Origin of the sequence: Flavobacterium sp. HBTb2-11-1 (assembly GCF_009826975.1) — a bacterium.
Lineage (GTDB): Bacteria > Bacteroidota > Bacteroidia > Flavobacteriales > Flavobacteriaceae > Flavobacterium.
In genome coordinates, this window is record NZ_WUMO01000007.1 from 115,343 (window position 1) to 173,013 (window position 57,671).

46 protein-coding genes (2 of these 46 running past the window's edge) are annotated in these 57,671 nt (G+C 33.7%); 20 read left to right on the top strand and 26 right to left on the bottom strand.

Going from position 1 to position 57,671, the window contains the following annotated elements; all coding sequences use genetic code 11:
- From GR162_RS16325 to GR162_RS16340, 4 genes are all read right to left on the bottom strand, one after another.
- Positions 1 to 2,442: the 5' portion of a TonB-dependent receptor gene (locus tag GR162_RS16325; RefSeq protein WP_160783011.1), read on the bottom strand. 387 nt of this gene lie to the left of the window's left edge; only the first 2,442 of its 2,829 coding nucleotides appear in the window; the start codon lies at positions 2,440 to 2,442; its stop codon lies off the left edge, out of view.
- Between the two features lie 322 nt (positions 2,443 to 2,764).
- On the bottom strand, positions 2,765 to 4,408 hold the full coding sequence (gene pgi / locus GR162_RS16330; protein ID WP_160783012.1) for a glucose-6-phosphate isomerase: 1,644 nt from the start codon (positions 4,406 to 4,408) through the stop codon (positions 2,765 to 2,767).
- Positions 4,409 to 4,525: 117 nt separating this feature from the next.
- A complete protein-coding gene (locus tag GR162_RS16335; protein ID WP_160783013.1) occupies positions 4,526 to 5,011 on the bottom strand; it encodes a lipocalin-like domain-containing protein in 486 nt (161 codons plus the stop codon).
- A gap of 11 nt (positions 5,012 to 5,022) precedes the next feature.
- Positions 5,023 to 5,583, bottom strand: coding sequence for a short chain dehydrogenase (locus GR162_RS16340; RefSeq protein WP_160783014.1), 561 nt, complete (start codon positions 5,581 to 5,583; stop codon positions 5,023 to 5,025).
- A gap of 96 nt (positions 5,584 to 5,679) precedes the next feature.
- On the opposite strand from GR162_RS16340, the gene GR162_RS16345 reads away from it, so the two are divergent.
- Positions 5,680 to 6,522 carry an AraC family transcriptional regulator gene (locus tag GR162_RS16345; RefSeq protein ID WP_160783015.1) on the top strand — a complete coding sequence of 281 codons (843 nt, stop codon included), beginning with the start codon at positions 5,680 to 5,682 and terminating at the stop codon, positions 6,520 to 6,522.
- Between the two features lie 16 nt (positions 6,523 to 6,538).
- Here GR162_RS16345 and GR162_RS16350 read toward each other — a convergent pair whose 3' ends face one another.
- The 9 genes from GR162_RS16350 to uvrC all read right to left on the bottom strand — a co-directional run bounded on the left by GR162_RS16350 (position 6,539) and on the right by uvrC (position 18,017).
- On the bottom strand, positions 6,539 to 7,159 hold the full coding sequence (locus tag GR162_RS16350; protein WP_160783016.1) for a hypothetical protein: 621 nt from the start codon (positions 7,157 to 7,159) through the stop codon (positions 6,539 to 6,541).
- A gap of 28 nt (positions 7,160 to 7,187) precedes the next feature.
- Positions 7,188 to 7,793 carry an SMI1/KNR4 family protein gene (locus GR162_RS16355; protein ID WP_160783017.1) on the bottom strand — a complete coding sequence of 202 codons (606 nt, stop codon included), beginning with the start codon at positions 7,791 to 7,793 and terminating at the stop codon, positions 7,188 to 7,190.
- Between the two features lie 31 nt (positions 7,794 to 7,824).
- On the bottom strand, positions 7,825 to 9,045 hold the full coding sequence (locus GR162_RS16360) for a peptidoglycan DD-metalloendopeptidase family protein (protein WP_160783018.1): 1,221 nt from the start codon (positions 9,043 to 9,045) through the stop codon (positions 7,825 to 7,827).
- A gap of 25 nt (positions 9,046 to 9,070) precedes the next feature.
- Positions 9,071 to 10,012, bottom strand: a complete 942-nt coding sequence (locus GR162_RS16365; protein ID WP_160783019.1) for a tryptophan 2,3-dioxygenase family protein — start codon at positions 10,010 to 10,012, stop codon at positions 9,071 to 9,073.
- A complete protein-coding gene (locus GR162_RS16370) occupies positions 10,012 to 10,782 on the bottom strand; it encodes a DUF3108 domain-containing protein (RefSeq protein ID WP_160783020.1) in 771 nt (256 codons plus the stop codon). Before GR162_RS16370 ends, GR162_RS16365 begins: the two co-directional genes overlap by 1 nt.
- A gap of 298 nt (positions 10,783 to 11,080) precedes the next feature.
- Positions 11,081 to 12,241, bottom strand: coding sequence for a 4-hydroxyphenylpyruvate dioxygenase (gene hppD / locus GR162_RS16375; protein WP_160783021.1), 1,161 nt, complete (start codon positions 12,239 to 12,241; stop codon positions 11,081 to 11,083).
- A gap of 226 nt (positions 12,242 to 12,467) precedes the next feature.
- Positions 12,468 to 13,625, bottom strand: a complete 1,158-nt coding sequence (locus tag GR162_RS16380) for a homogentisate 1,2-dioxygenase (RefSeq protein ID WP_160783022.1) — start codon at positions 13,623 to 13,625, stop codon at positions 12,468 to 12,470.
- Between the two features lie 320 nt (positions 13,626 to 13,945).
- Entirely contained in the window at positions 13,946 to 16,216 is a 2,271-nt protein-coding gene (locus tag GR162_RS16385; protein ID WP_160783023.1) for a patatin-like phospholipase family protein, read from the bottom strand.
- Between the two features lie 7 nt (positions 16,217 to 16,223).
- Complete coding sequence (gene uvrC, locus GR162_RS16390; RefSeq protein ID WP_008465350.1) at positions 16,224 to 18,017, bottom strand: excinuclease ABC subunit UvrC; 1,794 nt, start codon at positions 18,015 to 18,017, stop codon at positions 16,224 to 16,226.
- A 134-nt stretch (positions 18,018 to 18,151) separates the two neighbouring features.
- Here uvrC and GR162_RS16395 point away from each other — a divergent pair, with 134 nt between their 5' ends.
- From GR162_RS16395 to GR162_RS16405, 3 genes are all read left to right on the top strand, one after another.
- The gene (locus GR162_RS16395; RefSeq protein WP_160783024.1) at positions 18,152 to 19,132 is read left to right on the top strand and encodes a succinylglutamate desuccinylase/aspartoacylase family protein; all 981 of its coding nucleotides are present in this window, start codon (positions 18,152 to 18,154) and stop codon (positions 19,130 to 19,132) included.
- Entirely contained in the window at positions 19,119 to 19,688 is a 570-nt protein-coding gene (locus GR162_RS16400; protein WP_160783025.1) for a 5-formyltetrahydrofolate cyclo-ligase, read from the top strand. The genes GR162_RS16395 and GR162_RS16400 overlap by 14 nt, the downstream gene beginning before the upstream one ends.
- Positions 19,689 to 19,985: 297 nt before the next feature.
- The gene (locus GR162_RS16405; protein ID WP_160783026.1) at positions 19,986 to 21,536 is read left to right on the top strand and encodes a VWA domain-containing protein; all 1,551 of its coding nucleotides are present in this window, start codon (positions 19,986 to 19,988) and stop codon (positions 21,534 to 21,536) included.
- An 81-nt stretch (positions 21,537 to 21,617) separates the two neighbouring features.
- Here GR162_RS16405 and GR162_RS16410 read toward each other — a convergent pair whose 3' ends face one another.
- From GR162_RS16410 to GR162_RS16445, 8 genes are all read right to left on the bottom strand, one after another.
- The gene (locus tag GR162_RS16410) at positions 21,618 to 22,364 is read right to left on the bottom strand and encodes a tetratricopeptide repeat protein (RefSeq protein ID WP_160783027.1); all 747 of its coding nucleotides are present in this window, start codon (positions 22,362 to 22,364) and stop codon (positions 21,618 to 21,620) included.
- A gap of 58 nt (positions 22,365 to 22,422) precedes the next feature.
- Positions 22,423 to 24,168: a BatD family protein gene (locus tag GR162_RS16415; protein ID WP_160783028.1), complete on the bottom strand. Its 1,746-nt coding sequence runs from the start codon at positions 24,166 to 24,168 to the stop codon at positions 22,423 to 22,425.
- A 107-nt stretch (positions 24,169 to 24,275) separates the two neighbouring features.
- Positions 24,276 to 25,040, bottom strand: coding sequence for a tetratricopeptide repeat protein (locus GR162_RS16420; protein ID WP_160783029.1), 765 nt, complete (start codon positions 25,038 to 25,040; stop codon positions 24,276 to 24,278).
- A 126-nt stretch (positions 25,041 to 25,166) separates the two neighbouring features.
- Positions 25,167 to 26,201: a VWA domain-containing protein gene (locus GR162_RS16425; RefSeq protein ID WP_160783030.1), complete on the bottom strand. Its 1,035-nt coding sequence runs from the start codon at positions 26,199 to 26,201 to the stop codon at positions 25,167 to 25,169.
- A 206-nt stretch (positions 26,202 to 26,407) separates the two neighbouring features.
- Positions 26,408 to 27,409: a VWA domain-containing protein gene (locus GR162_RS16430; protein WP_160783031.1), complete on the bottom strand. Its 1,002-nt coding sequence runs from the start codon at positions 27,407 to 27,409 to the stop codon at positions 26,408 to 26,410.
- On the bottom strand, positions 27,409 to 29,043 hold the full coding sequence (locus GR162_RS16435) for a DUF2207 domain-containing protein (protein ID WP_160783032.1): 1,635 nt from the start codon (positions 29,041 to 29,043) through the stop codon (positions 27,409 to 27,411). The genes GR162_RS16430 and GR162_RS16435 overlap by 1 nt, the downstream gene beginning before the upstream one ends.
- A 118-nt stretch (positions 29,044 to 29,161) precedes the next feature.
- Complete coding sequence (locus tag GR162_RS16440) at positions 29,162 to 30,025, bottom strand: DUF58 domain-containing protein (protein ID WP_160783033.1); 864 nt, start codon at positions 30,023 to 30,025, stop codon at positions 29,162 to 29,164.
- A 79-nt stretch (positions 30,026 to 30,104) separates the two neighbouring features.
- Entirely contained in the window at positions 30,105 to 31,109 is a 1,005-nt protein-coding gene (locus tag GR162_RS16445) for a MoxR family ATPase (protein ID WP_008465328.1), read from the bottom strand.
- 212 nt (positions 31,110 to 31,321) lie between these two features.
- Here GR162_RS16445 and GR162_RS16450 point away from each other — a divergent pair, with 212 nt between their 5' ends.
- Both GR162_RS16450 and GR162_RS16455 read left to right on the top strand, forming a co-directional pair.
- Entirely contained in the window at positions 31,322 to 32,197 is an 876-nt protein-coding gene (locus GR162_RS16450) for an aldo/keto reductase family oxidoreductase (protein WP_008465325.1), read from the top strand.
- A gap of 16 nt (positions 32,198 to 32,213) precedes the next feature.
- Entirely contained in the window at positions 32,214 to 32,720 is a 507-nt protein-coding gene (locus tag GR162_RS16455) for a GNAT family N-acetyltransferase (protein WP_160783034.1), read from the top strand.
- 123 nt (positions 32,721 to 32,843) lie between these two features.
- On the opposite strand, the gene GR162_RS16460 is transcribed toward GR162_RS16455, so the two are convergent.
- Positions 32,844 to 33,653 (bottom strand): DUF4382 domain-containing protein, encoded by an 810-nt coding sequence (locus GR162_RS16460; RefSeq protein WP_160783035.1) that lies wholly within the window; start codon positions 33,651 to 33,653, stop codon positions 32,844 to 32,846.
- 186 nt (positions 33,654 to 33,839) lie between these two features.
- Here GR162_RS16460 and GR162_RS16465 point away from each other — a divergent pair, with 186 nt between their 5' ends.
- Together GR162_RS16465 and GR162_RS16470 are read left to right on the top strand one after the other, a co-directional pair.
- A complete protein-coding gene (locus GR162_RS16465; protein ID WP_160783036.1) occupies positions 33,840 to 34,598 on the top strand; it encodes an SDR family NAD(P)-dependent oxidoreductase in 759 nt (252 codons plus the stop codon).
- Positions 34,599 to 34,696: 98 nt separating this feature from the next.
- The gene (locus GR162_RS16470) at positions 34,697 to 35,842 is read left to right on the top strand and encodes an ATP-binding protein (RefSeq protein ID WP_160783037.1); all 1,146 of its coding nucleotides are present in this window, start codon (positions 34,697 to 34,699) and stop codon (positions 35,840 to 35,842) included.
- Between the two features lie 162 nt (positions 35,843 to 36,004).
- Here the strand turns inward: GR162_RS16470 and GR162_RS16475 are convergent, their stop codons facing one another.
- On the bottom strand, positions 36,005 to 36,748 hold the full coding sequence (locus tag GR162_RS16475; protein WP_160783038.1) for a DUF3298 and DUF4163 domain-containing protein: 744 nt from the start codon (positions 36,746 to 36,748) through the stop codon (positions 36,005 to 36,007).
- Positions 36,749 to 36,852: 104 nt separating this feature from the next.
- Between GR162_RS16475 and GR162_RS16480 the strand changes: the two genes are divergently transcribed.
- Entirely contained in the window at positions 36,853 to 37,995 is a 1,143-nt protein-coding gene (locus GR162_RS16480; protein ID WP_066033362.1) for a cystathionine gamma-synthase, read from the top strand.
- A gap of 91 nt (positions 37,996 to 38,086) precedes the next feature.
- On the opposite strand, the gene GR162_RS16485 is transcribed toward GR162_RS16480, so the two are convergent.
- The gene (locus GR162_RS16485; RefSeq protein ID WP_160783039.1) at positions 38,087 to 38,878 is read right to left on the bottom strand and encodes a glutamate dehydrogenase; all 792 of its coding nucleotides are present in this window, start codon (positions 38,876 to 38,878) and stop codon (positions 38,087 to 38,089) included.
- A 327-nt stretch (positions 38,879 to 39,205) separates the two neighbouring features.
- Here GR162_RS16485 and gdhA point away from each other — a divergent pair, with 327 nt between their 5' ends.
- The 7 genes from gdhA to GR162_RS16520 all read left to right on the top strand — a co-directional run bounded on the left by gdhA (position 39,206) and on the right by GR162_RS16520 (position 51,735).
- Positions 39,206 to 40,549: an NADP-specific glutamate dehydrogenase gene (gene gdhA / locus GR162_RS16490; RefSeq protein ID WP_129746644.1), complete on the top strand. Its 1,344-nt coding sequence runs from the start codon at positions 39,206 to 39,208 to the stop codon at positions 40,547 to 40,549.
- A 127-nt stretch (positions 40,550 to 40,676) separates the two neighbouring features.
- Complete coding sequence (locus tag GR162_RS16495) at positions 40,677 to 42,959, top strand: T9SS type A sorting domain-containing protein (protein ID WP_160783040.1); 2,283 nt, start codon at positions 40,677 to 40,679, stop codon at positions 42,957 to 42,959.
- An 86-nt stretch (positions 42,960 to 43,045) separates the two neighbouring features.
- Positions 43,046 to 43,759: a DNA repair protein RecO gene (gene recO / locus GR162_RS16500; RefSeq protein WP_160783041.1), complete on the top strand. Its 714-nt coding sequence runs from the start codon at positions 43,046 to 43,048 to the stop codon at positions 43,757 to 43,759.
- Between the two features lie 116 nt (positions 43,760 to 43,875).
- Positions 43,876 to 45,774, top strand: a complete 1,899-nt coding sequence (locus tag GR162_RS16505) for a PQQ-binding-like beta-propeller repeat protein (RefSeq protein ID WP_008465302.1) — start codon at positions 43,876 to 43,878, stop codon at positions 45,772 to 45,774.
- 49 nt (positions 45,775 to 45,823) lie between these two features.
- A complete protein-coding gene (locus GR162_RS16510) occupies positions 45,824 to 47,743 on the top strand; it encodes a hypothetical protein (RefSeq protein ID WP_202393958.1) in 1,920 nt (639 codons plus the stop codon).
- A 203-nt stretch (positions 47,744 to 47,946) separates the two neighbouring features.
- Positions 47,947 to 51,348, top strand: a complete 3,402-nt coding sequence (ileS, locus tag GR162_RS16515; RefSeq protein WP_160783042.1) for an isoleucine--tRNA ligase — start codon at positions 47,947 to 47,949, stop codon at positions 51,346 to 51,348.
- A gap of 6 nt (positions 51,349 to 51,354) precedes the next feature.
- Positions 51,355 to 51,735, top strand: coding sequence for a TraR/DksA C4-type zinc finger protein (locus tag GR162_RS16520; protein WP_008465297.1), 381 nt, complete (start codon positions 51,355 to 51,357; stop codon positions 51,733 to 51,735).
- Positions 51,736 to 51,992: 257 nt separating this feature from the next.
- Here the strand turns inward: GR162_RS16520 and GR162_RS16525 are convergent, their stop codons facing one another.
- Positions 51,993 to 52,373 carry a hypothetical protein gene (locus GR162_RS16525; RefSeq protein ID WP_008465296.1) on the bottom strand — a complete coding sequence of 127 codons (381 nt, stop codon included), beginning with the start codon at positions 52,371 to 52,373 and terminating at the stop codon, positions 51,993 to 51,995.
- Between the two features lie 36 nt (positions 52,374 to 52,409).
- On the bottom strand, positions 52,410 to 52,766 hold the full coding sequence (locus tag GR162_RS16530) for a roadblock/LC7 domain-containing protein (protein ID WP_008465295.1): 357 nt from the start codon (positions 52,764 to 52,766) through the stop codon (positions 52,410 to 52,412).
- A gap of 181 nt (positions 52,767 to 52,947) precedes the next feature.
- On the opposite strand from GR162_RS16530, the gene GR162_RS16535 reads away from it, so the two are divergent.
- The 4 genes from GR162_RS16535 to kbl all read left to right on the top strand — a co-directional run.
- Complete coding sequence (locus tag GR162_RS16535) at positions 52,948 to 53,163, top strand: hypothetical protein (protein ID WP_066033367.1); 216 nt, start codon at positions 52,948 to 52,950, stop codon at positions 53,161 to 53,163.
- Between the two features lie 119 nt (positions 53,164 to 53,282).
- Positions 53,283 to 53,882 (top strand): lipoprotein signal peptidase, encoded by a 600-nt coding sequence (locus GR162_RS16540; RefSeq protein ID WP_160783043.1) that lies wholly within the window; start codon positions 53,283 to 53,285, stop codon positions 53,880 to 53,882.
- Between the two features lie 136 nt (positions 53,883 to 54,018).
- The gene (locus GR162_RS16545; protein ID WP_160783044.1) at positions 54,019 to 57,177 is read left to right on the top strand and encodes an exodeoxyribonuclease V subunit beta; all 3,159 of its coding nucleotides are present in this window, start codon (positions 54,019 to 54,021) and stop codon (positions 57,175 to 57,177) included.
- A gap of 81 nt (positions 57,178 to 57,258) precedes the next feature.
- Positions 57,259 to 57,671, top strand: the 5' portion of a protein-coding gene (kbl, locus tag GR162_RS16550; RefSeq protein WP_160783045.1) for a glycine C-acetyltransferase. The gene runs 781 nt beyond the window's last position; 413 of the gene's 1,194 nt are visible here — the first part of the coding sequence; it begins with the start codon at positions 57,259 to 57,261; its stop codon lies off the right edge, out of view.

The window sequence follows — 57,671 nt, forward strand, 5'->3', positions numbered from 1 at the left end:
AAGAGTAACTCTTGTTAAAACTTCATAAGAAGCTCCTAAAGAAGCAGTTAATTGAGCAGCGTCTCCAACTTTTACTTTGTCCATGTATACAGGAGTTGCTGTATAACCTACTACTGGAGTATTATCTGCTTGGTAGTAAGCGTTAACAGTTGCGTTTCCTTTATACTCCCAAATACCGTAAGAGAACATAGCATTAACTTTAAACTTGTCAGTAATATTAGAATAAGCCTCTATTTCAGCTCCAGAGTGTACCTCATTAAGACCAACATATTCTGTATATGTACTTGCGTCAGTTGGTAATGCATTACCTTTTAAGTATCTATCATTCCAAGTTGTGTTGTACAAGTTAAGAGTTGCATTGAAGAATCTTGAACGGAAACCATATCCAGCCTCAAATCCGATAATTTTTTCGTTTGTAAGGTTAGGGTTTACAGTAGACCTGTTGTTTGGATAAACCGAGTTAAAGAATGGTTGTCTTGAATAGTATCCAGCATTAACATAAACATTATGTTTTTCGTTGATGTTGTAGTTAGCTCCTCCTTTTACGTTACCTCCTAAGATGTTTTTGTAATCTGTAGATGACAATGGATCTGTTGGTAAGTAAACGAAATCATCTTCTCTCTTAAACCCTTGTTGAGAAATAGCTCCCTGAACAAATGCAGTTAAATTATCTTTAGAGTACTCTAATTGAGTAAATGCTCCATACCATCTTACTTTTCCAGTACTGTTAAATGAGATTTTTTCGTATTGTCTATCATCAAAAACATTCCATTGAACTTTTGTAGCATAAGTTTCTGTAAGGTGTCTTCCTGCAGGTTTTAAACTTGCAACGTTATTGTCAAAAAACTCATCACCACCTAATCTATCATTAACTACTGTAAAGTGGTATCCTGTATAAGTTCTAGCATCGATACCAAAATCTAATGTTAAAGTGTTAGATAGTTTTTTGTTTAAGTTGATTAACGCACCAAACCAGTCATGAGAGTTGATAGATGAAGTTTGAGAAATACCTGAAGTAGTATTGTAAACATAAGGAGATGTGGCAGTTCCAGCACCTGTTCTACCAGTTGATGAACTGTTTTGGTAAACACCACCAATTTGTGTTCTTGTTCTGTTTGCTCCATTAAAGAAAACACTTCCTGTACCATTGTTCCAAGCTTGGATTTTGTTGTAATCAACCATTCCGTTTGGTAATAAGAAAGCAGAACTGTTGTATAAGTTTCCTCCAATACCACCCGTAGCACTTGCACCAGCTCCACGACCCATAGAAGCGTAAAGAACAGAAGAAAGTTTTGTAGTTTCGTTGATTTTATAATCCCAGTTAAGAGAAGCTACTGGTTTATGATAGTAGTTTTTTCTGATGTTATAATCTTCACCATTTAAAGTTCCCGCGTCAGCATTGTATCTGATATTTGGTTCAGTAAGAGAACCATATTTTTGGTAAGTAGCGATTGTAGATACAGTAGATCTTTGGTTGTGCCATTGTGGCGCTCCTGTTACTGTTAGCTGGAAATCGTGTTTGTCATTTTTAGTAGTATATCCTAAAGCTACAAAGTAGTTAGATCCTTCAAATGGAGTACCATTAACGTACCCGTCTCCCATTGTTTGAGATAATAAAACAGAAGCAGAAAGTCCGTTTGATAATTTACCTGTGTTGTAAGAACCTTGAATTTTAAAGTTTCTTGCATTACCAAATCCAGAAGAGAAAGATCCTCCTTCTTTTTTGTCTGAAGATCTAGTTACAATGTTGATTGTTCCCCCTACAGATGGTGTAGCTAATTTAGAAGAACCTAGACCTCTTTGAACCTGCATAGCAGATGTTACATCTGATAAACCTGCCCAGTTACTCCAGTAAACAGAACCATTTTCCATGTCGTTAACTGGCATACCGTTAATCATAACCGCGATGTTATTTTGGTTGAAACCACGAATATTAATTCTAGCGTCTCCAAAACCACCGCCTGATTTAGTAACATAAACAGAAGGTGTGTTTCTTAAAATCTCTGGAAACTCTTGAGTTCCAAGTTTTTCTTGAATTTCAGCAGCTTTAATTGTAGAAACAGCTACTGGAGTTTTTCTGTCTTTTGCAATATCTACAACTGTACTTTTTACGACAATCTCGCTCAATTCGTTAGAATTTGAAGCTAAAGTGATTGTTCCTAAATTTGTAGTTGCACCATTTGCTACTGTAAATTTTACAGTTTGGTTGTCATAACCTAAAAAAGAGATAACAATCTCTCCTGTGCTTGATGGTGAAGTAAGGGTAAATTTACCATCAAAATCTGTTGAAGTTGCTATAGTAGATCCTTTGATCACTACATTTGCTCCTGGTAAACCTCCTGTTCCGTCGGTAATTTTACCAGTAACTTTTCCTTGAGAAAATACGGTCGAAACTATCATAAAAAATAGTCCAGTCAGTAACCAATTTTTCATTTTCTTCATTTTGTTATTGAGTTTATTGTTTTTGGCAAAATTATAACAAATAACTCAGATAATGTTATCGAAATGTTAAGAAAAAACAGTTTTGTCTTTTGTGCTGCGTATTAAAATGAATTTTTCTTTTTTCATTAAAAAAAATATTGTTTCGTTGAATTTATATAAAGTTTTTTTGTTAAAAATGTAATTATTTGAATTATGCTGTAAGTCAAAACATGTAAATTGACGGGTAATTCTGCTTTTTGTCGGTATTTTATATAAAAAACGCCCTAATTTTACTAGTAATTAGGACGTTTCAAAAGTTAGAGAATATTTAAAAAAATGTATTCTATTTGTTTTTTAAAAAATGATTTAACAAAAATGAAGTCGAGCTATCGTGACTCTTAACGGTCTTAGAATTGATCTCATCTAAGATAGAATTCGCCAATTGTTTGCCTAATTCAACACCCCATTGATCAAAACTGAAAATGTTCCAGATAACTCCTTGAACAAAAATCTTATGTTCATACAATGCAATTAAAGAGCCTAAACTTTTTGGTGTAAGTTTTTGAATCAAAATAGTATTGGTTGGTTTGTTTCCAGTGAAAATTTTAAAAGGCAATAAATAAGAAGCTTTTTCAGCTGCTAATCCTTGCTTGTCAAATTCTGCCTGAACTTGTGCTTCTGTTTTTCCGTTCATTAAAGCTTCTGTCTGAGCAAAAAAGTTAGACATTAATTTATTATGATGATCTTCGTTTCCGTAAAGTGGTTTTACGAATCCGATAAAGTCTGTTGGGATTCTTTTTGTTCCTTGGTGAATTAATTGGAAGAAAGCGTGTTGGGAATTTGTTCCTGGTTCTCCCCAGATAATTGTTCCTGTTTGGTAGTTAACAGGTTTTCCATCACGGCCAACGCTTTTCCCGTTACTTTCCATAAAAGCTTGTTGTAAATACGGAGCTAATTTTGATAAATATTGCGTGTAAGGAATCAAAGCTTCGCTTTCGGCACCATAAAAATTATTGTACCAAACACTTAACAAAGCTAAAATAACTGGAATGTTTTCATCAAATTCTGCTGATTTGAAATGCTCATCCATTTCATTTGCTCCTTTCAGTAAGTCATTGTAATTGTCAAAACCAACTGCCAATGCAATGCTTAAACCAACAGCGCTCCAAAGAGAAAATCTTCCTCCAACCCAGTCCCACATTGGGAAAACGTTACTTGGATTAATTCCGAATTCTGTTACTTTTTGAATGTTTGTAGAAACTGCTACGAAATGTTTAGCGATATCTTCTTGAGAAGCCGATTTTAAAAACCATTCTTTAATTGTTTCAGAATTTGAAAGTGTTTCTTGAGTAGTAAAAGTTTTAGAAACAATTACAAAAAGCGTTGTTTCTGGATTTAGTTTTTTGATGACTTCATTTACGTGGTCACCGTCAACATTGGAAACGAAATGTGTGTTCAAGTGGTTTTTGTAAAACTGTAAAGCTTCAACAGCCATAACAGGACCAAGGTCAGAACCACCAATTCCAATATTTACAACATCAGTAAAAGCTTTTCCAGTGTATCCTTTTCTTTCTCCAGAAATTACTTCTTGAGTAAAGTTTTTGATTTTATTTTTTACTTCGTAAACTTCAGGAATTACATTTTCTCCATCTACTTTGATAACTGCAGATTCTGGAGCACGTAATGCTGTATGTAAAACGGCACGATTTTCTGTTTGATTGATTAATTCCCCGCCAAAATATTGTGCAATTGCATCTTTCAATCCAATTGAGTTTGCTAATTCTAATAAAAGAGAAACCGTTTCCTGACTAATATTATTTTTTGAATAATCTACTAAAAAATCATTCCATTGCAAGTTGAATTTTTCAGCACGCGCACTATCTTGTTGAAACAATTCTTGTATTGTGGTTTCGTGAATTGCGTTATAGTGGTTTTGTAGATTTTTCCACGCTTCAGTCCCAGTTGGGTTTGTTGTGTTTAAAGCCATTTTTATCTATAATTGAGTTTGTTTTCTGAAACACAAAAATACTGAAATAACTTTTAAAAGGATGACGGTTTGCAATTATATAACAATTAGTTACGAAAACGTTTTATGAAAACTACATCATAACTTTTTCCAGACAACTTCAGCTGTTACCGATTTTCCGCCTTGGGTAGTATTGGTCACCGCATATTTAATTTCGTTATTTGTAAAAGTATAAGATCTCTTTTGAATTGTTCCTTCCCAATTTGGAAACGATGCCGTTTTTATTTTAAAAGTTATAGTCTTATTTGTTTCATCAATTTCATATTCTCCAAAATGCGAATTGCTTCCTTGCACAATTGCTGCGTTTTCTTCAGGCGTGCATTTATTTTTATCTCCAGAAGCAATTTTTGCTCTTTTATCTTTATAAATCTGAATGGCATAATTTCCTTTTTCATCAAAGAATAAGAAGCCTTTCGGATTTGTATCATACGGAAGCGTTTTGGTTCCGTCAGAATTTGTGTTTTCAACCGAAACCAAAGTCCATGAACCCGAAAAATCAGTTTTTTTTTGTGCGTTGATTGAATTTAAAATCAAAAGCAGTAGAATCAAAATTGCGTTTTTCATTTTTTGAAAGTTTAATAGTTTACTTTAATAATTTCTCCGTTTATAGTTTCTTCAATACTTTTTGCATAAGCATTTATTAAATCTTCAGTCGGAATATCCGCAACTTTTGCTGGGCTAATAGCATTTATTCTGATTCCCCTGTCTAATTCCAACGAAGTTGCCAGAACAAAACTGTTGATTCCGCCATTTACAATAGCTTTGCTTATATTGTTTTTCACAGGTTTGTCGCCCATTTTTCCTGAAGTGAGTGTAAATGATCCGTTATCATTTAAATATTTTTGCCCAATTAAAACCAAATTAACTTGCCCAAGTAATTTGTTCTGAATGCCGATGTTTAATTTTTTTTCGTCAAGCGAAAGCAAATTACCTGTGTAGCAATCGCCCGCAACACAAATGCAAGCATCAATGTTTTTGACTTCTTCAAATAATTTTTCAATCGAATTTGAATCTGATAAATCGATTCTGAAATCTCCGCTGTTTCTTCCAGCCGAAATTATTTCATGTTTTTTTGCTAGGGCAGGATTCAATATTTTGCCAATTTCTCCATTTGCGCCAATTAAAAGTGTTTTCATTTTTTCAGATTTTTAGTTTGTTATCTGAAACAAAATTAGGAGGTTAACGCTTGCTGAAAATTGTACTTATTGGTACTAAAATTGTATTTTAGCATAATGACAAACACAAATTTGTATCTTCCTTTCGAAGTTGATTTTAAAGAACTAGCGCAGTTTCCGAAAACAATTCGGAAAAACAATTTCTTTGAATTGATTTATATTGTCGATGGAACAGGAATTCAAGTTATTAATGATAATAAGTTTCAATATAGAAAAGGAAATCTATTTTTGGTCACACCGCAGGATGTGCATTCATTTGAGATTATAACGCCAACAAAATTCTTTTTTCTTCGATTTAATGAGTATTACGTAAAAGCAGGTTCTCAAAATGGGCAATCTGAAACCGTTTTGCGAATGGAGTATATTCTTCAAAATGCAAGTCATAGCCCAGGGTGTATTTTGAAAAATCAAATTGATAAACCTTTAATTGCGTCATTAATTGACAGCATAATTGGTGAACTAAGCAACCAGCAGATTTACCATCAAAAGATTATTGAGCAGATTGTAAATACAATTATTACAATTGTCGCGAGAAACATTGCTTTGAAGCTTCCGAAGAATATTAAAGAAACAACCGGCGAAATGGTTCTTGAAATTTTGCATTATATTCAAGAGAACATTTACAATCCAAAAGAATTAAAATCAGAAAAAATAAGCGACCATTTTAATATTACGCTTAATTATTTAGGTAAATATTTTAAAAAGCAAACGGGTGAAACGTTGCAAGAGTATATTGCAAACTACAAATTGAGATTAATTGAAGCCCGACTTTTGAATAGTGATATGCGAATTAATGAAATTGCAGACGAATTGAATTTTTCTGACGAAAGCCATTTAAATAAGGTTTTTAAAAAGCATAAAGGAATGAATCCTTCTGAGTTTAGAAAAAGATATTCTTAATAATTAAGAAGTTTGCTTACCAAAATTTCCACCAAGGCTTTTTATTGATTTCTATGATTTTCTTCGAAACATCGACATCAATTCTTTTTGGAGATTCAGTTTTAATCTTAGAATCGTCAAAAAATAATTCACCATTATCACTCATTCCGAGTGGGGATTTTGTTCTTTCTTTCCAATTTTCAGTTTGTAATTCTGGAATTAAGTCAACATCGATTTTTTCGCGAAAGCGTTTTTGAGCTTTTTCGATAATTTCTTCTTCTAAGTTTGAAGATGAATTTTTGAAAAGTGAAATCGAATTGTCAGGAATATTTAAAAGAAAAATTTGTGTTTTATCACCAATTTTCTGGATGTCCAATACCTTGAAATAAGCAATCGAGTCTAAAAGGTAATGTCCAATTTTTGCCGAATCAGGATTAAATTTTGACAAATCTTTGGCATGCGTGCTTGCAATCAAATATCTGAAATTTCCAGAAAGGCCTCCGCCAATCGAACTCATGTCAGTAAAACCTTTTTCCTGAATAATCTGTCCGACTTTATAATTTGAAATTAAATGCTCCGATAAATTGGTATCTCTATAAAATAGTTTTAAACCAGAAAAAGTTTCATGATACATGGTTTTGAGGCGCTTATTTTTCATGATTTATGATTTTATAGAATAGATGTTTTTAATATCTCCATTTTCTAACGATGTCTTTTCCGAATAAATCTACAGCAATTTCCTCAGTCCATTTTTCTACTTGTTCTTGTTCAACTTCACCAAAAAGATCAGCTTGAGCGAAAATTAAGCAACCTTTAAGATAATCGTCGACATTATGAAACATTTTTGTTATGAAAGGTTTAGTGTCATGATCGAAATAATATATTTCTTTGGTTTCGTTATGAAAACAGAACATATTTCCATTTCCTAAATAATTACTAAATGTAATTAAATGAGGTAATGAAATTTTATCTTCGTTTGAGAAATCTGGACCATAAGGACTATCTTCTTCCCAAAGATCCTTCATCCACATAATATCTTCAAAACGTTGCAATTCTTCGCCAATGTCAGAAATTCCAAAAGTGTTGTAAAAAATCTTCAATCCGTTTGGAAGAGAGGTTTCTAAGTGCTTTTCTAAGTTTTCAATTTCCTCTATTGAAATTGGCGCTTGTAGTTCATTACTCCAATTTTCTGCTAAAGATTCAATTATCAATTTTGATTTTTCGTCCCAGCCATTATCACCTATTTTATCAAAAGGAATAATAATGTCACTTTTCAGATTTATGTCTATCATGAGTTTTTTTGTGAAAAACAAGGATTTATTCTTATAAATTTCCGATGCTATCCAATTCTCTTTTCAAAGGTTCGATCTGAGTCATAAAACGAGTTCTATCGTTTCCTGTCAAAGATTCTCCAGTTGGAAGATTTAATCGAAGCGCATCTACTTGTACGCCATTTTTCCAGAAACGATAGCAAACGTGCGGACCAGAAGCTAAACCTGTGCTTCCAACCAAACCAATTGTCTGACCTTGTGTAACACGTTGTCCGCGACGAACTAAAATTTTAGACATATGTAAATATTGGGTAGAGTAGGTTCCGTTGTGTTTTACTTTTACAAAGTTTCCGTTTCCTGCTGTATATCCAGTAGTTTCTACAACTCCTGATGCCGTAGTAGAAATTGGCGTTCCTGTTGGAGCCGCATAGTCAGTTCCTTTATGTGCTTTCCAAGTATGCTGTACTGGGTGAAATCTATTCATGGTGAATCGAGAAGTGATTCGGCTGAATTTGATTGGCGTTTTTAGGAAGAAGTTTTTAAGCGTTTTTCCTTGATCGTCATAATATTCAATCTTTCCAGAAGTAGTGTCTCTTTCAAAAGGAAAAGCATAAACGATTTTGCCTTTATATTCAAAAAATGCGGCTTCAAGATCTTCAACTCCGTCATACGTTTTTCCGTTAATGAAACGTTCTGTGAAAATTAATCCGTAGCGATCGCCTTTTTTTAGTTTGAAGAAGTCAATAGACCACGAAAATACTTTTGTAATTCTGCTAGCCAAAGCGGTTTCGACACTTTCATTTCCTAAAGTTTCAGAAAGTGAACTTTTTAAAACGCCACCAATCATTTTTCGTTTTAAAGTAACCGGTTTTATTTTTTTATAGGCTTTTGCAATGCTATCTCGTAAATCGACAACATAATAACTCAAAGCATCTGGCTGATAAATAAAAACCTGAAGATTGTTGGTTTTGTTTTTGGCGCGAAGTAAGGTGAAAGGTTTTCCGTAGCGAATATTTCTGACATTGAAAGAGTCTTTTACCTGTTCTACAATTTCATTTACTTTTTTGTCTCCAATATTTTGGCTTTGCATAATTGAGCCAAAAGAATCTCCTTTTGAAATAGTGTCATTAACAACATTAAAGTCTGCGTAATTAAAACCGAATTCTATTTTTTTGGTTGCTGGTTTAGTAATTTTTGCTTCTACTTTTTCTTCTTCTTTTTTACATGAAAAAATAGAAAACAAGACAATTAAAATTACGACTGCTTTTTTCAAACTTTATAAATTTTTTGTGGTGAAATTAAACTTCGGTTTCATTTCCCCAATTGGACAATTCTTCTTCGGTCCACAATTTAGGAAAAAAGATGCGTCTTTGGTATTTTGGGTGCATATATTTTTGCCAGTCGCTTCCGCCTGTAGCTTCTCCATTGCCTTTTCCGCTTTCTAAGATGTATTTTCTTGCAGTGTTAAGGTGTTGCATTACCCAAGTAATGTTTACCGTTTTGTCGTAATGGCGCATTGCAGCAATCAGTTCTGGATTTTGCTGATCTTCAACTGGTAATTGAGTAAATTTTTGCCAAATATTTTTCGTCTTGAACGAAGCCATTTGTCTCAAAAACTGCTCTTTGTATTTTTTTTCAAATTCATTCAATAAATATGATTTTTCGCCAGTGTGATAATCTTTTCCGGCTGCTTGCCAATAAAGGTGTTCAAAGCTGGTTTCCAAATCGGTATTTTCATCAAAATTTGCTTTATATCTGCGGTCTGTCAAATTGATAACATCCGTCGAAGCAAATTCAATCATTCTGTATTGTGCACTTTGGAATCCGCTTGCAGGAGTGAGCGTGTTTCTGAATTTCATGTATTGATCTACTTCCATTCCGTTTTCCATAATGCTGAACGAATTGGTAAGCATGTCAAAGTATCTTGTAATTCTTGATAATCTTTCGCTAAAAAAATCAACCTGAATGTTTTCAGTTTCGGCAATCTGATCAATTTCCCACAAAATCATTTTAAAGATTAATTCATTTACCTGATGATACATGATAAAAACCATTTCGTCAGGAAGTGTGGTGCGTTGTATTTGTAAATTTAAAATTGCGTCTGTTTGAATGTAATCCCAATAAGTAATTGGTTTGGCCCAAAGCAATCCTTCCAACTGAACATCAGTTTTTTGATTTATAGCTTGAAATTTAAGGTCAATTTCTTTTAAAATTGCTTCAGAATGATCTGTAGGGTTCATTATTTTTTTGCTTTAAGTGGACTTTTTAATCCTTTATATTCATCGAGATCGGCTTTTAGAGATCCTACGGCCAAATCTGCTTTAATTCTAATCGGAACTTTGTTCACGTCGTCTGTTATCCAGAGTGTTAAGCTCTCTTTTTCTTTAAATACTCTTCCAGTCTGTACCGATGGTTTGAAGACCATTGTAGAAACGGTTCCAAATTTAGTCGTAATATCTTGACGACCTATATATTTTAACTTAAATTTTGTGATTTCATCATCAAAAAACATGTCGATCGTAATGGACTCGCCTGATTTAAGTTTGTCAATGTTTGGATGGTTTCTCAGGTAATAAAATGCAGAAACAATATCTTGCACGCTTTCTGTAACGATGATTGTTTTTTCTGATTTGCGCTTATAGTCTTTTACTAAAACTCGATTTTCATTTTGATTGAAAAAACCTTCTTGATTTTTAGTGTAGCCGCCTTCGTCAATTTTTCTGACATAGCGGTATGGTTTTCCTGTTTCTTTGTCAAAATAACTTTCATACAAATCTTCTACTTTGAAGAAAAATTTTGACATTCCAGTTGTGTAACCTTTTCCAACAGAGTGATATACCTTTTTATTGTTGATGGTAGCATCTTTAACTTCAAGAGTGGCGTATCCGGCATTTACAATTCCATAATGTATTCTAAATTTAAAATATTCACCAGTATCAAAAGCGTCTTCTTTTTGAGGCGCGAAAGACAGTATTGTTAGTGATAATATAGTGAGGATGAGCTTTTTCATAGTACATTCTTTACGTTTTATTATAAAGGTAGACAAATGCAAATTCTATTCCAAATGTACCAAAACAAAAAAACTCAGTCAAAGATGACTGAGTTTTTATGCTATTAACTAACCAAAAAACTATAAATTATGAAATTTATATCAATTCGGAAGGAAACCACCCCTTCCTGATTTGCGAGTGCAAAGATAGATAGAAAGTTCAGATTTCAAATAGCCAAAGTCAAGTTTAACATAACATTTGCAAAAAAAGCATCATTTTTCAGAGAAATCCGCGTTTAAATGCAAAAAAAATGCGTTTTTACAAAGTTCCTCTCAATTCTTGTTCTCTCTCAATTGACTCAAACAGAGCTTTAAAGTTACCCGCACCAAATCCTTTTGCACCCATTCTCTGAATAATTTCGAAGAAAAGTGTCGGTCTGTCTTGGACAGGTTTGGTAAAAATCTGTAATAAGTATCCATCTTCATCAGCATCCACCATGATAGCCAATTTTTCGATTTCATTCAAATCTTCTTTCATCATATCCATATGAACACCTAATCTTTCTGGGATTGCTTCGTAATAAGTATGAGGAGGAGCCGATAAAAACTCAACGCCGCGTGCTCTTAATTGAGATACTGTTTTAATAATATCATCTGTTGCGATAGCGATATGCTGAATTCCAGGTCCACCGTAGAAATCTAAATACTCTTCAATTTGAGATTTTTTCTTTCCTTCTGCTGGTTCGTTGATTGGGAATTTAATTCTCCCATTTCCGTTTGACATTACTTTACTCATCAATGCAGAATATTCCGTGGTGATTTGTTTGTCGTCAAAAGATAAGAAATTCACGAATCCCATAACTTCTTCGTAGAATTTTACCCAAGTATTCATTTCATTCCAACCTACATTTCCCACCATGTGATCAATGTATTTTAATCCTGTTGGTTCTGGATTGAAGTCAGATTTCCATTCTCTGTAACCTGGTAAGAAAACTCCGTTATAGTTTTTTCTTTCTACGAAAATGTGAACCGTTTCTCCATAAGTGTAAATTCCAGAACGAACTACTTGACCAAATTCATCTTCTTCAACAGTTGGTTCCATGAAAGAACGCGCACCGCGTTTCATAGTTTCTTCGTACGATTTTGCTGCATCTTCAACCCAAAGTGCGGCAACTTTTACTCCGTCTCCGTGTTTTTTCAAATGTTCGTTTATTGGAGAATCTGCTGTTAAAGGAGTCGTTAAAACAATTCTGATTTTGTCTTGTTTCAAAACATAAGACGCCCTGTCTCTTACTCCGGTTTCTAATCCGGCATAAGCCAATGACTGATATCCAAATGCAGATTTATAATAATGTGCAGCTTGTTTTGCATTACCCACATAAAATTCTACATAATCTGTTCCTAATAATGGAAGGAAATCTTGTGCTCCTTCAAATATTTTCTCTAATCCGTATTCTACTGATTTTACTTCCTTGCTCATTTTGTTTATTTGTTTAATCGGTTAATCGTTTAATTGATCGAAAACCGAAGTGTTAGTGTTGTGTTTGATTTTTTTTACCGCAAAGAGCGCAAAGATTTTTTTGATTTAGATTTTATAAAATCTCTAAGAACGCAAAGCTTTGCGAACTTGGTTTGGTAAAACTTACTTAGAATCTTTGTGAACTTTGCGTAAAATCTTTGCGAACTTTGCGGTTAAACTCGATTAGTTACTCCGTCCACGATTTATAGTACTGACCATCATCAAGTCCCATAGCTTCTTCAGTAACCATTAATGGACGGAAAGTATCCACCATAACGGCTAATTCCTGAGTTTCTTTGTGACCAATACTGCGTTCCATTGCGCCAGGCGCTGGACCGTGTGGAATTCCTTTTGGGTGTAAAGTGATATGACCTTGCTCAATATTATTACGGCTCATAAAATCGCCATCAACATAATATAGTACTTCGTCAGAATCTATATTGCTGTGATTGTACGGCGCCGGAATAGCTTTTGGGTGATAATCGTAAAGTCTTGGGCAGAATGAACAAACAACAAAAGTTGCTGTTTCAAAAGTTTGATGTACTGGAGGCGGTTGGTGAACGCGCCCAGTTATAGGTTCGAAATTATGAATTGAAAATCCGTATGGGAAATTGTAGCCGTCCCAGCCCACAACGTCAAACGGATGTGTGGCATAAACCACTTCGTGCATCATGCCTTCTTTTTTGATTTTAATTAAAAAATCACCTTTTTCGTCATGCGTTTCCAATTCATTTGGCAAAATAAAATCACGCTCACAAAATGGAGAATGCTCTAAATGCTGACCTGATTGATTTTTGTATCGTTTTGGAGTATAAAATGGAGAATAAGATTCTACATAAAATAGTCGGTTATCTTCTGTTTCGAAATCAATCTGATAAATAATACCACGTGGAATAATTAAATAATCTCCATATTCAAACGGAATATTTCCTAACATGGTTCTTAATTTTCCTTTCCCTCTGTGGATGAAAAGCATTTCATCAGCGTCGGCATTTTTGTAGAAATAATTTCGAAGTGATTCTTTTGGTGCAGCCAAACCTATAATGCAGTCCTTATTGACCAACATAGCTTTTCGGCTATCCAAAAAATCATTTTCAGGCTTTAATTCAAAACCTTTAAAAAGAAGTGATTTTATATTTTTTCCGATTGCAATTTTAGGCTCAACCGAATAAGAGTTTAAAATTTCTTTAACCTGTGTTGGTCTGTGTACGTGATATGATAGCGACGAATGTCCATGAAAACCTTCGGTTCCAAACAATTGTTCGTAATAAAAACCTCCATTTGGCTTTTCGAATTGGGTGTGTCGCTTTTGAGGAAAATCCCCAAGTTTATGATATAGTGGCATGGCTTTTTCAATTAGATAATTAGTAAAATTAGATAATTCGAAAATTTGAATTGCAGAGATAAACAACCAGTTCAATTTTTGATATTGACTGATTATTTCAATTCGATAGAGCCATTACTCAGGATTTCTCTTGATGAGGAATTGAAGATACTCTAATAAACCTGTCCAATTTGTTTTCATTATAACAAATGTCGTAATTTTTTCGGAGTAAAAATAAAAATTATATTATTTATAACTATAAAATAACTTAATTTTTTTGATTTAAATTTTATGATATAAAAAAATAGGCAGAATTTATTGAAGTATTCTCGATTATAGTACTAAAATTGAAACCCGATACTAAACCACGTAAAGCTTTTTGACATTTCTGGAGACCAAGATTGTTTTACTTCAATTGGTCCAATTATGGTTTCTAAACCATAACCAATTGCGTATCCCGTATATTTTGGCATAGAAACCCAATCAACAGAAGAGAAAATATCATCTCCTAAGTTGGCAAAATTAGCTGATACATTGATATGGTTTTTTTTGAAGATTTCATAATCAATATTGATATCAGATTTAATGTAACTATTGCCGGCAATACTTAGAAAATCATATCCGTAGAAATAATTGAAGTTATTTATTTTGTTGTAGCCATACCCTCCCAAAATAAAATCAAAAAACGGAACACTGTCGCTACCAATATTAAATCCAGCATCGGCTCCGAATTTTATGGTTGCTTTTCTGAATAACGGTCTCACAATTGAAACCTCGGCTTTTGCAATGGAAAAAGGTTTAAATTGTTTGGTATAATCCGATGATGCCATATAGGTCTGCACATCTGTCGAAAAATATAATCCAGAGCTTGGGTAATATTTTTCATCTAACGAATCGTATTTTAAATAAGCAAAAGCGCTAAAATAATTGCTTTTCTCAATTATGTTATCTTCATTGGCAAGTGTAGGCGAATTGATTTTTAGATATTTATATTCTAAACCACCGCCCATTAAAAATTTCTGCACAAAAATAGTCTGAAAATAAGCCTGATTGTTTATATCCATAAAGTCAACATTAATGAGATTGACATTTGGTGTCTCTTTCAGAACGCCACTTAAACTGGTAGTTACATTTCGGTTAAATTGATTCAATCTAGAACGGAAACCAAAACTGATGTTAAAGCCATTTTCGACATAATAGTTAAAATCATATCTGAAATTATCACCCAGAATGATATCTAGAGAAGTAACATCATTTTTTAAGAAAGTCTTTTTATGAGTAAGATTTAATAAAACAGCACTTTTGTAAAGTCCATCATAATGAAGTCCAAGTTTTAGATACGTCTGAGTTGGATTTTCTCTTAAAACCAAATCCAAATTGTCTTTATCGCCATTTGGCTGAAGGCAATAGGAGATTGTGCTAAAGTTTTGTGTAGCATTTAAGTTGTTAATTCCAGCTTTAAGAACGTCATAAGTTATAGTGCTTCCTGGCTTGAAACGAAGTTTGCCGCGAATATATTCTTTGGTATAATTTTCTAATTTATCAGTATTTATGTCTTGAATATGAAGCGTATCTGTTGCAACTTTTAATTTTGGTTTTTTATAAAAGTTGTTTTCGTCTGTCAATGTTTTGAGTTTTTCATAAACCGCAAAAGCCGCTTCTTCTCCTTTTCTGATGATTTCTTCTCCTCGGTCAAATGAAATAACACCAAAATCGCGAATATCAGGTTTGATGTAAACATCGGTGTCTTTTACCTTACTTTTCATTTTTTCGATGGATTGCAGATTGGTAATCTGAACCAAAATTCTCGTGGCATTTTTCAGGTTTTTTCTTTTCAGCAAATCATCCTGAACGTCGACACCAATAATAATATCTGCACCAAGATTGCGAACTTCTTGTATAGGGTAATTGTTTACAACGCCGCCATCAACAAGAAGATTTCCGTCAATTTCTACTGGAGTAAATAAAGAAGGAAAAGCAGCGCTTGCCATCATAGCCTGAACAAGATTTCCTTTGTTTAATAAAACTTCTTCACCTGTTTCAATATTGGTTCCGATACATAGAAAGGGAGTAGGCAGTTTGTTGAAATCACGAACGTGGCGTACGTTTCTAGTTAAACTGCTCAATAAATTATAATTGTACATTCCTTTTGAAAGCGCTTCAGGAATGCCGATTCTGAAATTGCTAAATGGCAAAACAACGGCATACAATTCGTCATTCTTTTTGCCATAAAAGTTTTTGGATGAACGTGGAATGTAATCGTTAATTAATTCGTCAAAATTGGTTTTTTTAAAAATCGAATCAATCTGTGAAGCGTTGTAACCAGAAGCATAAAGTCCGCCGATTACAGAACCCATACTGGTTCCGCCAATATAATCAATTTTGATTCCGGCTTCTTCCAAAACTTTTAAAACTCCGATATGAGCAAAACCTTTGGCGCCGCCGCCGCTTAAAACCAAGCCAATTTTGGGTCTTTTAACACTGTCTTTTTTAATTTCCTGTGAAAAAGCTTCTTGCGAAAACAAAAATAACAGCAATACAACAAATGAGAATGCGCGCGAGGAAACTCCTTTGAACCAATTTTTTGAAATGTACAGTTGGAATGAACGCATAAAAACTCTAGTTGGTTTTGTAAAAGTCGACAATTTTTTTGGCTTTAGAAACACCTACAACGGCTGAAATTTCTTTTTCTGTAGCTAATTTCAATCTTTTAACACTTTTAAAATGTTGTATTAAGGTAGTCATGGTTTTTTCACCGATTCCTGGAATACTTTCAACAGAAGAATTAAGGGCCGATTTGCTTCTTTTGTCTCTATGAAATGTAATCCCGAATCTATGCGCCTCATTTCTTAAATGCTGAATAACTTTTAATGTTTCTGATTTTTTGTCCAAATATAACGGAATTGAATCGCCAGGATAGAAAAGTTCTTCCAGACGTTTTGCGATTCCGATAATGGCTACTTTTCCGCGTAAGCCTAAATCGTCAATACTTTTTAATGCTGCTGAAAGCTGGCCTTTTCCACCGTCAATTATTATCAATTGTGGCAAAGGTTCGTTTTCTTCTAATACTCTTTTGTAGCGGCGATACACGATTTCGGTCATAGAAGCAAAGTCGTTTGGCCCTTCAACGGTTTTGACATTAAAATGGCGATAATCTTTTTTGCTCGGTTTTCCGTCTTTAAAAACGACGCAAGCCGCAACTGGATTTGTTCCCTGAATATTCGAGTTATCAAAACATTCTATATGTCTTGGTTCAGACGGAAGACGCAAATCTTTCTGCATCTGCGCCATAATTCGGTTTACGTGACGATCTGGATCTACAATCTGCAATTGTTTTAATTGTTCGATGCGATAGAATTTGGCATTTCGAATCGACAAATCCAGAATCTGTTTTTTATCCCCAAGTTGTGGAACAGTTGTCTTGATATTTTCGCCTAAATCCAATTCAAAAGGAACAATAATTTCTTTGGATAATAATTGAAAACGCTCACGAAGTTCTACAATTGCCAATTCCAGTAATTCTTCATCGCTTTCATCGAGTTTTTTCTTCATCTCTAAAGTGTGCGAACGAATAATAGAACCATGCGAAATCTGAAGGAAATTGACATAAGCGGCACTTTCGTCAGAAACAATCGAGAAAACATCGATATTGGTGATCTTTGGATTTATAATAGTAGATCTAGATTGATAATTTTCCAAAACTTCAATCTTTTCTTTAATTTTCTGCGCTTCTTCAAACTGCAAGTTCTGCGCATAGTTGTTCATCAGTTTCTTGAAATCTTTTAAACTTTCTTTGAAGTTTCCTTTCAGGATTTCTCGAATCGCATTGACTTGTTTTTGGTATTCTTCCAAAGGTTCCAAACCTTCGCAAGGGCCTTTGCAATTGCCAATGTGATATTCTAAACAAACTTTAAATTTTCCAGAATTAATATTCGATTCGCTCAAATCGTAGTTGCAAGTTCTAAGCGGATACAATTCTTTGATTAAATCTAAAATCGTATGTACAGTTTTGAAATTAGTGTATGGGCCAAAATATTCAGAGCCGTCTTTAACCATTCTTCGAGTAGAAAATATTCTAGAAAATGGTTCTTTTTTGATGCAAATCCACGGATACGTTTTATCATCTCTTAATAAAACGTTGTATCGCGGCTGAAGCGTTTTAATTAAATTGTTTTCTAATAAAAGCGCATCGGTTTCCGTTGGAACTACGATATGTTTTATAGTAACGATTTTTTTTACCAATACATTTGTTTTGGCAGTATCGTGAATTTTATTGAAATAGGAGGAAACCCTTTTTTTTAAATTTTTAGCTTTTCCGACATACAAGATTTTCCCGTCTTTATCATAATATTGATATACGCCCGGATTATCAGGCAAGGTTAAAATTTGAAGATCTAAGGACGGTTTTTGCATTCTATTCTGTTTCTGAAGATGTTCGAAAAGCCTTTCAAAAACCATTCCGATTTCTGAAACAAGCTTAACATTGAATTAGTTTCAAATTTACAAAATCAAAAGAATAATTTCTATATTTAGATTTTATAATTCACATGAAAAATAGTACTCCCTTGGTCATTTTTGGCGAATCGATTTTGCCAGGAGAACATAGAACCATAAATGTCGAAATTGCTCGGCTTCATACTACAACTAAGTTGAATATTCCTGTAATTGTGCGCCGTTCTAAACATGAAGGCCCAACAATATTGTTTTCTGCAGGAATACATGGTGACGAAATTAACGGTGTCGAAATTGTTCGTCAGATCATTAGTAAAAAAATAAACAGACCGGCTTGCGGTACAATAATCTGTATTCCGGTAATCAATATGTACGGTTTTGTCAACAAATCGAGAGAATTTCCAGACGGGCGTGACTTGAATCGTGTTTTTCCCGGAAGTAAAAAAGGTTCGCTTGCCAGCCGATTTGCCTATCATATTGTCGAAGAGATTTTACCGATTTTAGATTATGCGGTCGATTTTCATGCGGGCGGAGCAAGCCGTTTTAATGCGCCGCAGATTAGAATTACCGAAAATAATCATGAACTGAAGGTTCTCGCCGATATTTTTAATGCACCATTTACGCTGTATTCTAAAAATATAAATGGCTCTTTTAGGAAAACTTCTGAGAGTGCCAATGTAAAAATGCTTCTTTTTGAAGGCGGAAAATCACTAGACATCAATAACGAAATTGCAAACCAAGGCGTATTAGGAACCAAACGTTTGCTTCACTATTTAGGAATGTTGGATTCTAAGCAAATTATGGAACCCGCATTAACTCCTTCAATTTATATTAAACAATCGGTTTGGCTACGTGCAAAATGTTCTGGACTGCTTCATGATTTTAATTTGGTTGGAAAATTTGTAACCAAAGGCACTATCTTAGCCATTATTACAGATCCGTTTGGGAAGTTTGAGCAAAAAGTAAAAGCACCGCATGATGGTTATGTAATCAATGCCAATCATTCGCCAATTGTTTATGAGGGCGATGCCATTTATCATTTATCTAAAACCCCAGACGATAATGCCGACGAGTAAAAAAGAACTTCGCATAGAATATAAAAATCTTCGTAAAGCACTTTCTTTTGATGAAATAGAAGAGAAGAGCCTTGCAATTGCCAATCAATTAATTCAAATGCCGATCTGGAATAAAACGTATTATCATGTTTTTCTTCCGATTGAAGAGCATAAAGAAGTAAATACCGAATATATTCTGCACTTGCTTTCTGGAAAAGACAAAGAAGTCTTGATTTCGAAAAGTGATTTTGAAACCAGAAAAATGACTCATTTTCTTTTAACAGATAATACTAAAATCAAAAAGAACGAATACAATATTCCTGAACCCATTGACGGAATTGAAGTTCCATCTTCAAAAGTTGAAGTTGTTTTTGTGCCACTTTTGGCTTTTGATGTTTATGGAAACCGAATTGGTTATGGAAAGGGTTTCTACGATAAATTTCTTGCCGAATGCAAAACCGAAACCATAAAAATTGGACTTTCTTTTTTTGAATCGGTAAACCAAATTGATGACGTTTTTGAATCGGATATTAAATTGGATTATTGCGTTACGCCAGAGAAAGTTTATACATTTTAATTTCACAACGGAACGTTCAAAATTTAATGCCACAGATTAAAATGATTCCAAAAGATTAATCCTTTTTGATCCTTTAATCTGTGGCAAAAAAATCTTCACATTCAAAAAATATTCCATACGAAATCCCTTTAAAAATAAGGGTTTCTCATTTTATTTTCACGTAAGAAAAATATTTGTAAAAAATTTGGCACGATTTTGATACTCGAAAAATTGCAAATAATCGCCTCTAGTAAATCCGGAATGCTAGTCCTTATTTGAAGCCTATAACCTTTTATTAATTTTTTTAAAACTTACTTTATGAGAAATCTTAATTTCTTTATGATGGCATTCCTTGTACTTACTATTTTCGGCTGTAAGAAAGCTGATTATGAGACTGTGGAAACCGCAGATTCTACTGCAGTTGCAGCTACGACCGATTTAATTGAAGAGGAAAATTATATTCCTGAAACCAATACAGAAAGTTATGCGGCATTAGAAGAAAATCCGTTCGAATCTCCGCTGAAAGAACCACTTTCTACTTTTTCTATCGATGTTGATAATGCATCGTATACTAATATCCGCAGATTTATAAACGAAGGACAGAAAGTTCCAAAAGATGCTGTTCGTGTTGAAGAAATGATCAACTTTTTTAAATACAAATATCCGCAGCCAGATGGTCAGCATCCGTTTTCTATAAATACAGAATACAGCGATTGTCCTTGGAATAAAAATAGTCGACTGCTAAAAATTGGTCTGCAGGGAAAGAATGTTCCAATAGCAAATTTGCCGGCTTCTAATTTGGTTTTTCTAATTGATGTTTCGGGTTCTATGGATGAACCGAATAAACTGCCATTGCTAAAAGAATCTATGAAAATTTTGGTGAAAGAACTTCGAAGCATCGATAAAGTTTCGATTGTCGTTTATGCAGGATCTGCGGGAGTAGTTTTGGAGCCAACCTCTGGTGATAATAAAGACGAAATTATGGATGCTTTTGACGATTTGCACGCAGGTGGAAGCACGGCAGGAGGAGAAGGAATCGAATTGGCTTATAAGCTGGCACAACAAAATTTTATTAAAGGTGGCAATAATCGAGTAGTGATAGCCACTGATGGAGATTTTAATGTTGGTGCTTCTTCTGATGATGATATGCTGAAATTGATTGAACAAAAAAGAGAATCTGGAGTTTTCTTAACCGTTCTTGGATTTGGAATGGGGAATTACAAAGACAGTAAAATGGAAATCTTGGCCGACAAAGGAAATGGAAATTATGCTTATATCGATAACATTCAGGAAGCGAATCGTTTTCTTGGAAAAGAATTTAAAGGTTCTATGTTTGCTATCGCAAAAGATGTAAAAATCCAAATTGAGTTTAATCCAAATCATGTTCAAGCATATCGATTGATTGGTTATGAAAACCGAAAACTGAATGCAGAAGATTTTAAAAATGATAAAATTGATGCGGGCGAATTAGGTAGCGGACATTCGGTTACGGCTTTGTATGAAATAGTTCCAGTTGGTGTAGAGAGTAATTATGTCCCTTCAGATTTAAAATATACTAAAACGCCAAAAGTAGCTGAAAACCATAACGATGAATTGGCTACAGTAAAATTTAGATATAAAAAACCTGATGGCAACAAAAGCATTGAAATCGTAAATATAATTGCAGATAAGAAAACAGACTTGGAAAACAGTTCTGCAGATTTCAAATTTACAACTGCCGTTTCTTGGTTCGGATTAAAACTCAGAGATTCAAAATATATTGCCAGCAGTTCAAGTTCGGATATTAAAAGATTGGCAAAATCTGGTTTATCAAATGACGAAGATGGCTATAGATCTGAGTTTGTAAGATTGGTCGATGCGGTGAATTAATTTAAAATTCCAAAAAAGAAAAATTCCAAACTCCAACTTAAAATTGGAATTTGGAATTTTTTATTTGAATATTTTAAAACCTTATTTTACTTCTTTAATAGTTGAAGAATCTATCCAGCCTTGAGTTCCGTCTGTCAATTCGATTTTTTTCCAGCCTGCAATACTTTCTAACACATAAACTTTTGCTCCTTCATGCAATAGGATAATACCATTTGAAGATTTTTGAGGTTCGCGTCGAACTTGGCTTAACTCAGAAAATACAATAGCAACACGATCGTTTTCAAAATGACTTTTTTCAGACATTCCAGCCGAAATGCTTAACGCAAATGCAACGAGAATAATAAACATTCCAACAAAATAAATTCTTTTTGCGAGTGTGGCATTTGAAAAGTAATACCCAATAAAACTCAATAAAAATACAAAGCCAAGCGCAACAGAAATCTTAGCCCAAGTATTATAATCAAAAATAGAAGTAAAGTTCTGGATCAGTTTTGCAAAACCTACTTTAGGAACTTCTTTGATTTCGTCGATAGTCAGTTTTTTGGCAAATTTTAGATTGTTTAAAGTCTCGGGATCGTTTGGTTTAAGAACCAAAGCTTTCTCATAATTATAAATCGAAGGCGCAACCTGATTTAGTTTGTAATAACAATTTCCTAAATTGAAATACAATTCGGCAGATTGCAGTTTATCTTCTTTTATAATGTTCTCATAAACCTGGGCAGCTTCTTTATATTGTCCTTTTTGGTACAATGTATTAGCCGATTCAAAGCGCCCTTGCGCAAAGAAAACCTGCGAGATGAATAAAAAGAGATATAGTATGTTTTTCATCTTATTTTGTTTAAACCTAACAGGTTTTTAAAACCTGTTAGGTTTTGTTTTATTACGTTTAAACAATCTGTTTTTCTAGTTCAGAAATAATCATAACAGCCTTATCATAATCCTGCTGAATCGAAGCGCTCGAAGCTGGCGCATAACGTGCAAATTCGCAGTTTTCAGTCAAAGCAATAAAATTCTGAACCGTTTCTGCATTTGCGTTTCTAGACAATAGCAATTCTCTAATATTGTCTTTGCTCATTTCTGAAGTTTCAATATGCAATTTTGCTTTCAAGAAATTATGCATTGCTTTTTCTAATGCGATATAGAAAGGTTCTTTATTGTTAAGATGTTTCTTCGCTTGCGATAAATATTTCTTCGCCAGCTTATTGTTCATTCTAATTCTGTTTCCAGTAACATCATTATCCATAGCTTCTTTTTTCTTTCTCGCTAAAATGATAATCGGAATAATGATAAACGGTGCGAACAATAATCCTAAATACAGACTAGAATCATAAAAATCTTTTTTCTCAATCGGAATTAATGCTGTTTTAGATTTAATGTTCTTGAATTCATCTGCTTTGGCCACAACATTTTTAGCAGCCGTTCCTGTATTTGCTTCAGCAGGTGTTGGCCCGTCCAAAACATCAATCATAATTTCTTTTGAAGTGATGGTTTTATAAGTGCCAGTACTCAAATCAAAATACGAAAACTGCATTGGTTTTATAGCATACTTTCCTCTGTATTGCGGTACAATAGTATATTTGTCCGTAATTCTTCCAGACATGCCGTTCAGCGAATTGGTCACTTGTTCATCGTGAACAGGGTCATACATTTCTAATGCATTAGGAACAACCGGTTTTGGAAGCGTAAATAACTTCATGTTTCCTGTTCCTTGTGCGCTCACCACTAAATCAAGACCTTCACCATTTTTAAGTGTTGTTTTTGATGGAGTAACAGTAAAATTAAATCTTCCGACAGCACCAGTAAATCCTTCAGGTTTGCTGCTTTCAGGAAGTGGTCTTACATTAATTGTTTTTGCTCCAGCAGAAACTACTTTATTATCTTCTGTAATGATCATTTGACCAAACATATCACGGCGATTTGTTGGCAATTGTACACCAATATCTAGAGAAAGAGGTTCAATAGTGAGTTTTCCTGATTTCTGCGGATATAAAATCACTTTTTTCAAGATTACATAATAAGCTTGCTGCCCTTGATAAGATCCTTGTTGTACAGAAAGTTGTTTGATATCAATGTTCTGATTCCAGAAATCATTGTATTTAGGTTTTGCCAGTTCTTTAAAGCCGGTAACGCCAATATTATTAAAATACAATTTGTAAACGACTGTAATCGGTTCGTTTAAGTACGGATTTGTTTTTGAGATTTCGGCAACTAGATTCAGTAATTCATTTCCAGATCCTTGTGGTCTGTCGTTCGGATCTCTTTCTTGCGCTACTGCATTGGTTACGGTAACCTTTATCGGATTGGTTTTGTAAACTTGGCCATTAAATTCTATTGCGGCCTGTTTGATTGTGATAGATCCTTTTCGCTCAGGCTGTATGATATAAGAATATATTTTTTGAAAAGAGCTTCGGCCATTAATCCAAGACTGACTGATCTGCTGGCTTGGTCCGGCAACCATTTTAAATCCATCAAAAGAAGGCTGTTCGAAATTATCTCCGTCAACATTCATAATGAAATCAATGCGAAGTCTTTCGTTTAGTCCAAGTGTATTCTTGCTGACTCTGGCTTCAAATTGCACCTGAGCCATCAATCCTTGAAAAGTGAGTAGAAATAGAATTAAATATCTTTTCATTTAATGTTTAGTCGTTTTTTAATGTTTAATCGTTTAATCGTCATTTTGTTTAATCGTATTGTTTGGATCAAAATAAACAAATTAACGGTTAAACGATTAACCAAATTTTACCAGTCTTTTTCTGTTTTCTTAGGATTTGCTTTTACTTTCTGAGCGTTTACTTTGTCCTGAATTTTCTTTTCTTCATTATTCACCGCATCTAATAAATTCTGAACACGCTCTTTTGATATTCCTCCAGGCTGGGGTTTTGGCTGTCCTTGGTTGTCAGATTTATCATCTTGCTTAGGATCATTTTTACCATCTTTTTTGTCTTTGTCCTGATCGCCTTTATCGTCTTTCTTATCCTTGTCTTTATCTTTATTGTTGTCTTTGTTCTTGTCTTTATTTTTATCCTTATTCTTGTCTTTGTCCTTGTTTTTATCTTTGTTCTTATCGTTTTTAGGAGGATTTTCTTTTAGTTTTTGTTTTGCGTAAGCATAGTTGTAACGTGTTTCTTCATCGGTTGGGTCGTTACGAAGTGCTTGTTTGTATGCTTCAACTGCTTGAGTATAATCTTTCTCTTTCATGAAAGTGTTTCCAAGATTATGATAAGCTTTGTGTTTTTCAGGTCTTGTTTTAGCATTTTTTATCGCTTTCGCGTAAGCAAATTTAGCTTCCGAAATCTGATTTTGTCTATAAATGGTATTTCCTAAATTATAGGCCGCTGCAGATTTTTTAGGAAATTTTGATTCCGAAATTCTATAGTTTGCCTCAGCATCAGTAAATTTATTCTGCTTATATTCTTCATTCCCAACAGGCAATGATTTGTCTTTTTCTTGTGCAGAAACTGCAAAAGAAACGGTTAGTAAAATATAAAGAAGTAAATTTTTCATTCTAGTTTTATTTTTTTTCGCCACGAATTTCACTAATTGGCACTAATTTTTTTTCATTTTTTTTTGAATCTCACAAATTAAATAATTGTCTTTCGTGTAAATTCGAGCAATTAGTGGCTAACTTTTTTATTTCTTTTCATTAAATAAATCCAACTCTTTGATCCAGTTTGTTTTTCTTTCTAATAAGAAAATGTCTAGGAAAAGCAATAAAAACGCAAATCCGATAAACCATTGAAACTGCGATTGAAATTCGGCCATTTGTGTAGCTTCAAATTCAGTTTTCTGAATATTGTTTAAAGCATTTTTGACATATTCTAAAACTTCTTTTGTGCTTCCACCGTAAACATAACCGCCTTTTGTTGCTTTTGCAATTGTTTTTAAACCTTCTTGATTTAATTTGGTTATTACGGTTTCTCCGTTTTGATCTTTCTGATAGCCTCTTACAAGGCCATTTTCTTTTAACGGAATTGTTCCTCCTTTTTCTGTCCCGACACCAATTGTGATAATTTTCATTCCCAATTTATTGGCTTCTTCTGCCGCTGCCGCTGCGCCTTCAGAATGGTCTTCACCGTCAGAAATCAAGATTAATAATTTGCTGGTTTTGCTTTTTTCATCAAAATAAGTCGAAGACAATTTAATCGCTTCGTCCAAAGATGTTCCTTGAGATGAAACCATTCCTGGACTCATGCTTTGCAAGAACATTTTGGCAACGCTGTAATCTGATGTAATGGGCAAAACAGGGAAAGCACTTCCTGCGTAAGCTACGATTCCGATTCTGTCACTTCCTAAATTATTAATAATTTGAGAAACCAGCTGTTTACTTTTTTCCAAACGGCTAGGAACAACGTCTTCTGCCAGCATACTTTTAGAAACGTCGACAGCAAAAACAATATCAATACCTTCTCGTTTTACGGTTTCCATCTTCGTACCGATTTTCGGATTTACCAAACCGATAATCAAACAAGTAAGAGCCAGTAGAATCACTACGATTTTTAAAACTGGTTTAAAAACCGATTTCTCGGGACTCAATCTTTTTACCATTTCCAAATCGCCAAATTCGCGCTGTGTTCTTCTTTTCCAATACATGTTGAAAAGAAAAATACATACCACAATCGGGATAAGTAGTAAGAGATATAAATATTTTTTTTCGTCTAATTCCATAAATATTTTTAAAATTCCAATCTCAAATAATGCTGAGATAAATTCCAAATTCCAAACTTGTTTTAAACTCTAATTTTAAAAATCCCAAATTCCAATTTGTTATTTGGAATTTTATTTTTGGGATTTTTTAATTCTTGTTCTCAGCCGCAGTTTTCGGTCACAGTTTTTTCAGCTATTAACTGTAAACTGTGACTGCGACTAAAATATTAAATAAAGCTTCTATAAACCGTATTTCTTAATCCAATTTCGAGCAATAATAAAAAGCCTGCAAATAAAACAAAAAACCTGTATTTTTCGTCATAATCGTAGAATTTCAATTCCTGAATTTCTGTCGTTTCCAGTTTATTGATTGAGTTATATATTTCTGCTAATTTAGCATTGCTTGTTGCCCTAAAATAAGTTCCATCGGTTTTTTTGGCAATGCTTCTCATTAACTTTTCATCGATTTCAACTTTCTGCATTTTGAATAAGAAACCGCCATTTGGAGCGTATGCGTATGGAGATTCTGCCATTCCGTTTGTTCCAAGACCAATCGTGTACACCTTAATTCCGTATTGTTTTGCAATATCAGATGCTGTTTCTGGTTCAATAAAACCAGCATTATTAACACCATCGGTAAGCAAAATGATAACACGGCTTTTTGCTTTACTGTCTTTCAGACGATTTACAGCTGTTGCCAATCCCATTCCAATTCCTGTTCCGTCTTGTAAAACATTATCATATTTAATGCCTTTTATGGCCTCAAGAATAATGGCTTTGTCACTTGTAACTGGAGTTTTGGTATATGCTTCAGAAGCATACAAAACCAATCCGATTCTATCATTTGGTCTTTCTTCAACGAAATCTGCAGCAACTCTTTTTAAAGCTTCCATACGATTTGGCTTTAAATCTTTTGCCAGCATCGATCCAGAAACGTCAATTGCCATGACAATATCAATTCCTTTTGTTGTTTTGGTCTGATTGCTAATGTCTACTGTTCTTGGTCTTGCCAATGCTATAATTAGCGAACTCAAAGCTAAAATTCTAAAAACGTATAGAGCAGGTTTGAATTTTGTCCAAAACGATTCGCTGTTTTGGAATCCTGCTGTCGAACTCATTTTTAAGGTAGCCGACTGCTGGTTGCGTTTCCAGAAAAACCATATTATCGCAATCGGAATTAATAGAAACAACCAAAGAAATTCTGGATTTAAAAAAGTGATCTTGCTCATTAGTTGTTTGCTCTTTGAAGTTCAACAGAATTTAAGATTCGAGTTGTAATCTCGTTTGCATAAGTATCGCCTTCTTCGTGTAAAATCATGATTTGCTGTAAACCTTGATCCTGTTTGAAAAGCAACAATTCATAATATGCTTTTGTACTCGTTTTGGTTGCTGGATTCAAAACAGTCATAGTTCCATAACCTTTTATTCCCTGAATGCCTTCGTTTGTCTGAAAATCTTCTTGTTTTACAATAATATTTTGTCCGCCTTGAGCTTCAATGATTTTAAGAGTTCCTTCAAGAGTTTTGCTTAAATCTATATCGGTTGGCTGTTTGAATTTAGATGTAGAAACGGTTACATAGAAATTGTCAATCATGCTTCCGTATGCAAAAAGCTGCATTTCTTTGATAAGCGCCATCGCTTCTTTTGGAAACACTTTTTGTGCGTCCATTCTTTTTAAAACCTTTGGAGTTTCAATAAGAACAGCTGGATTTCCGTAAGCGCTTTTTACCCATTCACCTTCTAATAATTCTTTCGAAGGATGACCAATTATGTTGTCTTTCACATAATTGAAACCCTTGGTAACAATAAAGAAAGTTGTTGTAACAAACAATAAAAGTATGATAGCTCCAACTGCATAACCGATTCTCGCATTGCGCTGTTTTTTGAGCTGTGCCTGAATTTGTTTTTGTCTTTGTGCTTCGTTCAATAATTGATCTTCTATATCCTCTGGAACTTCTGTCGGAATTGCTTTGTCAAGTGTCAAAATTACTTTCTGAATTTTATTTCTATCTTCAGTAATTTCAAAATCAAGCGGTTTTGATTTCGCAAATTTTACCAAGTCGGCTTGACGTAAAACACGTTCTAGATTTTCAACCGTTTCTGGTGTAAGCGTCATTTTCTTTTGAGTCGATGCTATTCTGATAGCCTGAATCAATTCAGAAGTGGTGCTTTCCATTGCTGGAATATGAATCGCTTCTTCAATATAATTTCTAGCGATATCGGTCAATTCGCTATAATATTCCTTAATTTCACCTTTTTGAACCAGTTCTTTCTGTTCTAGGTTGTTTAATAAACTAGTCGCTTTTTCAATTGGCGTTTTATAAACTTCTTCTTCGATTTTTTTCAGCTGGCGTTTTTTAACGTACCAATAAACGAAAACTCCAATTCCGATAATTGCTAAAGCAATTAAAACATAAATCCACCAATTTCCCATTCCTTCATCAGCCGATGTAATATCTTTGATGTCATACATTTTCTGCTGTAAAGTGTCCACTTTTACGTTGGCAACTTCAACTTTAATAGAGTCACTATAAAAAGGCTTTTTGTCTATTAAAATCTTAATGCTTGGAATTGTATAACGTCCAGAATCAAATTGTGTTAAACCATATTTTTTTATGAGTTCGTAATTAGTAGCATCTTTCTTTACCGTATCTATCGGATACGATTGAATAACTTCTAACGGACCAATACTTTTAAGTTTCGGAAATTCAACTTTTGATGTTGAAGTTACCACCGTTTTAAGTGTCAGCTTGAACTCGGCACCAATCTTGTTTTTGGTGGTATCAATACTAGTTTCTACTTGTTTTTGAGCAAAAACAGTAGAAGTAAGTAAAAATAAAAATATATAAAGTTTAAATTTCATTTGATTTGGATTTCAGATTTTAGTCTAAAATGATTGCTTAATGGCATTAATTTATCAGAATTTAAATTCTCAATTTTAAAAAATCTAAAATCTAAAATCTGCAATCTAAAATTATATTTTATCGTGATTTGAAATAGCCTAATAGTTTAGTAACGTAATTTTCGTCTACTCTGGTATTTACAATTCCTGCCCCAGATTTACGAAAGGTGTCTTTAAAGTAATTTAGTTTCTCCTGATAGTGCTTTTCGTAATTCATGCGAACGGCTTTTGAACTTGTATCAACCAATTGAATTTTTCCAGTTTCGGCGTCCAGCATGTTTACCATTCCTAAATTTGGAATTTTTTCTTCGCGAACATCATACACACGAACACCTGTAATGTCATGTTTTTTAGAAGCGATTTTTAAAGTATGTTCGTAAGAATCAGACATGAAATCAGAAATCATAAAAATGATGGCTTTCTTTTTCTGAGTTCCAGACAAGAATTTTAATGCCTGAGCAATATCGGTTTTATGGCTTTTTGGTTCAAATTCAATCAATTCGCGAATGATACGAAGTACATGCGAACGTCCTTTTTTGGGAGGAATATATAATTCTACAGTATCAGAAAATAGTATTAAACCAATTTTATCATTATTCTGTGTAGCCGAAAAAGCCATCGTTGCCGCAATTTCGGTTACGATGTCTTTTTTAAATTGATTTTTAGAACCAAAAGATTCCGAACCCGAAATATCAACCATTAAAACCATAGTCAATTCGCGTTCTTCTTCAAATACTTTAACGTGAGCTTCGTTGTAGCGTGCGGTTACATTCCAATCGATGTTACGAATATCATCTCCGTATTGGTATTGACGCACCTCGCTAAACGTCATTCCTCGTCCTTTAAATGAAGAGTGATATTCTCCCGAGAAGATATGATTGCTCAGTCTCTTCGTTTTGATTTCTATTTTCCGTACTTTTTTTAAAAGCTCTTTTGTATCCATTTTTGATTTGGTTTATGGTTTATGGTTGTTGGCTGATGGGGTTTGAACCATCAACAAAAAACGATCAACCATCAACTTTTTAAGGTACTTCAATCTCGTTAACGATTTTGTTGATAATGTCTACAGAAGTGATGTTTTCCGCTTCTGCTTCGTAAGTGATTCCAACTCTGTGACGTAACACATCGTGAACAACTGCACGAACGTCTTCTGGAATTACATATCCACGACGTTTGATAAAAGCATAACATTTAGCAGCATTAGCCAAGTTGATGCTTCCACGAGGAGAAGCTCCAAAACTGATAAGCGGTTTTAAATCGGCTAATTTGTATTTTTCTGGGTAGCGTGTTGCGAAAATAATATCTAAGATGTATTTCTCGATTTTTTCATCCATATAAACTTCACGAACCGCTTCTTGCGCACGTAAAATCTGGTCAACAGAAACCACTGGATTTACTTTTTCGAAAGATCCTTTTAAGTTTTGACGAATTACAAAACGCTCTTCATCAATTTTTGGGTAATCAATAACAGTTTTTAGCATAAAACGGTCAACTTGGGCTTCAGGAAGTGCATATGTTCCTTCTTGCTCAACAGGGTTTTGCGTTGCTAATACCAAGAAAGGACGATCTAATTTGAATGTAGAATCTCCAATTGTAACTTGTTTCTCCTGCATTGCCTCCAAAAGTGCTGATTGAACTTTTGCTGGAGCACGGTTAATCTCATCGGCAAGTACGAAATTGGCGAAAATCGGTCCTTTTTTAATTGAAAATTCGTTTGCTTTAATGTTGTAAATCATGGTTCCGATAACATCGGCAGGCAGTAAATCTGGCGTAAACTGGATACGGCTGAAAGAACCCTGAACCGCTTGAGAAAGCGTATTGATGGCTAAAGTTTTTGCCAGACCTGGAACTCCTTCCAATAAAATATGCCCTTGTCCAAGTAATCCGATCAATAGACGCTCGACCATATGTTTCTGACCCACAATAACTTTGTTCATTTCCATTGTAAGAAGGTCTATAAAAGCACTTTCTCTTTCAATTTTTTCATTTATCGCTCTAATGTCTAAAGTCGTTGTATTTTCTTCCATATAAATATTTTTAAAACCTTGATTTTTACGCCTAATTTTTGAGAGTGCAAATTGAATATTTTTTGAGAAGTAAGATGTTAAAGAATGGTTAAAACTTCGACCAATGACCTAATTTTAAGGACTAATTGTGAATCTATTTTTATATTTTTAAGAACTTTGATGATTATGTTTTATTAAAGCATAATTATTACCAAAAATAACGCATAATTATTATGAGCAAAACAGTCTTATCGCCTATAATATCGGGCACTATGAATTGGGGAGTTTGGGATAAAAACCTTACAACCAAAGAAATGGAAAACATGATACAGGTAAGTATCGAAAACAAAATTACGACTTTTGATCACGCGGATATTTACGGTTCGTATACGACCGAAGCCGATTTTGGAAAAGCCTTTCACGCCAGTAAAATTGATCGTGAAAAACTACAACTAATTACCAAGTGCGGCATTCAGATGATTGCTGAAAAACGCCCTGAAAACAAAATTAAACATTATGATTATTCTAAAGATTATATCATTAAGTCTGTAGAAACTTCTTTGAAGAATTTGAAAACAGATTATGTAGATGTTTTCTTGCTCCACAGACCAAGTCCGTTAATGCAGGCTGATGAAATTGCAGAAGCAGTTGAGAAGTTAAAAGGAGAAGGGAAAATTATTGATTTTGGTCTTTCAAACTTTACCAGTTCGCAAACAGAATTGATTCGCCAGAAAACAGAAGTTAGCTATAATCAAGTGCAATTTTCGGCAACGCATTACGAGCCAATGCTTGACGGAAGTTTGGATTATATGCAGACTAACGGAATTCGTCCATTGTCATGGAATCCGCTTGGAACTGTTTTTAGGGAAGATACCAAACAGACACGCCGTTTGAAAAAACTGTTTTCAACTTTATTAGAAAAATATCATTTAGGAGCAGATACACTTTTATTAGCATGGATTTTAAAACATCCGGCAAAAGTTATTCCTATTGCAGGAACGGTTAACGTTGCTCGAATTCAATCTTTATCAAAAGCGGTTGAATTAGAAATGGACAAAGAAGACTGGTTTGCTATTTGGACAGAAAGCATGGGCGACGATGTGCCTTAATTTACTATTCTGAAAAATGATACACCTAGAAAAATTTGAGAAAAAAGATTATTCTGAATTGATTAATTCTGTCAAAAACGCAAAAGATTTAATGCAATTTGGCGGACCAGAATTCACTTTTCCCTTAACGGAAAGCCAAATAGATAAAACACTTTCTGATAAAAATAGAATTGCTTTTAGAGTTGCAGATGTTTCTAATGGAAACACTATTGGACATTGTGAGATTTATTTTTATGAGGGTTTTGCAAAGTTAGGTCGAATCTTAATTATGGATAAAAATCAGAGAGGGAAAGGGCTTGGTGAGCAAATGGTAATTTTATTGCTGCAATATATTTTAGAAAACAGGAAGGAAAGAAACATTGAATTGAATGTTTTTGACTTTAATGTTGGAGCTCAAAAGTGTTATGAAAAAGTTGGGTTTAAGATTAATCCCGATAAAAAATACCTAAGAGAAGTTGATGGAGAAACTTGGACGGCGCTCAATATGGTGTTGAATTTAAACGAATGGGAAAATAAGAATTAAAAATATTTTGCCACAGATTAGAAATTTTCACAAGACTATTTGTGCAACAATAGCTAATTCTAAAAAGCCATAAAAAAAACAGCTATCTTTTAGGATAGCTGCTTTTTTTTAGTTTTTAAAGTTTTATTGTAAAGTGAGCGTGTTCATGTTTGTGATTTGCCCATTTACCACTACTACATTAGGAACAACCAGTGCAGGCAATTGCGAACTAGCATCTGGTGTAATGGTTACAGAATAAGTTCCCGCTGGAATACCATTTAGCTGAAACGCTCCTGATTCATCTGTATATGCTGAAACAGTTGTGTCTCCCACTTGAACAGATACTAAAGATTGGAAAGAGAAAGGCGTTACTAGTCCTTTGATTATTCCTGATGTTGCAGTTGTAGATACTCTGATTACAGGATGTAAATTGAAGTTGCCAGAACCACCAGCTTCTACAACTACAGAATGCTCTACATCAAAATCTAATAAAAAGTCATAAGTTGCACCAGCTGTCAATGTTTGGTTGACTTTTAATTTTAGACCTGATTGTTGAGCACTTGGTGTTTTTAAAGGATAAGTTACACCATCTTTAACAACAGTATTTTTGTCTCCAAGAACTAATCTAATTTGACCTAGATAGCCTGAAGGCACTTCATTATCTGCTAAAAGCACATTTACACCGCCAGTTAAATCCAATAAATTGTACACTCCAGGTTTTATGTTTCCAATACTTACCCATCCGTCTTCACCAGTTTCAGAATTACTTTTAATCTTAACGTCTAAAACTTCAACATTTACCTGATCGTAATCGCCAGGTGCATCTGTCATTCTTACACTTACTTTTGAAGTTTGTGTGCCATCATTACCATCGCTACTGCTACAGCTTGCTAGTAATAGGGTAGATAATGAAGCCAAGAGAAAAATTCTAAATTTGAGGTTTGTACTTTTCATAAATTTGTTTTTTTAAAAATTAGTAAATTAATAACGAAAAACAGAATCTATTTAGTGTATTTATACAGTAATTTTGTATTGAAATTAATCAAATCTTAAGAAAAGCTTGGTTTGTTATATTGTTCAAGAAACTAAATCGCAAAATTGATATGCTACTTTTAGTGAGTGGCAAAAAATAAATATAGAATGAAAAAAACAGTTTTAATTACTGGTGCTACGAGCGGAATTGGAAAAGCAACTGCTCAGATTTTAGCAAAAAACAATTTTAAAGTGGTGCTTTGCGGAAGACGTATAGACCGTTTAGAAAAACTTCAAAACGAACTTTCTGCTTTTACAGAAGTGCATTCTTTGGCATTTGATGTTCGCGATAAAGAAGATGTGCTGGAAAAAATAGGTGCTTTGCCAAACGATTTTGCCACAATCGACGTTTTAATTAATAATGCAGGAAATGCTCATGGTTTAGATCCGATCCAAAATGGGGATTTAGACGATTGGGATGCAATGATTGATATTAATGTAAAAGGACTTTTGTACGTGTCAAAAGCAATAATTCCGCAGATGGTTAAAAGACAGTCTGGGCACATCATTAATATTGGATCAACTGCAGCAAAAGAAGTGTATCCAAACGGGAATGTATATTGCGGTTCTAAACATGCGGTGGATGCCATCACGGCAGGAATGCGAATCGACTTGAATCCGTTTGGCATTAGAGTTGGAGGCATTCATCCAGGAATGGTAGAAACAGAATTCAGCGAAGTCCGTTTTAAAGGAGATGTCGAAAGAGCAGCAAATGTGTACAAAGGATTTGATCCATTACAGGCAGTAGATATTGCCGATATTATTCATTTTGTGGTTTCAAGACCGTATCATGTAAATATTGCAGATTTGGTTGTCATGAGTACGGCTCAAGCATCTTCGACAATTGTTAAAAAGAGCCTGGCTTAAAATTTTTCGACTATCTTAGACTTCTTAGATTTGAAGTTGGTTATAATTGAAATCTAAGAAGTCTAAAAATCTAAGTCAGTCTAAATAATCTGAGAAAAATGATTAATAAGCGCCTTTTAATTAAAAATCTCCTCGCTCATAATGACGAAAGCAGTTTTTATGATAAGAAAAGGCAATTGAATCTTCATTCCAGAGAAGGAAAAGGAAAGTTCTTAAAGCATATTTGCGCATTATCCAATTCCAATCCGAACAATAATTCTTATATCGTAGTTGGGGTAGAAGATCAGGATAATGAAATTGTAGGGGACGATTTCTTTGATGACAGCCGAATTCAGAATCTAGTTAACGCTTTTTTAGAAAATCCCCCAAAAATTCAATACGAAAACGTCCCTTTTCCAAACCTTCCCAAAGACAAAGTAGTCGGTCTGGTTACTATAAAACCCAAAAGTAAAATCTCTTACTTTAAAAAAGGAATTCATACCATTTTGGCCAATAGCATTTTTATAAGACGTGGCAGTAATTCTATTCCTTTAGAAGAACACGAGGAAATCGAAAAAAGCAATCAAAATACAGAAACGGTAATTGGAATTGAAAATAGTTCTCGAAACAGTATTCAATATACTTTAGATGGTGTTATTGATTTTATGAATTTCAGGCATAAAGATATGTCTCCAAAATATTATGTTTTCAAAGAACTGTTTGTAATATGCTGGGCTGGAGTTCCAAAAAAACTGCGTGATAAAACGTATTTGTCGCGTGTCGATATTGAATTGATAAACGAACAGATTAAGCTTTTTTATTCTGCTCAAGACGTTGTTACAATAGATTATAATGATAATACTTTTACCATCACAGAATATGTCCCTTTAGGGTTGAATGACAAAACGAGTTATTATCCGTTAGAAGAGCAAACCATTCATTTTTTTGACAATGGTTATTATAAAATTGACCGTCAAATGCTTTTTCAGCCACCAGAATTCAACAGGAAAATGCTACATCATATTTACAATTCTAATATAGCTCTGCTGAGAAAACTGGAAAAAGAGATGTCATTATCTGAGCGTGAAATGAAAGATTTGGAAAATCTGCCTTCTACTTTTATGATTTGTTATTTGAATGGTTTCGAAGATGCGAGACAAAAGCTAATCGACGCAAAATTGCTTTTAAAGCCGTATAAAAATATCTATTCTTCTTTTAAAGAGGCTTTGAGGGTTTTGCGTAAAATGAAGTATGATGTGCAGTAAAAAGATGCAAAGGTTCAGAGAAACAAAGTGACAAAGGTTTTTCTGTAGAGATGCACTGCAGTGCGTCTAAATCCATCATATCGACAAAGATTGTGTTAGACGCACTGCAGTGCATCTCTACGATATACAGGAACCAAATTAAATGGCTTGATTTATTTTTTTCTATTGAAAATTCAAATATTTTTTTACTTCTTCATACGGAAATAAAAGTTCTTTTGGACCGTCTGCATACGATGCGGCTTCGTATGAGTTGTAATATAAAAGTAAACCGGCTGAGGTGTAAAAGATGTTTTGAGGAAGTTGAAATTTATCATTTTCAAACATTAACCCTGTAGCATTAATATTGGCTTTTTCTGGAATTTTATATTTTGCTCTAAATGTTTTTTCAGCGAAAGCTTTAAACTCATTTTCGTTTTTAAACAACTGTTTATTGAAAATGGTTTTTCCTGTTTTCTTATCGAATAATAACGATCGATAGCCTTGATAACCGTGAGCACCTCCAGTAAAAGTATAATGATCAATTTTAAGGTTTAATACCTGATCAGATTGAAATTCGACATTTCCAATAATTTTGGCTTCCCAACCAAAAGTATCATTTGGGAATTTCTGATGCATTTCTTCGTATGAAGCAATAAACGATTTTGCCAATGATTTATAATCATCGACTTTGACGGAATCTTCTTCGAAAAATACAATCTCTTTTATAACAGCAAAGACTTTTTTATTAATGCTGTCTGATGTTACTTTAATATTTTTAGCAATTGGAACTTCTATCGTGATTTTTGGGCAGTCATTCGAGCACGGGATAGTAGATTTCTCTTCAAAGGTTTCATTTTCAAATGACAGCTCTTTTTTGCAACTTGTAAAAATCAAACACAAAAAGATTATAAATAAGTAATTTTTCATATCAAAAAGTGTTAATTATCTACAAAGGTAAGAAGTTGTGTCGCGATAAAATAAATTAAGCGGTAAATTTGTAAAAGAATTAAGGAATTTAAATTTATAACTATATGAAATTCAATACAAAAGTAATACACGGAGGACAACATCATGATCCAAGTACAGGTGCAGTTATGCCGCCAGTGTATCAGACTTCAACATTTGTGCAAACAAGCCCAGGAAAGCCTTTGGCAGATTACGAATACAGTAGAGCTTCAAATCCGACACGTACGGCTTTAGAAGACGCTTTGGCAAGTATTGAAAACGGAACTCGCGGATTGGCATTTTCTTCTGGTCTTGCCGCGACAGATTGTGTTTTAAGATCTTTTAAAGCTGGCGACGAAATTATTGCAATGGATGATTTGTATGGCGGAACATACAGAATGTTTTCTCGTGTTTACAAAGATTCAGGTATTAAATTTCATTTTGTTGATATGACGAATATCGAAAAATTAAAAAGTTTAATCAACGAAAATACGAAACTGATCTGGGTAGAAACGCCAACCAATCCGCTAATGAAATTGGCAGATATTCAGGAAATAGCTAAAATTACTCAAGAGAAAAAAATTCTTCTTGCTGTAGATAATACTTTTGCGACTCCATATTTACAAAAACCTTTAGATTTAGGCGCAGATATTGTAATGCATTCTGCAACAAAATATTTAGGCGGACATTCAGATGTTATTGCCGGAGCTTTAATTGTAAAAGATGCAGCGCTTGGAGATCAATTGCATTTCCAGCAGTTTGCAACTGGAGCAACTCTTGGACCAATGGATAGCTTTTTGGTTTTAAGAGGAATTAAAACTTTAGCTTTAAGAGTTCAAAGACATTGTGAAAATGGAGAAAAAGTGGTTGAGTATTTAAGCAATCACCCTAAAATTAAAACGGTTTATTATCCAGGTTTAAAGAATCATCCTTTTCACGAAATTGCTAAAAAGCAAATGAAAGCTTTTGGCGGAATGGTTTCATTCGATTTTAAATCAGGTAAAAAAGAAGATTCTATCTCATTTTTAGAAAAACTGAAAGTATTTACTCTTGCTGAATCTTTAGGTGGAGTAGAATCATTGGCAAATCACCCAGCATTAATGACACACGCATCTATTCCTGCAGATAAAAGAGCAGAAGTTGGTATTACTGATGATTTGGTTCGATTAAGCGTTGGTATTGAAGATGCAGAAGATTTAATCGCCGATTTGGAACAAGCACTTTCTTAAAAAAAGAAATTCCAATAAAAACTAAAATCCCAAATTCCAATTTTGATTACTTTGGAATTTGGGATTTTTATATTTTGGGATTTGATTTTTTTTAGAATTCCAAATAATAGATGTATCCAAAGTTAAACCAAACCTGCCAGTCGTTAGATTTGTTTTCTTTGTAAATATCTTTGTTTGGGTTCAATCCGTCGATCCAGTCTGAGCTGTACATATGGAAACGAGTTTCAAACATCAAATCACTCATGTCAGTCAGTTTATAGTGGACTCCGACAGCTGCTGTAGCAGCTAAAGCTACGCCAGTTTCAGTAGAGAAACCATGAGCACGTCCATCAGATGGAGTTAAGTATTTTCCTGGAGTATTAGCAGGAAGTTTGATATCGCCTAATCGAGATCCAACTTTAGCTGAATAATAGCTCACTTGAACCCCAAAAGCTCCATACGGACTGAAGCTACCAACTGAGTTTTCGAAATCGTGAATTTTCATAAAAGGAGAAAATTCTAGCTGTGTGCCCAAACTTACAATGCTTGAGCTGGCATGCATGTTTCTTAACTGCGTTGCAAATAATCCGTTAGGTTTGTGTTCCACCCATTGTCCATGGTGTTTTAGGGTAGTTCTGCTGTAAGACAGATCAGATCTTACTTTGAAATGTTCTGTAAAATAATTTTCTCTATTGTTATTGGCAGAAAAGTTTATAAAGTGCATGACTCCAATGCCAAAACCTGTGTTTCCGACATTATTATCAAAGTTGTTTCTTTCTCCAAAATCGGACTGTAAAGTTACTGGTCCTGCATAGATTCCGATCTCTTGGGCTAATCCTTGTGCTGATACAGCAGTTGAAATGCCGAAGAAGGCAAATAATGTGATAAATAGGTGTTTAGGCATTTTTTAGGGGCTTACAAATCACGGCAAATATATAAAAAACCTAATCGATTCAAAATATTAAATTGCGGTATTGAAAAATAAGTAACAAAATACTTAATTTACTAACTTTTGAAAGGTGATTTGCATGTAAACACCTACATGAAAAATGTGTTTTTTTTGGAATGTTTGCAAAAAACACAAATCGATTCAAAAAAGTGAAAAATATAACATCGAATCATTATTTGCTATATCTTTGTCAGTTAAAACGAAAACGTTTTCTTAAACATAGTTTCTTATTTTTATAAGAGTGAAAATTAAATCTAAATTATCTGAAAATTTATTTCAAAGATGGAACAAAAAATAAATGAGTTTATGGCTCTTATTGAGTCAAAAAATCCAAACGAGCCAGAATTTCTTCAAGCTGTTAGAGAATTTGCTGAAACAGTAATTCCGTTTATATCTGAGCGTAAAAAATATGATGGAAAGAATATCCTTTTAAGAATCGCTGAACCGGAAAGATCAATAATATTTAGAGTTCCATGGGTAGACGATAAAGGAGAAATTATTGTCAATAGAGGTTTCAGAATTCAAATGAACTCTGCAATTGGACCTTATAAAGGAGGAATTAGATTTCACCATACAGTAAATTTATCAGTTTTAAAATTCCTTGCTTTCGAACAAGTTTTCAAAAACAGTTTGACAACTCTTCCAATGGGTGGAGGTAAAGGAGGTTCTGATTTTGATCCAGAAGGAAAATCAGACGGAGAAATTATGCGTTTCTGCCAGTCATTCATGACAGAGTTATGCCGTCATATTGGTCCAGATCTTGACGTTCCAGCTGGAGATATTGGTGTTGGAGCAAGAGAAATTGGTTATTTGTTCGGACAATATAAAAGAATTAGAAATGAATTTACAGGAGTTTTAACTGGAAAAGGTTTGGCTTACGGAGGTTCATTAATCAGACCAGAAGCTACAGGATATGGAGTAGTTTATTTTACAGATCAAATGCTTCGTACTATCGGACATGAGATTAAAGGTAAAAGAGTCGCTATTTCAGGATTCGGAAACGTAGCTTGGGGAGTAGCTTTAAAAGTAAATGAATTAGGAGGTAAAGTAGTTACGATTTCTGGACCTGACGGATACATTTATGATGAAGAAGGAATTTCTGGAGAAAAAATCGATCATATGCTTGAAATGAGAGCCACTGGAGATAATAGAGCAGAAAGATATTTAGAGAAATATCCAAACGCTGTTTTCCATAAAGGAAAAAGTCCTTGGGAAGTAAAAGTAGATATCGCAATTCCATGCGCTACTCAAAACGAATTAAATGGTGATGATGCTAAGAAATTAATCGACAATGGCGTTTTATGTGTAACTGAAGCTGCAAATATGCCTTCTACATTAGATGCTATCAAACTTTTCTTAGACAATAAAGTGTTGTTCGCGCCAGGAAAAGCTGCAAACGCTGGTGGTGTTGCCGCTTCTGGATTAGAAATGACTCAAAACTCAATTCGTCTAAACTGGACAAGCGAAGAAGTAGACTTGAGATTGAAAGAAATCATGATTGGAATTCATAACCAATGTAAAAAATACGGTGCTGAAGAAGACGGATATGTGAACTACGTAAAAGGAGCCAACATTGCCGGATTTGTAAAAGTTGCCGATGCGATGCTTGCACAAGGTGTTGTTTAAGATTTACTTACTACTATAAGAAATACCCTCGATTGTCTGGATAAGATAGCGAGGGTATTTTATTTGTGCTAAAAATTAAATAAAATTTCGTTTGTAGTATATTTGCCTTAATTGAATACATTAAATGATGAAAAAAATATTTTTCTGCAGTTTGTTTTTACTTCTCATTCAGTTTTGCGGAGCGCAGGGCAAACTGTCTTGGCAGGGATATTTTTCGTTTAATGAAATAAAAGATATTTCGGAGTCGGCTACAAGCATATTTGCGGCCTCAGAAAATGCATTGTTTTCAAAAAATACGGCAACAAATATTCTTAAAACCACAACTACAGTTGAAGGACTATCAGGTCAGACCATTTCTGCGGTTTATTACAGCGAGGTATTCAAAAAAACATTGATCGGTTACGAAAATGGTTTGATGATCTTAGTTAACGACAGTGACGGAAGTATTCTAAAAGTGGTTGATATCATTAATAAACAACTGCCGGCAAACACAAAAAAAATCAATCATTTTATGGAAGATAATGGATTGGTTTATGTTTCTTGTGATTTTGGGATTGTGCAATTCAATTTGAAAACTTCGCAATTTGGTGATACTTATTTTATTGGTGACAACGGAGCTGAAATAAGCGTAAAACAAACTACTTTGTTTAACGGATTTATTTTCGCAGCAACCTCAAGTGGCATTAGAAAAGCAGATAAGACAAATGCCAATCTTATAGATTACAATCAATGGTCGGTTGTAAATGCAGGAAATTGGTCGAGTGTAGAAACTTTAGATAGTGAGCTCATTGCGATAAATGATTCCGGATATATTCATAGATTTAACTCAAATACTTTTGTTGGGTTTTTGCAATTGCCTCAGCCTGCTGTAGACACGAGAGCAAAAAATCATAGTTTATTTGTTACAATTGCCAATACGGTTTATGTGTACAATAATCAAATGGTTTTGAATAGACAAATTTCAAATTCTCAGGTCTTAGACAATACTTTGAATTTTAGTTGTGCAACCGCTGTTGGAAATCAGATTTTTATTGGAACAAAAGAAAAAGGTCTATTTGCTTCTTCTCTTAATAATGTAGCCGCTTTTGAGAATAATACGCCAGCTGGACCAGTTCGAAATAATATTTTTGCAATAGATGCAGGTTCTAGTGTTTTGTGGACAGTTTACGGCGACTATGATGTTTCGTATAATCCTTATCCTTTAGATAATTACGGAATTAGCAGGTATAATGCTTCTGGTTGGCTGAACATCCCGTATTCTGAAGTTTATGACGCAAAATCAATTACAAGAGTTCTTGTTAATCCAAATAATGAAAAACAAGTTTATGCGAGTTCATTCTTTTCTGGTTTGGTAAAAGTTGAAAACGATGTTCCTAATTTTTTATACAACGAAAAAAATAGCGGTTTAGAAACTATAACTACAGAAGGACCAAATTATATTGATGTTCGTATTAATGCAACAGCATTTGATAAATCTGCAAATCTTTGGGTAACAAACAGCCGAATTAAAAATGGACTGAAAGTTTTAAAAACAAATGGACAATGGGGAAGTTATGCCATGACTTCAATTATAGACAATGCCGAAGAAGAAAACTATTCGAGTATAGCCATAGATCGAAATAATGTAAAGTGGATTGGAACCCTAAAAAGTGGCGTCGTTGGGTTTAATGAAAGCACTAATACGTTCAAAAAAATGACTTTTGGTGTTGATGCTGGGAATTTGCCAATAGCCGATGTTAGAGCATTAGCATTAGATACAAAAAATCAGCTTTGGATTGGAACAACAAAAGGGCTGAGAGTTTTGTCTAATGTCTCCAGTTTTCAGTCGGAAAATCAATTAAAAGCAAATCCTATCATTATTACCGAAGACGATTTGGCACAGGAATTACTGTATGAACAGTTTATTACTTCAATAGCAGTTGACGGAGCAAACAATAAATGGATTGGAACTGCAGATTCTGGAGTTTTTATGGTTTCGCCAAATGGTCAGGAAACCAAATATCATTTTACTATAAACAATTCTCCGCTGCCGAGCAATTATGTAAACGATATCAAGATAAATGCTAAAACCGGAGAAGTTTTTATAGCAACCAATAAAGGATTAGTCTCGTTTAACGGAATAGCAACAGATGCAAACGATGATTTGAGTAATGTATATGTTTATCCAAATCCGGTTCGTCCAAATTATAATGGAACAGTAAAAGTTGCTGGATTAATTGATAAGGCAAATATCAAAATTACTGATATTGCAGGCAATTTAGTTTACGAAAAAACTTCGGAAGGCGGAACAATCGAGTGGGACACCACTGCTTTTGGCAAATATAAAGTTGCCTCTGGCGTTTATATGGTTTTTATTTCTGCAGAAGACGGAGGAGAAACGAAAGTCAAAAAAGTAATGATAATTCGTTAGTATTCAGTCGCAGTTTTCTGCAACAGTCACAGTTTTTAGTTTTGGATAGAAATCTAAAATCTAAAATCTACAATCTAAAATTAAAAATGCTCGTCAAAACCAAAGCCATAGTAATTTCATCTTTAAAATTTCAAGAAAAAAGCTTGATTGTAAAATGCTTTACACTTTCTAGCGGACTGAAATCTTATTTTGTACGCGATGCATTTTCGAGTCGAAAAGCCAGTCAGAAGATTGCGTATTTTCAGCCTTTTTCGATTTTAGAAATTGAAGCCGTTCATAAAAATAAAGGAACACTTGAAAATTTTAAAGAAATAAGAACTGCGGTTCCTTTTCAGAGTATTCATACCGATATTGTAAAAAGTACCATGGTAATGTTTCTTTCAGAAATGCTTCATTATTCTATTCAGGAAGAAGAAAAAAACGAACAGCTTTTCTTGTTTTTAGAAACGGCATTGACTTGGCTGGATCATCATGACGAAATTTCTAACTTTCACTTAATTCTTCTTTTAGAAATCACAAAATACCTCGGATTTTATCCTGATCTTTCAGATATTGACCTTCCTTTTTTTGAAATGAATGAGGGTGTTTTTACGGTTTTCCACAATTCTACCGCTCTTTCGGAGCACGAAACCACTTTGTTAAAAAAACTTATCGAACTAAAGTTTGATAATAGCCAAAAAATCTTCAATGTAATTGAGAGACAAATTTTGCTAAAGGTTTTAATTGATTTTTATTCTTCTCATTTAGAGGGTTTTAAGCGTCCAAAATCGCTAGATATTTTGAAAGAAATTTTTTCATAAATAGCATTCCTATTTTTATATATTTGCTCAGTTAATTTTTACTAAAAAAATCCCATTTTTTAGTAAAAGCAATTTCTCATAAATATCTAAAACCAATAATTTAAAAAAAATCTACCATGAAGAAAATTACATTTTCGATTATTTTGCTTCTGTCGGTAGCGGTTTCATCAATTGCCCAAAGAAAATATGATGAAATAGTTACAACAGAAAATGCTGTCCAGGATTTGGTGCAGAATGGAGTTACTGGAATTGTTGTCTTTAAAGAAGGCGCATCTATTAAAGGTCTTGATCCTGAAACTAAAAAAGTTGTATGGACTTTAACTAAAGAAGATTTTGGAGGTAGATCAGTATTGGATATCGCAGGCGATACTGATCTTACAAAACTTTTCGCGGATAAAAGTACTTTAACTAATGTGCCTGGAAGTCCATATGTAGAAGCTTATCTTGAAAGTAAATATCTTATTATCAATACTGATACAGGTAAAGTAGTTTATAATTCTGCAAAAGAGTCTTTCTGGGTTACACAGTCAGATTTTATTCCTGAAACAAATGAGTATCTGCTTACTTTGAAAAAAGATGGAGATATGGCAATTGCATTATTGGATATGACAACTGGCGAATTAAAATGGAATACAACTGTTGATAAAGCAAAGTCTTTGTTTAGTTTTTCATTTAAAGAATCAGTAAATACAAACGTAGCAAAAGTACATGGATCTGTAATTTACTATTTATTGTACGGAAAATTGTATTCTTTTGACAGAGCTACTGGAAAGCTAAACTGGAAAGGTGAAGAAGATTATTCTAAATTTTTCTTAACGCAAAATGATAAAAATATTGTTGTAGTAAATAATACAGGAACTTTTTCTACAAAACAATATTTAAATGTATTAAATACAGAAACTGGAAAAAGTATCTGGAAAGAATCTATCAAAACAAAGAGAGTCGTTTATCTTGAAGATTGGGGAACAAAAATATTAGTTGCGCACTACAGCGGATTTAACTTTTTTGACTTAAACACAGGAGAGAAAATTTGGAAAAAAGACGCTCGTGGAGATGGATTGAAAAGAGTAATTCCAATCGATCAAGATTTCTTGTACGTTGCAGAAAATGAAATGATGTTGATTAACAAAGACGGAGAAAAACTTTGGAAAAAATTCATCGAAATTTCTGATGATAAAGAAGATCCAATTTACTACCTAGGGAAAGTTGGCGAAAAAGTAATGTACCTTACAGGAACTTACGGAAACATGGTAGATTATAAAACCGGAGTTAAACTTTGGAAACGTAATATCAATTTTGATAAAAATCGTCCAGTTTTACCTACTTACGATGAAACTACAAATTCTTACTTAGTATATAATGACGAGAAATTGTACAAATTTGACCCTAGCATTAGTGACAAGCCAGAACCATTTGCCAAAGTAAATATCAAAAGAGAAAAAGAATTAAACAGTATCGAGCAGTTTCCTTGGGGTGTTGTGCTTTCAGGTCCACTTGAAGTTATGGGAGTTAATATGGATGGTACAGTTAAATATCACCTTACTTATTCACAGCCAGGAGAAGGAACAAGACGTCTTATAAAAAGTGCTGCTATTGTTGGAAGTATTGGTTTAGGAGTTGGAGCTGGTGTGAGTGAATTTAAAGGCTCTGAAGTAACAATGACATACCGTGATTCTGATGGAAATATGAGAACTTCAGTTTTAAAGAAAGAAGATAAAACGAATAAAGATCAAGCAAAAGCTTATGCGGCTGGGGCAGCAGCGCTTGGCGTAGTAGCGGCTAAATTTAACTCTCGTTTTAATGCAATGAAACAAAACAGAGACTTCTCTTATATCTTTGCAAAAGCAGATTCTGGAGAAAAAATTCTTGTAAAAGTGAGTAAAGTTGATGGAGTTGAAGTTGATAAAATTATCTTCAACAACAACAAGCCAATTTACGAAGTAGATCCTGCGACTCAGAATATTTTTTATGTTTCTGATAAGTCAATTCAGATCTTCAATAGAAAAGAAAAATAAAAAAAGATACAGGCCATCAGGATTTGATTTTGATGGCTTTTTTTTGCCTATGAAAAAAACACTACTCCTTATAGCTTTGCTTGTAATTGCTTCAATTCAGGCGCAAGAAAAAATAAGCTCTAAAAAAAAGAAATTCTACATACCAGTAATTAACTACCCAGAATTTCCTATTCTTGATAATGCATTAACTCAGACCACTTTCTATCAAATGGATAAGCAGTTAATACAGGAAGAACCGATATTGAAAAAAAACTATTTTAATATAGAAGGTTTCATAAAAGATCCTGCGAACGGAAAACTAAGAATTTATTTAACCATTGAACTTCCGCAATATAAAGCCACTAAAATTGACAGTATTTTTGATAAAAAGAAAAACGGATGGAAGTTTCAGGCATTTTCCAATTATAGTGTAAAAATAAAAATGGAGGCGAAATGCGCAGATAAGCTTCTGTTGACCAAAGATTTTAATACAGTGGAATCCTATTTAATAGCTGTAGGTAGTCAAAAAGACAATTTGAAGGCTGCCGTTGAGATGAATAATAAAAAAATTGCAGAAGCAGAAAGAGACGGTAATTACACTGTTGCGGAATTAGGATTAGACACAGTAATTTACAGTTCTGTTCAAGCAATACAAAACTACCTTAATTATAAATTAAGATACACTATCGGTGAAGAAAAGATAAAGTTTGAATTTGTAACTTCAAAATCGCATCCTGAGTACGAGAAGTTGCTGGCATTTGAAAATGAAATTACAGTTCAGATGCAAAAAGTGACACTTGAAAAAGGTTTAGACGAAAAAACTTTAGCGCCTCATTTGCAATATTTGGAAAGTCTATTGATAAAATATCCACTTTCTCCTGCAAACGAAAATATTCGTTTCATAGTTACAAACAATTTAGCAGAAACTTATTATTTGCTTGAAAATAAAGAAAAAGCGTTACTGTATGCTAATTTGCTTATTGAGAATGATAAGCAGGATTCAAGAGGATCTTCGATAGTTAAAAAAGTGAATAATGGCTTTTTTGTCGATAAAAAAATAAGAAGCCACACTACACGTTTTGCAGATCTTCAAAAATTAGGTCTTAAAATAGCGGAAGAGAAAGAAGAAAAAAGATTAGCATTTTTTGAAAAGATTCAGCAGCAAGATGCAGAATGGGAAATCGAAAAATCTAATCGTGAAGCTTATCTGGAAAAGATTAAAACGCAAAGACTTAATTTGCTTGATTCTATACCATATCAATTAAATGCAAATATTTTGGCTAAAGTAGTTGATAATTTGGGGGGAAGCCAAGCTTTGAAAAAAGTAGAAAAAGCACATCTATTTTCTAAGATTTCAATTGAAGGGACAAATATTCCGCAAACAGAAGAAAAATGGGCAACAACATCGCATTATCTTCTTAAGAAAAAAATGCCTGAAGCTTATTATGAAATCGTAAACGGACCAGAAGCTTGGAGTCATGACGATCGTGAAACTGGACTCAATGCCAAATGGGCAAAATTAACATCATACGATTACAGCAATTTGTCTAAAAATGTTGATTTGGTAAACTTTCTAACCGACTTAAGACTCGATTTATGGAATAATTTTGAAGTTTTGGGTGAAGAAATGTACGAGGGAAAAATGTGTTATCATTTAAATTATTTTGAAAAAACATTGAGTTCGGGAAACAGAACAATTCCTAAAACAGATTATCATGTTTTTATTGATAAAGAAAACTTTAATATAGTTTCAACAGAAAAAACAGAATTTGACAATGGCAATAAAAGTTTCTTCGAAAGAAAACTATTTGGAGATTATCGCCCTGTAGCAGCTTTAAATTCTGGAAAAATTCCTCATAAGATCAATTATGAAATCGAAGATTTTAATGGCGAAACTTTTTATCAGGAAACACGCGAAAAAGTAGAAATAAATCCCGTTTTTGGAAATAGAATTTTTATGAAAGAAGTTTATTTCGGAGGATTTAAATAAGACTTTAGCTTGTTGGAAGTTATTTTAAGAATTGGTTGTTTTTTGATTTATTATGCTCAGAAAAATGAGAATAATGTCAGAAAGTAACCAATTCTTATGTTTTTGTATCTATTATCTCAACAAAAGTTTGTGAAATTTAAGGAAATTGGCGGTCAATAGTTCAAAATTTCTTACTTTCGCACCTCGTTTAAGAAAATGATAAAATGAGTACAAAATTTACTGAATACAAAGGACTTGACTTACCAGCTGTAGCGTCTGAAGTTCTTGATTTTTGGAAGAAAGAAAATATATTTGAAAAGAGTGTAACCACTCGAGAAGGTGCAGAACCTTTCGTATTTTTTGAAGGTCCGCCTTCAGCAAACGGATTACCTGGTATTCACCACGTAATGGCACGTGCGATTAAAGATATTTTTTGCAGATATAAAACTCAAAAAGGTTTTCAGGTAAAAAGAAAAGCCGGATGGGATACTCACGGTCTGCCTGTTGAATTAGGTACCGAAAAAGAATTAGGAATTACTAAAGAAGATATTGGTAAAACAATTTCGATCGAAGAATATAACGAAGCGTGTAAAAAAACCGTTATGCGTTATACTGACGTATGGAATGATTTGACCGAAAAAATGGGGTATTGGGTTGATATGGAAGATCCGTATGTGACTTATAAACCAAAATACATGGAGTCTGTTTGGTGGCTTTTGAAACAAATCTACGATAAAGGTTTGTTGTACAAAGGATACACTATTCAGCCATATTCTCCAAAAGCAGGAACTGGATTGTCTTCTCACGAAGTTAACCAGCCAGGAGCTTACCGTGATGTAACAGATACTACAATTGTAGCACAGTTTAAAACATTGCCAGAAACGCTTCCAAGCTTTTTACAAGGTTTTGGAGATATCCACATTTTAGCTTGGACGACAACGCCTTGGACACTTCCATCAAATACAGCTTTGACAGTTGGGCCAAAAATCGATTATGTTTTAGTTAAAACATTCAATCAATATACTTTTGAGCCAATCAATGTGATTTTGGCTAAAAACTTAGTTGGAAAACAATTCGGAAAAGGATATTTCTTAAGTGAAGACGATGCTGATTTTGACAATGTTAAAAACGGTGATAAAAAACTTCCATACAAAATCTTAACCGAAGCAAAAGGAGCAGATTTAGTAGAAATCCGTTACGAGCAATTATTGCCTTATGTGTTGCCATACCAAAATGCTGAAAATGCATTTAGAGTAATTTCTGGAGATTTCGTTACAACAGAAGACGGAACAGGAATCGTGCATACAGCGCCTACTTTTGGTGCTGATGATGCTAAGGTGGCAAAAGAAGCGAAACCAGAAGTTCCGCCAATGTTAGTTTTAGACGAAAACGGAACTGCAGTGCCTTTAGTTGATTTACAAGGAAAATTCACTTCTCACGTAGGCGATTTGGCTGGTAAATATGTTAAAAACGAATATTACGATGCAGGACAAGCTCCAGAGAAATCTGTAGATGTTGAAATCGCTATTCGTCTTAAAGAAGAAAATAAAGCATTTAAAGTTGAAAAATACGTGCACAGTTATCCACACAGTTGGAGAACAGATGAGCCGTTATTGTATTATCCTCTAGATTCATGGTTCATCAAAGTAACCGATGTAAAAGATAGAATGTTCGACCTGAACGAAACTATCAATTGGAAACCTAAATCTACTGGTGAAGGACGTTTTGGAAATTGGCTTAAAAATGCCAACGATTGGAACTTATCTCGTTCTAGATATTGGGGTATTCCTTTGCCAATCTGGAGAACAGAAGATAAAACAGAAGAAGTTATTATCGGTTCTGTTGAAGAATTGTACAATGCAATCGAAAAATCGATTGAAGCAGGCTTCCAAAAAGAAAATCCGTTTAAAGGATTTGAAATCGGAAATATGTCTGAATCAAATTATGATTTAATCGATTTGCATAAAAATGTTGTTGATGCTATCACTTTGGTTTCTGCTTCTGGAAAACCAATGAAGCGCGAAAGTGATTTAATCGACGTTTGGTTCGATTCTGGAGCAATGCCTTATGCACAATGGCACTATCCTTTTGAAAACAAAGACAAAATTGACGGAAACAAAGATTTTCCAGCAAATTTCATTGCTGAAGGAGTAGATCAGACACGTGGATGGTTTTATACCTTACACGCTATCGGAACTTTGGTTTTTGACAAAATTGCATACAAAAATGTAGTTTCAAACGGTCTTGTTTTAGATAAAAATGGAATTAAAATGTCTAAGAGTAAAGGAAATACTATAGACCCATTTAAAACCATTGCAGAAAACGGTCCAGATGCTACACGCTGGTATATGATTATGAATGCAAATCCGTGGGATAACTTGAAGTTTGACCTTGAGGGAATTGCTGAGGTGAAACGTAAATTCTTCGGAACTTTATACAACACTTATTCTTTCTTCTCGTTATATGCTAACATCGATGGATTTAAATATGCTGAAGCTGAAATTCCGTTAAACGAAAGACCAGAAATCGATCAATGGATTATTTCTGAATTGCATTCTTTAATCAAATTTGTTGACGAATGCTACGAAGATTATGAGCCAACAAAAGCGACAAGAGCAATTTCTGACTTCGTTCAGGAGAACTTAAGTAACTGGTATGTTCGTTTATGTCGTCGTCGTTTCTGGAAAGGAGAATACGCTAAAGATAAAATTGCAGCTTATCAAACGCTTTATACTTGTTTATTAACAATAAGTAAATTAAGCGCTCCCGTAGCTCCATTTTTTATGGATAAATTGTACAGAGATTTGACATCATCTACGGGAACCGAGGATTTTGCTAGTGTTCACTTGGCTGAATTCCCAAAATTTGTCGAAAACTTTGTTAATAAAACGTTGGAAAGCAAAATGCAGAAGGCACAAACGATCTCATCTTTGGTTTTATCACTACGTAAAAAAGAGATGATAAAAGTTCGTCAACCTTTGCAAAAGGTAATGATTCCGGTACTTGACAACAATCAGCGTGCTGAAATCGAAGCGATTTCTGACCTAGTAAAAGCTGAGGTAAATGTTAAAGAAATTGAACTTTTAGATGACGCTTCAGGTATTTTGGTAAAACAAATTAAACCTAATTTTAAAGCGCTTGGACCACGTTTTGGTAAAGATATGGGCTTGATTTCTAAGGAGATACAGGGTTTTTCTGCAGAGCAGATCAATCAGCTGGACAAGCAAGGAACGCTAGATATTGTTATTGCAGGAAATAGTGTAACTTTATCATTAGAAGATGTGGAAATTACATCACAAGATATCGAAGGATGGTTAGTTGCTAATTCAAACGGAATAACAGTTGCGCTTGATATTACTCTTACCGAAGAATTAAAAAATGAAGGTATCGCTAGAGAATTAGTTAATAGAATACAAAACATCCGTAAAGATTCAGGTTTTGAAGTTACGGATAAGATTAAAGTTCAAATAAAAAGAGACGGCATTTTAGAAGATGCAGTTTTAAAAAATGAAGACTATATTAAGTCTGAAACATTAACAGACGAACTTGTTTTTGCTGACACGTTGGAAAACGGCACAGAAATTGAGTTTGATGACATTAGAACCATTATATTAATTTCAAAATAGTAGAAAATGATAGATGAAATTATTAGATACTCAGATGCAGATTTAGCAGAGTTCAAAGAAATAATCCAAGCAAAAATTAAAAAAGCACAAGAAGATCTTGATTTGATCAAAAGTGCTTATATGAACGATTTGAATAACGGAACTGACGATACTTCTCCAACTTTTAAAGCTTTTGAAGAAGGAAGTGAGACCATGTCAAAAGAGGCGAACTCTCAGTTGGCTATCAGACAAGAGAAATTCATTCGTGACTTAAAAAATGCTTTATTCCGTGTAGAAAATAAAACTTACGGTATCTGCAAAGTAACAGGTAAATTAATTAGCAAAGAAAGACTTAAAATCGTTCCTCATGCAACAATGAGTATCGAAGCTAAAAACTTGCAGAGATAAATTTTAAGAAATATATCTTTAAATAGAAAAAACGCTCCTTTTAGGAGCGTTTTTTTTGTATTGTTTAATGTTTGTTAAACCTCTATTTTGCTAAAGGGATTATCTATTGAAAGAAATTATTTATAATTAATCAAAATAAATTAAATTTTAAAAACCCTTTTTTTGTAAGAATGAAATAGGTAAAACTACTTAAGATTTTTTAGAAATGGATCCAAAAAAACGCCTTGGTTAGAGGCGTTTTTTTTAAAGTAAAATTGTTATGCCAGATTTTTTTCAACATCAGCTTTATGCTTTCTTAAAATAGCTCTAGTCATACCTAAATTTGCTTTTGAAGCATCAGCTGCAAGATAGATCATGAATTTTTTGTTCGGAGAAATATCGATAATATGAATTTGATTAGATAATGTAATCAAAATGTCTTCAATATCTTGGTTTAAGCCTAAGGCTTTTACTGCATTCAGTTTTGCTTTTACAACTTCAAGGTTATAAGCTGCTGCAAGTTCCGGATCAAAACTAGGGTCGATTGTTAAATTTCCAAAGCTTAATCCAGATTCAATTTCTGTTACAGCTACAGCGATAAAGCCGTTTACGTTGCTTTTCATTTCGCTTAAAAATACGTTTAAAAAATCATTGTTCATAGTTAATTAGGGTTAATTTGTTAATAGAATTTATGGTTATTTCAATAGGGAATTTTTGCTTAATTCTGCCGAAACTTCTTCTGTAGAGCGCATTAATAGAGCTAAATTGCTTCCTTCTTTAGAAAAAGCTACAATAAAGTTAGAGCCGCTTATTTTATTTCCAACAATAACACCTTCAGCACTTTTTAGATATAATTGTTTTAAAGAGCCTTTTTCTAAATCTATTAAAAACTTTTCGCTCATAGATAAAATGGCAGCGCTCATTGCGGCAATGCTATCGCCGTAATCAAGATTTAAGGAAGTGATAAGTTTTCCTTTTCCGTTTAAAATTAATGCTGCAGTAGATTTGGTGTTGACAAGAAAGTCGTTTAGAGTAGTTGTGATTTCATTCATGATTTTGTAGGATTTTGGGAAGAATGTTAAATTCAGTTCATTTGGTATTTGATTTATAAAATTAATTGCATGTTTTGATAAACAAGTGTTAATTTTTATTAACAAATATAAATTAAATTATGTATCATTGTAATACCAAATCAGTAATAATTTAAATTATTTACTACGAAAAACTTACATTATGGCTAAAGTATTGAAATTCAAAGAAGTAAACTCTGATGTAGAGCGCAGAATGAAAGAATTTGAAAAACTGCGTGTTAAATTTAAAGCAGATGTAAAAAAGGGTGAGGCTAAGAAGTTGGCTGCCGGAAAAGAAAGCAAAGGAATCTTCAAATCCATTTCAGATTTTTTCTCCGACAGTCCAAAAACGCCAGCAAAAGCTACTGTGAAAAAGTAAACTTTATCAGGTTTAGATTAGCATATAAGCTTGTTTAGTTTGTTGCGAAAGAATTAACGCTCCATTAGGAGCGTTTTTTTTGATTTAATTATTATTTTTGCCCATCAAAAAATCATAAAATGTCATTACGAAAAGCGTATTTCCTTATATTCCTAGTTTTAATTGTTGATCAGCTTTCTAAAATTTATGTCAAAACAAATTTCGTTCTTGGCGAAGAGGTTGTGATTGCCGACTGGTTTAGAATTCATTTTATTGAAAATGAAGGAATGGCTTGGGGGACAAAAATTCCTGGAGAGTATGGAAAATTGATTTTGACAGTTTTCAGAATCTTTGCTGTGGTCGGAATTGGATGGTGGCTTTCTGATTCAGTAAAAAAGCGTCATTCGACTTATCTAATAGTTGCAATTGCATTAATCTTTGCTGGAGCAGCAGGAAATATTATTGATTCTGTTTTCTACGGAGTTATTTTTGATGACAGTACTCACAACCTTGCAACAATTTTTTCTCCAGCACCATACGGAACTTGGTTTCATGGTCTGGTTGTGGATATGTTCTATTTTCCTATTTGGGAAGGGAATCTTCCAACTTGGCTTCCAATCTTTGGAGGAAAGCATTTTGCCTTTTTTAATGCTATTTTTAATGTAGCTGATGTAGCCATTTCTACAGGTGTAGGAATACTTTTGGTTTTTAATAAAAGAGCTTTTCCAAAACACGCATAAAGTTTAAAAATTCCAAAATTTTCAAAGTTCCAAATTCCAATATTTGAGGCATTCGCAAGAAACAGATATTGTAATTTGGAATTTTTCATTATTGGCATTTAATATTATTGTATTATTTTTACAATAAAATTAAACTATGCAAAGTCCGTCTTTTTCCATTTATGATGCTTCTGCGGGATCAGGAAAGACATATACTTTGGTAAAAGAATATTTGAAAATTATTCTTTCTTCTCCAAAGAACGATGCATATAGAAATATCTTGGCAATTACTTTTACCAACAAAGCGGTTCATGAAATGAAAAGCCGTATTGTTGGGAATCTTTCTGAATTTGCAAAAGACGACCCATCTCCAAAAGCGGCCGATTTGATGGAAGACTTATCACGAGATACTGGGCTTTCAATCATTAAAATTAAAACCAAATCGCAGCAGATTATTAAGCACTTGATTCATAATTATGCTGCTTTTGATATTTCTACCATTGATAAATTTACCCATAAAGTTATTCGTGCTTTTGCGCACGACCTGAATCTTCCGATGACTTTTGAAGTCACTTTGGATACTGAAAATTTATTGGTTGAAGCTGTTGATGCCATTATTGCGCAAGCGGGTGAAGACGAAACCCTGACTAAATTGCTTATCGATTTTACAATGGAAAAAACCGATGATGACAAAAGTTGGGATATCTCGCGTGAAATTCTAGATACAGGAAGATTGGTTTTAAACGAAAACAATCGAAATGAAATTCTGCATTTTCAAAACAAAACAATCGGGGAGTTTGTCGAGATTAAAAAGAAAATGCAAGAGCTTTGCAAAGAATTGGAAGAAATAAACCAAGGTTTTGCGATGAAAGCAATTGAATTGATTGATAAGAACGGAATTGATCCGAAATCATTTTCAAGAGGAACTTTTCCAAATCATTTGCAAAGCATTAAGGAAGGAAAATTCAATCCAAAAAATAAGACCTTTCATGAGTTTGATGATATTGCGATTAACAAGACGGCAAAAGATCGAGCGTTAATTGAAAATATTATTCCTGAATTACTTCAAATACTGAAAGAAGTTTATCAGAATTTCGAAAAAAGAGATTTTTACAAAGCCTTTCTAAAAAATATTACGCCACTTTCTTTGCTGAATACTGTAAGTAATGAACTTGCAAAAATTCAGTCAGAACAAAACATCTTGTCGATTTCAGAATTCAATGCGATTATTCATCGTGAAATTCAGAATCAGCCAGCACCTTTTATTTACGAACGTTTGGGAGAGCGTTACCGCAATTTCTTTATTGATGAATTTCAAGATACATCAGAAATGCAGTGGCAGAATTTAATTCCGCTGATTGACAATTCACTTTCGGGTTTAGATGATTTAGGGAATAAAGGGACTTTAATGATTGTAGGAGACCCAAAACAATCTATTTATCGCTGGCGCGGAGGAAAAGCAGAGCAGTTTATCGAATTGAGCAAAGAAGAAGTTGCTTTTTTTCATCATGACAAAAAAGTCAAATATTTAGATACAAATTATAGAAGCTATAGTGAAGTTATTGAGTTTAATAATGCTTTTTTTAAATTGATTTCTAGCGAATTTTCAAATGAAGATTATAAAAATCTTTATGAGAATCATAGTTTTCAAAACACCAATTCGAAAAAAGGCGGTTATGTAAACATTTCTTTTCTTCCAATTATTGATAAAAATGATTTTATTGATGAAGATGATGTCGTGGAAAAATCGGATTTGTATGTTTTGGCAACTCTAAATACAATCCACGAAGTAGTTAAACAGGGTTTTGAGTATAAAGATATTGTAATTCTGACCCGAAAAAGAGATCAAGGAATTGCAATTGCTAACTATTTGACAGAACAGGGAGTTCCTTTGTTGTCTTCAGAAACATTGATGATTCAAAATGCTTCAGAAGTTCGCTTGATAATTCATCTTCTTAGGTATTTGAATAATAGTTCGGACTTAGAATCAAAAGCTAACTTTTTGCATTTTTTGGCTTCGACTAAAGATTTGCTTATGCCTGTCCATGATTTTATTGCGATGGGAATGAATCATCGATTTGAAAAGGAATTTGAAGAATGGCTTTTGACCTTTGATGTTTCTTTTTCTTTTGAAGACGTTCGAAAAAAATCATTGTATGAAGCGGTAGAAATTATCATTTCTAAATTTATTCTTCCATCAGAAGGAAATGCTTATGTTCAGTTTTTTCTGGATATTGTTTTGGAAAGGGATATTAGAAACCAAGCTGGAGTAGCAGACTTTTTAGTTTTCTGGGATAAAAATTCGCATAAATTTAGCATTCCATCGCCGGAAGGGAATAATGCAGTTCGAATTATGACCATTCATAAATCTAAAGGGCTGGAATTTCCAGTCGTAATTATGCCTTTTGCTGACGAAGATTATAATCGAAAACCAAAAGATAAGTTGTGGCTCGATACAGAGGAAATAGATCTAGGAGTTCCAAAAGCTTTGGTTGATAATAGCAGTGCGGTTGAAAGCTTTGGAGAAAGCGCATCGGCAGTTTTTAATTTAAAAAAGCAAGAAGAACTTTTAGATAATATAAACGTGCTTTATGTCGCGCTGACTCGTGCTGAAGAGCAATTATATGTAATTTCTCAGTCATTAAAAGCCAAAAGTGATGGTGAATATCCCAATAATATGGCTTCTTTTTTTATTAAATTTTTGATTCATGCAGGAGTTTATGATGAAGAAAAAATGAGTTACGAATTTGGAAATAAAGTAAGGTTGTCAAAAACCTCTTCAACGGTTGATACGGTTAAATCCATTCCGATTGTGAGAGATGTTTTGAATCCGAAAAATATCAAAATTGCCCAACGGGAAGCCTTAATGTGGGGGACACATCAACAAGAGGCGATTTCCTACGGAAACATTGTGCACGAGATTTTGGCTTTTGTTAAAGATAAATCTGATATTGATTTAGCAGTTACAAAATCCCTAGAAAATGGTTTGATAACTTATGACCAAGTTGATCAGGTGCTGCAGACTTTGAAAGAAATTGTAAATCATCCAGAGCTAAATGTATGTTTTGATGGAAGTCATACTGTACTAAATGAGCAAACAATTGTTCAGAAAGAAGGAAGGATTTTAAAGCCTGATCGAATTGTATTTTTGGAAAACAAAGAGGCTTATTTGCTGGATTATAAAACTGGGGCGTCCAATGCTAAATATCAGCAACAAATTAAGGAATATCAAGACGCGATTGAAGATTTAGGATACACAGTGTTAAAAAAAGCTCTAGTATATATTGGAGCAGAAATTGAGGTAGTAAATTTGTGAAAAAATTAATCAGATGTTAAAGGAAAAACGAAGCTTTATTTTGGTTAAGTTGTTAATTTTTAACGTTTTAAATAAATAAAAATGTACGGTAAAATAAAAGAGCATTTGCAAAAAGAATTGCAGGCAATTGAGGAAAATGGAATTTTCAAAAAGGAGAGAATTATTACTTCTCCACAAGGTGCTGAGATCACAATTTCGACTGGAGAAACAGTATTGAATTTTTGTGCAAATAATTATTTAGGACTTTCTTCTCATCCAGAAGTAGTGCAAGCGGCAAAAGATGCAATGGATACCCACGGTTTCGGAATGTCTTCTGTGCGTTTCATTTGCGGAACACAGGATGTTCATAAAACATTAGAAAAAAAGATCGCTGATTTTTATGGTACAGAAGATACTATATTATATGCGGCTGCTTTTGATGCTAATGGTGGTGTGTTTGAGCCTTTATTGGGAGAGGGCGATGCCATTATTTCAGACAGTTTAAATCACGCTTC

What these genes read in the sequence shown, in the direction of transcription:
- pgi (WP_160783012.1), bottom strand. Translation starts at nt 4,408, where the DNA reads ATGGCTTTAAACACAACAAACCCAACTGGGACTGAAGCGTGGAAAAAT.
- GR162_RS16335 (WP_160783013.1), bottom strand. Translation starts at nt 5,011, where the DNA reads ATGAAAAACGCAATTTTGATTCTACTGCTTTTGATTTTAAATTCAATC.
- GR162_RS16340 (WP_160783014.1), bottom strand. Translation starts at nt 5,583, where the DNA reads ATGAAAACACTTTTAATTGGCGCAAATGGAGAAATTGGCAAAATATTG.
- GR162_RS16345 (WP_160783015.1), top strand. Translation starts at nt 5,680, where the DNA reads ATGACAAACACAAATTTGTATCTTCCTTTCGAAGTTGATTTTAAAGAA.
- GR162_RS16350 (WP_160783016.1), bottom strand. Translation starts at nt 7,159, where the DNA reads ATGAAAAATAAGCGCCTCAAAACCATGTATCATGAAACTTTTTCTGGT.
- GR162_RS16355 (WP_160783017.1), bottom strand. Translation starts at nt 7,793, where the DNA reads ATGATAGACATAAATCTGAAAAGTGACATTATTATTCCTTTTGATAAA.
- GR162_RS16365 (WP_160783019.1), bottom strand. Translation starts at nt 10,012, where the DNA reads ATGAACCCTACAGATCATTCTGAAGCAATTTTAAAAGAAATTGACCTT.
- GR162_RS16370 (WP_160783020.1), bottom strand. Translation starts at nt 10,782, where the DNA reads ATGAAAAAGCTCATCCTCACTATATTATCACTAACAATACTGTCTTTC.
- hppD (WP_160783021.1), bottom strand. Translation starts at nt 12,241, where the DNA reads ATGAGCAAGGAAGTAAAATCAGTAGAATACGGATTAGAGAAAATATTT.
- GR162_RS16380 (WP_160783022.1), bottom strand. Translation starts at nt 13,625, where the DNA reads ATGCCACTATATCATAAACTTGGGGATTTTCCTCAAAAGCGACACACC.
- GR162_RS16385 (WP_160783023.1), bottom strand. Translation starts at nt 16,216, where the DNA reads ATGCGTTCATTCCAACTGTACATTTCAAAAAATTGGTTCAAAGGAGTT.
- uvrC (WP_008465350.1), bottom strand. Translation starts at nt 18,017, where the DNA reads ATGCAAAAACCGTCCTTAGATCTTCAAATTTTAACCTTGCCTGATAAT.
- GR162_RS16395 (WP_160783024.1), top strand. Translation starts at nt 18,152, where the DNA reads ATGAAAAATAGTACTCCCTTGGTCATTTTTGGCGAATCGATTTTGCCA.
- GR162_RS16400 (WP_160783025.1), top strand. Translation starts at nt 19,119, where the DNA reads ATGCCGACGAGTAAAAAAGAACTTCGCATAGAATATAAAAATCTTCGT.
- GR162_RS16405 (WP_160783026.1), top strand. Translation starts at nt 19,986, where the DNA reads ATGAGAAATCTTAATTTCTTTATGATGGCATTCCTTGTACTTACTATT.
- GR162_RS16410 (WP_160783027.1), bottom strand. Translation starts at nt 22,364, where the DNA reads ATGAAAAACATACTATATCTCTTTTTATTCATCTCGCAGGTTTTCTTT.
- GR162_RS16415 (WP_160783028.1), bottom strand. Translation starts at nt 24,168, where the DNA reads ATGAAAAGATATTTAATTCTATTTCTACTCACTTTTCAAGGATTGATG.
- GR162_RS16420 (WP_160783029.1), bottom strand. Translation starts at nt 25,040, where the DNA reads ATGAAAAATTTACTTCTTTATATTTTACTAACCGTTTCTTTTGCAGTT.
- GR162_RS16425 (WP_160783030.1), bottom strand. Translation starts at nt 26,201, where the DNA reads ATGGAATTAGACGAAAAAAAATATTTATATCTCTTACTACTTATCCCG.
- GR162_RS16430 (WP_160783031.1), bottom strand. Translation starts at nt 27,409, where the DNA reads ATGAGCAAGATCACTTTTTTAAATCCAGAATTTCTTTGGTTGTTTCTA.
- GR162_RS16435 (WP_160783032.1), bottom strand. Translation starts at nt 29,043, where the DNA reads ATGAAATTTAAACTTTATATATTTTTATTTTTACTTACTTCTACTGTT.
- GR162_RS16440 (WP_160783033.1), bottom strand. Translation starts at nt 30,025, where the DNA reads ATGGATACAAAAGAGCTTTTAAAAAAAGTACGGAAAATAGAAATCAAA.
- GR162_RS16445 (WP_008465328.1), bottom strand. Translation starts at nt 31,109, where the DNA reads ATGGAAGAAAATACAACGACTTTAGACATTAGAGCGATAAATGAAAAA.
- GR162_RS16450 (WP_008465325.1), top strand. Translation starts at nt 31,322, where the DNA reads ATGAGCAAAACAGTCTTATCGCCTATAATATCGGGCACTATGAATTGG.
- GR162_RS16455 (WP_160783034.1), top strand. Translation starts at nt 32,214, where the DNA reads ATGATACACCTAGAAAAATTTGAGAAAAAAGATTATTCTGAATTGATT.
- GR162_RS16460 (WP_160783035.1), bottom strand. Translation starts at nt 33,653, where the DNA reads ATGAAAAGTACAAACCTCAAATTTAGAATTTTTCTCTTGGCTTCATTA.
- GR162_RS16465 (WP_160783036.1), top strand. Translation starts at nt 33,840, where the DNA reads ATGAAAAAAACAGTTTTAATTACTGGTGCTACGAGCGGAATTGGAAAA.
- GR162_RS16470 (WP_160783037.1), top strand. Translation starts at nt 34,697, where the DNA reads ATGATTAATAAGCGCCTTTTAATTAAAAATCTCCTCGCTCATAATGAC.
- GR162_RS16475 (WP_160783038.1), bottom strand. Translation starts at nt 36,748, where the DNA reads ATGAAAAATTACTTATTTATAATCTTTTTGTGTTTGATTTTTACAAGT.
- GR162_RS16480 (WP_066033362.1), top strand. Translation starts at nt 36,853, where the DNA reads ATGAAATTCAATACAAAAGTAATACACGGAGGACAACATCATGATCCA.
- GR162_RS16485 (WP_160783039.1), bottom strand. Translation starts at nt 38,878, where the DNA reads ATGCCTAAACACCTATTTATCACATTATTTGCCTTCTTCGGCATTTCA.
- gdhA (WP_129746644.1), top strand. Translation starts at nt 39,206, where the DNA reads ATGGAACAAAAAATAAATGAGTTTATGGCTCTTATTGAGTCAAAAAAT.
- GR162_RS16495 (WP_160783040.1), top strand. Translation starts at nt 40,677, where the DNA reads ATGAAAAAAATATTTTTCTGCAGTTTGTTTTTACTTCTCATTCAGTTT.
- recO (WP_160783041.1), top strand. Translation starts at nt 43,046, where the DNA reads ATGCTCGTCAAAACCAAAGCCATAGTAATTTCATCTTTAAAATTTCAA.
- GR162_RS16505 (WP_008465302.1), top strand. Translation starts at nt 43,876, where the DNA reads ATGAAGAAAATTACATTTTCGATTATTTTGCTTCTGTCGGTAGCGGTT.
- GR162_RS16510 (WP_202393958.1), top strand. Translation starts at nt 45,824, where the DNA reads ATGAAAAAAACACTACTCCTTATAGCTTTGCTTGTAATTGCTTCAATT.
- ileS (WP_160783042.1), top strand. Translation starts at nt 47,947, where the DNA reads ATGAGTACAAAATTTACTGAATACAAAGGACTTGACTTACCAGCTGTA.
- GR162_RS16520 (WP_008465297.1), top strand. Translation starts at nt 51,355, where the DNA reads ATGATAGATGAAATTATTAGATACTCAGATGCAGATTTAGCAGAGTTC.
- GR162_RS16525 (WP_008465296.1), bottom strand. Translation starts at nt 52,373, where the DNA reads ATGAACAATGATTTTTTAAACGTATTTTTAAGCGAAATGAAAAGCAAC.
- GR162_RS16530 (WP_008465295.1), bottom strand. Translation starts at nt 52,766, where the DNA reads ATGAATGAAATCACAACTACTCTAAACGACTTTCTTGTCAACACCAAA.
- GR162_RS16535 (WP_066033367.1), top strand. Translation starts at nt 52,948, where the DNA reads ATGGCTAAAGTATTGAAATTCAAAGAAGTAAACTCTGATGTAGAGCGC.
- GR162_RS16540 (WP_160783043.1), top strand. Translation starts at nt 53,283, where the DNA reads ATGTCATTACGAAAAGCGTATTTCCTTATATTCCTAGTTTTAATTGTT.
- GR162_RS16545 (WP_160783044.1), top strand. Translation starts at nt 54,019, where the DNA reads ATGCAAAGTCCGTCTTTTTCCATTTATGATGCTTCTGCGGGATCAGGA.